At 72.9% G+C, this 54,144-nt stretch carries 63 protein-coding genes (1 of these 63 only partly in view); 33 read left to right on the top strand and 30 right to left on the bottom strand.

Going from position 1 to position 54,144, the window contains the following annotated elements:
- Window positions 1-279, bottom strand: the beginning of a protein-coding gene (locus B0I31_RS24910; protein WP_106617784.1) for an aminoglycoside phosphotransferase family protein. Its footprint begins 603 nt before the window's first position; 279 of the gene's 882 nt are visible here — the first part of the coding sequence; it begins with the start codon at window positions 277-279; the stop codon falls past the left edge of the window.
- A gap of 99 nt (window positions 280-378) precedes the next feature.
- On the opposite strand from B0I31_RS24910, the gene B0I31_RS24915 reads away from it, so the two are divergent.
- Window positions 379-990, top strand: a complete 612-nt coding sequence (locus B0I31_RS24915) for a flavodoxin family protein (protein WP_106617785.1) — start codon at window positions 379-381, stop codon at window positions 988-990.
- 293 nt (window positions 991-1,283) lie between these two features.
- On the opposite strand, the gene B0I31_RS24920 is transcribed toward B0I31_RS24915, so the two are convergent.
- Window positions 1,284-2,024: a ZIP family metal transporter gene (locus tag B0I31_RS24920; RefSeq protein WP_106617786.1), complete on the bottom strand. Its 741-nt coding sequence runs from the start codon at window positions 2,022-2,024 to the stop codon at window positions 1,284-1,286.
- A gap of 45 nt (window positions 2,025-2,069) precedes the next feature.
- Here B0I31_RS24920 and B0I31_RS24925 point away from each other — a divergent pair, with 45 nt between their 5' ends.
- Window positions 2,070-3,077 carry an NAD-dependent epimerase/dehydratase family protein gene (locus B0I31_RS24925; RefSeq protein WP_106617787.1) on the top strand — a complete coding sequence of 336 codons (1,008 nt, stop codon included), beginning with the start codon at window positions 2,070-2,072 and terminating at the stop codon, window positions 3,075-3,077.
- 24 nt (window positions 3,078-3,101) lie between these two features.
- Here B0I31_RS24925 and B0I31_RS24930 read toward each other — a convergent pair whose 3' ends face one another.
- Entirely contained in the window at window positions 3,102-3,347 is a 246-nt protein-coding gene (locus B0I31_RS24930; protein ID WP_106617788.1) for a DUF6480 family protein, read from the bottom strand.
- Between the two features lie 76 nt (window positions 3,348-3,423).
- Between B0I31_RS24930 and B0I31_RS24935 the strand changes: the two genes are divergently transcribed.
- From B0I31_RS24935 to B0I31_RS24950, 4 genes are read left to right on the top strand one after another with little or no spacing between them, the layout of a single operon-like run.
- Window positions 3,424-3,996: a nucleotidyltransferase family protein gene (locus tag B0I31_RS24935; protein WP_106617789.1), complete on the top strand. Its 573-nt coding sequence runs from the start codon at window positions 3,424-3,426 to the stop codon at window positions 3,994-3,996.
- Entirely contained in the window at window positions 3,993-4,241 is a 249-nt protein-coding gene (locus B0I31_RS24940; RefSeq protein WP_106617790.1) for a BON domain-containing protein, read from the top strand. The genes B0I31_RS24935 and B0I31_RS24940 overlap by 4 nt, the downstream gene beginning before the upstream one ends.
- A complete protein-coding gene (locus B0I31_RS24945; RefSeq protein ID WP_181320336.1) occupies window positions 4,238-4,966 on the top strand; it encodes a metallophosphoesterase family protein in 729 nt (242 codons plus the stop codon). Before B0I31_RS24940 ends, B0I31_RS24945 begins: the two co-directional genes overlap by 4 nt.
- A 4-nt stretch (window positions 4,967-4,970) precedes the next feature.
- Window positions 4,971-5,492, top strand: coding sequence for a hypothetical protein (locus B0I31_RS24950; RefSeq protein ID WP_106617791.1), 522 nt, complete (start codon window positions 4,971-4,973; stop codon window positions 5,490-5,492).
- Between the two features lie 277 nt (window positions 5,493-5,769).
- Here B0I31_RS24950 and B0I31_RS24955 read toward each other — a convergent pair whose 3' ends face one another.
- A complete protein-coding gene (locus B0I31_RS24955) occupies window positions 5,770-6,288 on the bottom strand; it encodes an SRPBCC family protein (RefSeq protein WP_106617792.1) in 519 nt (172 codons plus the stop codon).
- A gap of 149 nt (window positions 6,289-6,437) precedes the next feature.
- Between B0I31_RS24955 and B0I31_RS24960 the strand changes: the two genes are divergently transcribed.
- The 10 genes from B0I31_RS24960 (at window position 6,438) to helR (ending at window position 16,567) form a co-directional block, all read left to right on the top strand.
- Complete coding sequence (locus tag B0I31_RS24960; RefSeq protein WP_106617793.1) at window positions 6,438-6,953, top strand: D-glycero-alpha-D-manno-heptose-1,7-bisphosphate 7-phosphatase; 516 nt, start codon at window positions 6,438-6,440, stop codon at window positions 6,951-6,953.
- Entirely contained in the window at window positions 6,950-7,942 is a 993-nt protein-coding gene (locus tag B0I31_RS24965; RefSeq protein WP_106617794.1) for a glycosyltransferase family 9 protein, read from the top strand. The genes B0I31_RS24960 and B0I31_RS24965 overlap by 4 nt, the downstream gene beginning before the upstream one ends.
- Window positions 7,939-8,817 carry a glycosyltransferase gene (locus B0I31_RS24970; RefSeq protein WP_106617795.1) on the top strand — a complete coding sequence of 293 codons (879 nt, stop codon included), beginning with the start codon at window positions 7,939-7,941 and terminating at the stop codon, window positions 8,815-8,817. Before B0I31_RS24965 ends, B0I31_RS24970 begins: the two co-directional genes overlap by 4 nt.
- Window positions 8,814-10,019 carry a glycosyltransferase gene (locus tag B0I31_RS24975; protein WP_106617796.1) on the top strand — a complete coding sequence of 402 codons (1,206 nt, stop codon included), beginning with the start codon at window positions 8,814-8,816 and terminating at the stop codon, window positions 10,017-10,019. Before B0I31_RS24970 ends, B0I31_RS24975 begins: the two co-directional genes overlap by 4 nt.
- Complete coding sequence (locus tag B0I31_RS24980) at window positions 10,016-10,591, top strand: D-sedoheptulose-7-phosphate isomerase (protein ID WP_106617797.1); 576 nt, start codon at window positions 10,016-10,018, stop codon at window positions 10,589-10,591. Before B0I31_RS24975 ends, B0I31_RS24980 begins: the two co-directional genes overlap by 4 nt.
- The gene (gene rfaE2, locus B0I31_RS24985) at window positions 10,588-11,874 is read left to right on the top strand and encodes a D-glycero-beta-D-manno-heptose 1-phosphate adenylyltransferase (protein WP_106617798.1); all 1,287 of its coding nucleotides are present in this window, start codon (window positions 10,588-10,590) and stop codon (window positions 11,872-11,874) included. The genes B0I31_RS24980 and rfaE2 overlap by 4 nt, the downstream gene beginning before the upstream one ends.
- Window positions 11,874-12,554: an SDR family oxidoreductase gene (locus B0I31_RS24990; RefSeq protein ID WP_106617799.1), complete on the top strand. Its 681-nt coding sequence runs from the start codon at window positions 11,874-11,876 to the stop codon at window positions 12,552-12,554. Before rfaE2 ends, B0I31_RS24990 begins: the two co-directional genes overlap by 1 nt.
- Window positions 12,545-13,723, top strand: a complete 1,179-nt coding sequence (locus B0I31_RS24995; protein ID WP_106617800.1) for a cytochrome P450 — start codon at window positions 12,545-12,547, stop codon at window positions 13,721-13,723. Before B0I31_RS24990 ends, B0I31_RS24995 begins: the two co-directional genes overlap by 10 nt.
- 29 nt (window positions 13,724-13,752) lie before the next feature.
- Window positions 13,753-14,250, top strand: coding sequence for a DUF6328 family protein (locus B0I31_RS25000; protein WP_106617940.1), 498 nt, complete (start codon window positions 13,753-13,755; stop codon window positions 14,248-14,250).
- A gap of 115 nt (window positions 14,251-14,365) precedes the next feature.
- Window positions 14,366-16,567: an RNA polymerase recycling motor ATPase HelR gene (helR, locus tag B0I31_RS25005; protein WP_181320338.1), complete on the top strand. Its 2,202-nt coding sequence runs from the start codon at window positions 14,366-14,368 to the stop codon at window positions 16,565-16,567.
- 245 nt (window positions 16,568-16,812) lie between these two features.
- Here helR and B0I31_RS25010 read toward each other — a convergent pair whose 3' ends face one another.
- From B0I31_RS25010 to B0I31_RS25020, 3 genes are all read right to left on the bottom strand, one after another.
- Window positions 16,813-17,487 (bottom strand): DUF6766 family protein, encoded by a 675-nt coding sequence (locus tag B0I31_RS25010; protein ID WP_106617802.1) that lies wholly within the window; start codon window positions 17,485-17,487, stop codon window positions 16,813-16,815.
- Between the two features lie 82 nt (window positions 17,488-17,569).
- Complete coding sequence (locus B0I31_RS25015; protein WP_106617803.1) at window positions 17,570-17,911, bottom strand: hypothetical protein; 342 nt, start codon at window positions 17,909-17,911, stop codon at window positions 17,570-17,572.
- A 44-nt stretch (window positions 17,912-17,955) separates the two neighbouring features.
- A complete protein-coding gene (locus B0I31_RS25020) occupies window positions 17,956-19,128 on the bottom strand; it encodes a zinc-dependent alcohol dehydrogenase (protein WP_106617804.1) in 1,173 nt (390 codons plus the stop codon).
- 89 nt (window positions 19,129-19,217) lie between these two features.
- Here B0I31_RS25020 and B0I31_RS25025 point away from each other — a divergent pair, with 89 nt between their 5' ends.
- Window positions 19,218-20,039 carry an SDR family oxidoreductase gene (locus B0I31_RS25025; protein ID WP_106617805.1) on the top strand — a complete coding sequence of 274 codons (822 nt, stop codon included), beginning with the start codon at window positions 19,218-19,220 and terminating at the stop codon, window positions 20,037-20,039.
- A gap of 15 nt (window positions 20,040-20,054) precedes the next feature.
- Here the strand turns inward: B0I31_RS25025 and B0I31_RS25030 are convergent, their stop codons facing one another.
- A complete protein-coding gene (locus B0I31_RS25030) occupies window positions 20,055-20,510 on the bottom strand; it encodes a DUF1772 domain-containing protein (protein ID WP_106617806.1) in 456 nt (151 codons plus the stop codon).
- A gap of 127 nt (window positions 20,511-20,637) precedes the next feature.
- Between B0I31_RS25030 and B0I31_RS25035 the strand changes: the two genes are divergently transcribed.
- From B0I31_RS25035 to B0I31_RS25045, 3 genes are all read left to right on the top strand, one after another.
- Window positions 20,638-21,114 carry a hypothetical protein gene (locus tag B0I31_RS25035; RefSeq protein WP_245950355.1) on the top strand — a complete coding sequence of 159 codons (477 nt, stop codon included), beginning with the start codon at window positions 20,638-20,640 and terminating at the stop codon, window positions 21,112-21,114.
- Between the two features lie 89 nt (window positions 21,115-21,203).
- Window positions 21,204-21,875 (top strand): response regulator transcription factor, encoded by a 672-nt coding sequence (locus B0I31_RS25040; protein ID WP_106617808.1) that lies wholly within the window; start codon window positions 21,204-21,206, stop codon window positions 21,873-21,875.
- Window positions 21,872-23,212 (top strand): sensor histidine kinase, encoded by a 1,341-nt coding sequence (locus B0I31_RS25045; RefSeq protein ID WP_106617809.1) that lies wholly within the window; start codon window positions 21,872-21,874, stop codon window positions 23,210-23,212. The genes B0I31_RS25040 and B0I31_RS25045 overlap by 4 nt, the downstream gene beginning before the upstream one ends.
- Before the next feature lie 16 nt (window positions 23,213-23,228).
- Here the strand turns inward: B0I31_RS25045 and B0I31_RS25050 are convergent, their stop codons facing one another.
- The gene (locus B0I31_RS25050) at window positions 23,229-23,627 is read right to left on the bottom strand and encodes a ChaB family protein (RefSeq protein ID WP_106617810.1); all 399 of its coding nucleotides are present in this window, start codon (window positions 23,625-23,627) and stop codon (window positions 23,229-23,231) included.
- A gap of 70 nt (window positions 23,628-23,697) precedes the next feature.
- Between B0I31_RS25050 and B0I31_RS25055 the strand changes: the two genes are divergently transcribed.
- A complete protein-coding gene (locus B0I31_RS25055; RefSeq protein WP_425444396.1) occupies window positions 23,698-25,065 on the top strand; it encodes an aldehyde dehydrogenase family protein in 1,368 nt (455 codons plus the stop codon).
- Between the two features lie 20 nt (window positions 25,066-25,085).
- Here B0I31_RS25055 and B0I31_RS25060 read toward each other — a convergent pair whose 3' ends face one another.
- Together B0I31_RS25060 and B0I31_RS25065 are read right to left on the bottom strand one after the other, a co-directional pair.
- Complete coding sequence (locus B0I31_RS25060) at window positions 25,086-25,688, bottom strand: response regulator transcription factor (RefSeq protein WP_106617812.1); 603 nt, start codon at window positions 25,686-25,688, stop codon at window positions 25,086-25,088.
- Window positions 25,685-26,812, bottom strand: coding sequence for a sensor histidine kinase (locus B0I31_RS25065; RefSeq protein ID WP_219910773.1), 1,128 nt, complete (start codon window positions 26,810-26,812; stop codon window positions 25,685-25,687). The genes B0I31_RS25060 and B0I31_RS25065 overlap by 4 nt, the downstream gene beginning before the upstream one ends.
- 117 nt (window positions 26,813-26,929) lie before the next feature.
- On the opposite strand from B0I31_RS25065, the gene B0I31_RS25070 reads away from it, so the two are divergent.
- A complete protein-coding gene (locus B0I31_RS25070) occupies window positions 26,930-27,844 on the top strand; it encodes an ABC transporter ATP-binding protein (RefSeq protein ID WP_106617941.1) in 915 nt (304 codons plus the stop codon).
- On the top strand, window positions 27,841-28,545 hold the full coding sequence (locus tag B0I31_RS40785; RefSeq protein ID WP_106617814.1) for an ABC transporter permease: 705 nt from the start codon (window positions 27,841-27,843) through the stop codon (window positions 28,543-28,545). Before B0I31_RS25070 ends, B0I31_RS40785 begins: the two co-directional genes overlap by 4 nt.
- Window positions 28,546-28,597: 52 nt before the next feature.
- Here B0I31_RS40785 and B0I31_RS25080 read toward each other — a convergent pair whose 3' ends face one another.
- The 5 genes from B0I31_RS25080 to B0I31_RS25100 form a co-directional block, all read right to left on the bottom strand.
- A complete protein-coding gene (locus B0I31_RS25080) occupies window positions 28,598-29,881 on the bottom strand; it encodes a UDP-glucose dehydrogenase family protein (protein ID WP_106617815.1) in 1,284 nt (427 codons plus the stop codon).
- Window positions 29,839-30,744 carry a glycosyltransferase family 9 protein gene (locus B0I31_RS25085; protein ID WP_106617816.1) on the bottom strand — a complete coding sequence of 302 codons (906 nt, stop codon included), beginning with the start codon at window positions 30,742-30,744 and terminating at the stop codon, window positions 29,839-29,841. Before B0I31_RS25085 ends, B0I31_RS25080 begins: the two co-directional genes overlap by 43 nt.
- Window positions 30,741-31,772, bottom strand: a complete 1,032-nt coding sequence (locus tag B0I31_RS25090; protein ID WP_106617817.1) for a glycosyltransferase family 2 protein — start codon at window positions 31,770-31,772, stop codon at window positions 30,741-30,743. Before B0I31_RS25090 ends, B0I31_RS25085 begins: the two co-directional genes overlap by 4 nt.
- Window positions 31,769-33,385, bottom strand: a complete 1,617-nt coding sequence (locus B0I31_RS25095; protein WP_106617818.1) for a carbamoyltransferase family protein — start codon at window positions 33,383-33,385, stop codon at window positions 31,769-31,771. Before B0I31_RS25095 ends, B0I31_RS25090 begins: the two co-directional genes overlap by 4 nt.
- 67 nt (window positions 33,386-33,452) lie before the next feature.
- Window positions 33,453-34,379 (bottom strand): NAD-dependent epimerase/dehydratase family protein, encoded by a 927-nt coding sequence (locus tag B0I31_RS25100; protein ID WP_106617819.1) that lies wholly within the window; start codon window positions 34,377-34,379, stop codon window positions 33,453-33,455.
- Window positions 34,380-34,436: 57 nt separating this feature from the next.
- On the opposite strand from B0I31_RS25100, the gene B0I31_RS25105 reads away from it, so the two are divergent.
- Window positions 34,437-35,288: a glycosyltransferase family 2 protein gene (locus B0I31_RS25105; RefSeq protein WP_219910795.1), complete on the top strand. Its 852-nt coding sequence runs from the start codon at window positions 34,437-34,439 to the stop codon at window positions 35,286-35,288.
- 379 nt (window positions 35,289-35,667) lie between these two features.
- Here the strand turns inward: B0I31_RS25105 and B0I31_RS25110 are convergent, their stop codons facing one another.
- On the bottom strand, window positions 35,668-36,153 hold the full coding sequence (locus tag B0I31_RS25110) for a winged helix-turn-helix domain-containing protein (RefSeq protein WP_342751501.1): 486 nt from the start codon (window positions 36,151-36,153) through the stop codon (window positions 35,668-35,670).
- Between the two features lie 75 nt (window positions 36,154-36,228).
- Between B0I31_RS25110 and B0I31_RS25115 the strand changes: the two genes are divergently transcribed.
- Entirely contained in the window at window positions 36,229-37,053 is an 825-nt protein-coding gene (locus B0I31_RS25115) for an aldo/keto reductase (protein ID WP_106617942.1), read from the top strand.
- Between the two features lie 70 nt (window positions 37,054-37,123).
- On the opposite strand, the gene B0I31_RS25120 is transcribed toward B0I31_RS25115, so the two are convergent.
- Window positions 37,124-37,633 carry a DUF2087 domain-containing protein gene (locus tag B0I31_RS25120; RefSeq protein ID WP_106617822.1) on the bottom strand — a complete coding sequence of 170 codons (510 nt, stop codon included), beginning with the start codon at window positions 37,631-37,633 and terminating at the stop codon, window positions 37,124-37,126.
- A 62-nt stretch (window positions 37,634-37,695) separates the two neighbouring features.
- Between B0I31_RS25120 and B0I31_RS25125 the strand changes: the two genes are divergently transcribed.
- The gene (locus B0I31_RS25125; RefSeq protein WP_241828832.1) at window positions 37,696-38,493 is read left to right on the top strand and encodes a hypothetical protein; all 798 of its coding nucleotides are present in this window, start codon (window positions 37,696-37,698) and stop codon (window positions 38,491-38,493) included.
- Between the two features lie 404 nt (window positions 38,494-38,897).
- On the opposite strand, the gene B0I31_RS25130 is transcribed toward B0I31_RS25125, so the two are convergent.
- From B0I31_RS25130 to B0I31_RS25140, 4 genes are all read right to left on the bottom strand, one after another.
- Window positions 38,898-40,118: an ABC transporter substrate-binding protein gene (locus B0I31_RS25130; RefSeq protein WP_106617823.1), complete on the bottom strand. Its 1,221-nt coding sequence runs from the start codon at window positions 40,116-40,118 to the stop codon at window positions 38,898-38,900.
- Window positions 40,119-40,205: 87 nt separating this feature from the next.
- The gene (locus B0I31_RS40790) at window positions 40,206-40,349 is read right to left on the bottom strand and encodes a hypothetical protein (protein ID WP_181320342.1); all 144 of its coding nucleotides are present in this window, start codon (window positions 40,347-40,349) and stop codon (window positions 40,206-40,208) included.
- A gap of 400 nt (window positions 40,350-40,749) precedes the next feature.
- Window positions 40,750-43,068 carry a glycoside hydrolase family 65 protein gene (locus tag B0I31_RS25135; RefSeq protein WP_106617943.1) on the bottom strand — a complete coding sequence of 773 codons (2,319 nt, stop codon included), beginning with the start codon at window positions 43,066-43,068 and terminating at the stop codon, window positions 40,750-40,752.
- 23 nt (window positions 43,069-43,091) lie between these two features.
- The gene (locus B0I31_RS25140) at window positions 43,092-43,808 is read right to left on the bottom strand and encodes an HAD family hydrolase (protein ID WP_106617824.1); all 717 of its coding nucleotides are present in this window, start codon (window positions 43,806-43,808) and stop codon (window positions 43,092-43,094) included.
- A gap of 69 nt (window positions 43,809-43,877) precedes the next feature.
- Here B0I31_RS25140 and B0I31_RS25145 point away from each other — a divergent pair, with 69 nt between their 5' ends.
- A complete protein-coding gene (locus B0I31_RS25145) occupies window positions 43,878-45,185 on the top strand; it encodes an NAD(P)/FAD-dependent oxidoreductase (RefSeq protein ID WP_106617825.1) in 1,308 nt (435 codons plus the stop codon).
- Between the two features lie 3 nt (window positions 45,186-45,188).
- Here the strand turns inward: B0I31_RS25145 and B0I31_RS25150 are convergent, their stop codons facing one another.
- Window positions 45,189-45,509, bottom strand: a complete 321-nt coding sequence (locus tag B0I31_RS25150; RefSeq protein WP_106617826.1) for a DUF3140 domain-containing protein — start codon at window positions 45,507-45,509, stop codon at window positions 45,189-45,191.
- A gap of 115 nt (window positions 45,510-45,624) precedes the next feature.
- Here B0I31_RS25150 and B0I31_RS25155 point away from each other — a divergent pair, with 115 nt between their 5' ends.
- Together B0I31_RS25155 and B0I31_RS42670 are read left to right on the top strand one after the other, a co-directional pair.
- Window positions 45,625-45,999: a hypothetical protein gene (locus B0I31_RS25155; RefSeq protein WP_106617827.1), complete on the top strand. Its 375-nt coding sequence runs from the start codon at window positions 45,625-45,627 to the stop codon at window positions 45,997-45,999.
- A gap of 5 nt (window positions 46,000-46,004) precedes the next feature.
- On the top strand, window positions 46,005-46,136 hold the full coding sequence (locus B0I31_RS42670) for a hypothetical protein (protein WP_281262315.1): 132 nt from the start codon (window positions 46,005-46,007) through the stop codon (window positions 46,134-46,136).
- Between the two features lie 3 nt (window positions 46,137-46,139).
- Here the strand turns inward: B0I31_RS42670 and B0I31_RS25160 are convergent, their stop codons facing one another.
- Window positions 46,140-46,751, bottom strand: a complete 612-nt coding sequence (locus tag B0I31_RS25160) for an SRPBCC domain-containing protein (protein WP_106617828.1) — start codon at window positions 46,749-46,751, stop codon at window positions 46,140-46,142.
- On the bottom strand, window positions 46,748-47,092 hold the full coding sequence (locus B0I31_RS25165; RefSeq protein ID WP_106617944.1) for an ArsR/SmtB family transcription factor: 345 nt from the start codon (window positions 47,090-47,092) through the stop codon (window positions 46,748-46,750). Before B0I31_RS25165 ends, B0I31_RS25160 begins: the two co-directional genes overlap by 4 nt.
- 116 nt (window positions 47,093-47,208) lie before the next feature.
- Here B0I31_RS25165 and B0I31_RS25170 point away from each other — a divergent pair, with 116 nt between their 5' ends.
- The 3 genes from B0I31_RS25170 to B0I31_RS25180 all read left to right on the top strand — a co-directional run bounded on the left by B0I31_RS25170 (window position 47,209) and on the right by B0I31_RS25180 (window position 49,721).
- Window positions 47,209-47,856, top strand: coding sequence for a hypothetical protein (locus tag B0I31_RS25170; RefSeq protein WP_106617829.1), 648 nt, complete (start codon window positions 47,209-47,211; stop codon window positions 47,854-47,856).
- A gap of 201 nt (window positions 47,857-48,057) precedes the next feature.
- Window positions 48,058-48,858, top strand: a complete 801-nt coding sequence (locus B0I31_RS25175; protein ID WP_106617830.1) for a sunset domain-containing protein — start codon at window positions 48,058-48,060, stop codon at window positions 48,856-48,858.
- Between the two features lie 83 nt (window positions 48,859-48,941).
- Window positions 48,942-49,721, top strand: coding sequence for an ATP-binding protein (locus B0I31_RS25180; protein ID WP_106617831.1), 780 nt, complete (start codon window positions 48,942-48,944; stop codon window positions 49,719-49,721).
- Between the two features lie 16 nt (window positions 49,722-49,737).
- Here B0I31_RS25180 and B0I31_RS25185 read toward each other — a convergent pair whose 3' ends face one another.
- The 4 genes from B0I31_RS25185 to B0I31_RS25200 form a co-directional block, all read right to left on the bottom strand.
- Window positions 49,738-50,085 (bottom strand): STAS domain-containing protein, encoded by a 348-nt coding sequence (locus B0I31_RS25185; RefSeq protein ID WP_181320344.1) that lies wholly within the window; start codon window positions 50,083-50,085, stop codon window positions 49,738-49,740.
- Window positions 50,086-50,229: 144 nt separating this feature from the next.
- Window positions 50,230-51,231: a C40 family peptidase gene (locus tag B0I31_RS25190; RefSeq protein ID WP_106617833.1), complete on the bottom strand. Its 1,002-nt coding sequence runs from the start codon at window positions 51,229-51,231 to the stop codon at window positions 50,230-50,232.
- Between the two features lie 117 nt (window positions 51,232-51,348).
- A complete protein-coding gene (locus B0I31_RS25195) occupies window positions 51,349-51,699 on the bottom strand; it encodes a DUF397 domain-containing protein (RefSeq protein ID WP_106617834.1) in 351 nt (116 codons plus the stop codon).
- Entirely contained in the window at window positions 51,699-52,571 is an 873-nt protein-coding gene (locus tag B0I31_RS25200; RefSeq protein WP_106617835.1) for a helix-turn-helix domain-containing protein, read from the bottom strand. The genes B0I31_RS25195 and B0I31_RS25200 overlap by 1 nt, the downstream gene beginning before the upstream one ends.
- Before the next feature lie 135 nt (window positions 52,572-52,706).
- On the opposite strand from B0I31_RS25200, the gene B0I31_RS25205 reads away from it, so the two are divergent.
- Window positions 52,707-53,246: a Scr1 family TA system antitoxin-like transcriptional regulator gene (locus tag B0I31_RS25205; RefSeq protein WP_181320346.1), complete on the top strand. Its 540-nt coding sequence runs from the start codon at window positions 52,707-52,709 to the stop codon at window positions 53,244-53,246.
- Here the strand turns inward: B0I31_RS25205 and B0I31_RS25210 are convergent.
- Entirely contained in the window at window positions 53,243-54,133 is an 891-nt protein-coding gene (locus tag B0I31_RS25210) for a PfkB family carbohydrate kinase (RefSeq protein WP_106617945.1), read from the bottom strand. The genes B0I31_RS25205 and B0I31_RS25210 overlap by 4 nt on opposite strands.
- Window positions 54,134-54,144: the final 11 nt, after the last annotated feature.

The raw sequence follows: 54,144 nt of genomic DNA on the forward strand, positions 1-54,144 counted from the left end.
CACGCCCAGGGCCAGCGACACGGGCACCGGGACCGGGAGCGACGGCGCGAGCACCGGCAACCACGTGTGCTCCTTCCGCACGGCGGGGGCGTAGCCGGCACCGGTCGGCAGCCGCACCGTCAGGTCGTCGCCGAGGCGGTAGGTGCGGTTGTCCCACCCGTCGACCTCGACCGGCGTCACGGACAGCCCGGCCCAGCGCGGGAACTGGCTCGCGAGCAGCCGCCGCACCAACCCGGCGTCGATACCGGCACGTCCGTCGCGGTAGGGGAGGTCGACCATGCGCCCGAGCCTGGCGACCCGGCCGTGGGCACGGCAACGCATTTTCGCGCCCGTCGCGGGTATCCCGGCGGTTGGCCGACCGGATGCGGAGGTCCCGCGATGAGGGCCGTGGTGCTCAACTGCTCGTTGAAGAAGTCGCCCGACACGTCCAACACGCAGATGCTGGCGGACGTCGTCGTCAAGGCGCTGGAGCAGCGTGACGTCGAGGTGCGGACGATCCGGGTGGTGGACCACGACGTGCCGCCGGGCGTCGTCACCGACCTGGGTGACGGTGACGAGTGGCCGATGATCCACGACGAGCTGCTGAACGCGGAGATCCTGGTGGTCGCCACGCCGACGTGGGTCGGCCACCCGTCGTCCATCGCGCAACGCGTCATCGAGCGGATGGACGCCATGATCTCCGAGCAGGACGACGAGGGCCGGCCGGTCGCTTACAACCGCGTCGCGGGCGTCGTCGTCACCGGCAACGAGGACGGCGCGCACCACGTGATCAGCGAGGTCGCCGGCGCCCTGGGCGACATCGGCTACACCATCCCGGGCCAGGCGTGGACCTACTGGAACATGGGTCCGGGACCGGGCCCGAACTACCCGGACACCGTCCACGGCCACGACTGGTCGAAGAGCACCGGCGAAGCGATGGCCGCCAACCTGCACGCCGTCGCCACGGCCCTGGCGAAGTCCCCCGTCCCCGCACCGCCATCGAGCAGCTGACCGCCGACCGACCGCCGCCTGCCTGACCGCCCGGCCGATCGCCATCCGACCGACCACTCGCCCGACCGCCCTACCCGATCTGTCCGACCTGATCTGCTCCGCCCTGCCCCTCCCGATCCGCCCCGACCCGACCCGCCTGAACCGCCCCTCCCGAACCGACCGACGCCTCCCCGCCGCCGGGCCGGCCGTTTTCTCCGGCTAACGTGAGTAATGCGATTTGGGTTGTCCCAGGTTGCACTATTCGCCCGGTCGAGGGACCCACCGACGGGCCGCCGCGCCCCGATCAGGCCTGGTCAGGCCCGGGACAGGGCGAACGCGCTGAGGAAGCCGGCCACGGTCACCAAGCCGACCAGCAGGTGGGCGTCGTCGAACGCCTCCGGGATCATGGTGTCGGCCACCATCGACAGGATCGCCCCGCCGGCGAACGCGGTGATCGCGGCCAGCCACTGGGGTGGGGCGTCGGCCAGCAAGCCGTAGCCCGCCATCGACGCCAGGCCGCTCACCACCGCGATCGCGGTCCACAGGCCGAACACGTAGCGGCGCGACCGACCTGCCCTGCGCATACCCGCCGCCGACGACAAGCCCTCCGGCACGTTGCTGATGAACACCGCCGCCACGGTCACCGCGCTCACCCCTCCACCGCCGAGCAGGCTCGCCCCGATCACCACGGACTCGGGGATGCCGTCCAGCAGCGCGCCGACCGCGATCGCCGTCCCCGACCCGCTCTGCTCCGACTCGGACGGCTGCAACCCGCCGGACCTCTTCCGGTGCCGGGCGCCACGCCGGGCCAACGCCACGTTCGCCGCCGTGTACACCAAGGCCCCGCACGCGGCACCGGCCGCCGTGGGCAGCAGCCCGCCCAACTCGTGCGCCTCGTCGATCAGGTCGAACGACACCGCCGACAGCAGCACGCCGCTGCCGAACCCCATCACCCCGGCCACCACACCGCGCGGCACCCGGACGAGATAGCCGACAAGCGCCCCGACCAGCAGCGCGGACCCGGCCAGCAAACCCCACCCCGCCGCCTGGAACACCGGGCCTCCCGTGTCGGACCCGCCCCGCGCGGGTAACCGGATGCCATGAGGATCGTCGTCACCGGCGCCACCGGCAATCTGGGCACCGCCCTGGTGCGCCGTCTCGCCGACGAACCGGACATCACCGTGCACGGCATCTCCCGCCGCGAACCCGCGGTCGCACCGCCCTACGACACGATCACCTGGACCCCGGTCGACCTCAGCCGCGAGGGCGCCGAGGAACTCCTCGCCGAGGCCTTCCGCGACGCCGACGCCGTCGTCCACCTGGCCTGGCTCATCCAGCCCAGCCACGACGAGCGCGTCCTCTACCGCACCAACGTCGCCGGGAGCGACCGCGTGTTCACCGCCGCCGTGAAAGCGGGCGTCCCGCACCTGGTCCACATGTCCTCGGTCGGCGCGTACTCGCCGGCCTCGAAGGACCACACCGTGGACGAGAGCTGGCCGCACGACGGCCTGGCGAACTCCTACTACAGCCGGCACAAGGCCGCCGCCGAGCACCTGCTCGACCAGCTCGAACGCGCGCACCCGCAGCTCACCGTCACCCGCGTCCGCCCCGGCCTGGTCCTGCAGCCGGAGGCCGCCGCCGAGATCAAGCGCTACTTCCTGGGCCCGCTGGTGCCGCACGCGCTGTTCCGGCTCAAGCTGCCCGTCCTGCCGCTACCGCGCACGTTGGTGCTGCAGTTCGTGCACGCCGACGACGTGGCCGACGCCCTGGCGAAGATCCTCACCACCCGCGCCGGTGGCGCGTTCAACCTGGTCTCCGAGCCCGTCGTGACGCCCCAGGTGCTGGCCGAGGTCATGGGCACCCGGCACGTGCCGATCCCGCCGACCGCCCTGCGCACCGCGGCCCGGGTCAGCTGGCGGCTGCGCCTGCAACCCACCTCGCACGGCTGGGTCGACCTGGCCCTCACCGCGCCGCTGCTGGACGCGACCAAGGCGTTCACCCGGCTCGGCTGGGCGCCCCGGCACAACGCCCGCGACACCCTTCGGCAGCTCCTCGACGGCCTCGGCCGCAAGGAAGGCCTGGCGCCGAGCCCGCCGCTCAAGCCCTGAGAGCCCGAGAGCCCGAGAGCCTGGTCAGAAGCCCTCGAACAGGTTCGTCCACCCCATCACCTGCGCCACGACGAACGCCAGCGCCAGCGCCGTCACGAGCAGCACGGCCACCAGCGTGACGGCCGGGCCTCGCCGCGACGGCATCGGCTGGGGGTGCGACAGACCGGAGGTCTGACCGGATTCGGGCGGTGTCTCGCCGGGCGCGACCCCGCCACCGGGCTCCAAACCGGGCGTGCGGGCCGGGTCCGGGTCGGGCGGTGTGGCAGTCATACCGGGTGGGCTACCCGGTGTGGACGGCACTACCCACCCCCGTGTGAACGACCAGCCGTCCGGGTAGTCACCTCGCATGAGCGGTGTCCAAGACGAGCTGCTGCGTACGTTGACGAAGGTCGCCAAGGCCCTGCGCGCGCAAGAGATCCCGTTCGCCCTGGCGGGCGGGTGCGCGGTCTACGCCAGAGGCGGGCCGGCGACGGAACACGATGTGGATCTCCTGGTCCGGGAACAGGACGCCGGCGCGGCCGTGAGCGCGCTCGTCGCGGCCGGCATGCGTGCCGCGACACCACCCGAGGACTGGCTGCTGAAGGTATACGACGGCGATTCGCTGGTGGACCTGCTGTTCCGGCCCAACGAGGTGCCGGTGACCGACGAGACGCTGGCCCGCGCCGAGGAGCTGCAGGTCGGCTCGGTCGTGCTGCCGGTCATGCCCGCCACCGAGGTGCTGATCGGCAAGCTGCTCGTCCTCGACGGGCATCGCTGCGACTTCAGCGAGCTGCTGCCGTTCGCCCGCGCGCTGCGCGAGCAGATCGACTGGGAGCACGTCCGCGAGGCCACCAAGCACTCGCCGTACGCCGAGGCGTTCCTCGTCCTCGTCGAACGCCTCGACCTCCTGCCCGCCCCGCTGACCAGGAGCACCCGATGACCGCAGAGCAATACCTCGCCGCCCGGCTCCGCCAGGCGTTGGCCGAGGACCCGCGCACGACCGAACTGGGCGTGCGGGTGACCGTGCGCGGCGACCACGTGCTGCTGTCCGGTGACGTGGCCAGCCCGGATCGCCGCGCCGAGCTCGAAGCCGTGATCCACGACGTGGCGCCGGAGCTGACCGTGCTCGACGACGTAAAAGTGGTGCCGTCCGAAGCGCCGGTCGGCCGAGAGGAGCTTCGATGATCCGCATCGCCGCGGTGGGTGACGTGCACCTGGGCGAAGACGCGCGCGGGCGCTTGCGGCCCGCGCTGGAGCAGCTCGGCGAGCAGGCCGACGTGCTGCTGCTGGCCGGTGACCTGACCCGGCACGGCACCGTGTCCGAGGCGCGGGTGGTGGCCGACGAGTTCGGCGGCCTGCCCGTGCCCGTGGTCGCCGTGCTCGGCAACCACGACCACCACGACGACAAGCCCGACGAGGTGACCGCCGTGCTGCGGGACGCGGGCCTGACCGTGCTGGAGGGTGAGAGCACCACCATCAGCGTGGACGGCCACACGTTGGGCGTCGCGGGGGTGAAGGGCTTCGGCGGCGGGTTCGCGGGCAAGTGCGGCAGCGCGTTCGGCGAGCCGGAGATGAAGGCGTTCATCCGGCACACCACTGAGATCGCCGACTCGCTGCGCGCCGCGCTCGGCAGCCTCGACACCGACGTGAAGGTGGCGTTGACGCACTACTCGCCGGTGCCGGACACGTTGCGCGGCGAGCCGCCGGAGATCTACCCGTTCCTCGGCTCGTACCTGCTGGGCGAGGCGATCGACGCGAACCACGCCCACCTGGCCGTGCACGGGCACGCGCACTTCGGCAACGAGCACGGCATGACGCCCGGTGGTGTGCGGGTGCGCAACGTGGCACAACCGGTCATCCGATCGGCATACACCGTCTATTGCGTGGAACCCGCCGTAGTGGAGGTGTAGCCGCATGGACGAGGAACCCAGGACCGGAGGCCCGTCGGTGGTGTGGGCGGGCCCGCCCGACGCGCCGGCCGTGATCGTGCTCGACCCGGCCGGTGTGGGCAGGCACGGCGACCTGCCCGGCACGTGGCGCCCGCTGACGGACCACCTGCAGGTCATGTGGTGCCGGCTGCCCGCGGCGGACGAGCCGTGGCACGAGGTGGACGAGGTGCTGTCCGAGTTCGCCGACCGCTCGGTGCCGGTGCACCTGGTGGCGGGCGCGGCGGCCGGTGCCGGGGTGGGTGAGCTGATCCGGCGGCACCAGGACCTGATCAGCTCGGCTCAGACGTTCGCCGCCCCCGTGCCGCTCGGGCACCCCGAGGTGGTGCTGGAGGTGCTGCGGGAGCTGCTGGACCAGGACGTGGACCCGGAGGTCGACCGCGAGCGGAACACCAACGGCAGCCCCAATGCCGGTTCGCTGCTCGGTGACGCGGCTTCCGCGCTGCGCCAGTCGGTCGGGCAGCTGTTCGAGCGCCTGAAGGACGGCTGAGCACCGGAACCACCTGGAAGGGCCCGCGGCACCGCGGGCCCTTTCGCGTGCAAGACCCAGTTCTCCTGCAAGACCGGGTTTTCAAGCAAGACCTGGTTGTCCTGCACGGCCGAGCCCGGCGCACCCACGACAGGCGAAAGCCCCGCGAACCGGAGTTCGCGGGGCTTTCCCGAACCGTCGACCGCAGCCGGTCAGCTACCGTCGACCGGCGGCCTGGGACACGGGATCGGAGGGCGTGACCCACTCCGTCGCCGCGGCTCCCGGACCGCCGTGGGGCTCATCGCAACGGGTCTCCCGGACGGCCGGCGTCGGGCAGGTCGTGGCGCGTCTCACCGGCCTGCGGCGGACGGCTCACGTCACCACGCCACGCGCCCGTCTCCAGGCCACGTCCCTCGATGAACTCCTTGAACCGCTCCAGGTCACCGGAGACCCGGTGGTCGACCAGACCCACCGCCGCACCGGCCTTCTCGGTCAGCGTCTGCGGGTCGTACTCCATCTGCACGTGCACGCGCGTCCGGCGGTCGTCGAGGCGGTGGAACGTCACCACACCGCCCTGCGGCGGACCGTCGACGGTGTGCCACGCCACCCGCTCGTCCGGGTGCTGCTCGGTGATCTCGGCGTCGAACTCCCGCGTCACCCCACCGATCTTGGTGACCCAGTGGGTCCTGGTGGGAGTCAGCTGGGTGATGCGCTCGACGCCCTCCATGAACTGCGGGAACGACTCGAACTGCGTCCACTGGTTGTACGCGGTCGTGACCGGGACCTCGACGTCCACGGACTTCTCGATCGTCGTCACTGCAACAACCTCTCCTCGGGGAATCGAGTTCGACACCTGGATACCCCTCGACAAGGTCCTTACACACATCGGCGAACACTTCGGAGTGACGGAGAGTAGCGCCTTGTCGAGAGGTGTTTGCTTCTCTTCCCACCGGCTAACTCTCCTCTGTGGACCAGTACCCCGACGCGGTTCTCTTCGACCGCGACGGCACGCTCATCAAGGACGTGCCCTACAACGGCGACCCGGACCGGGTGGAGCCGATGCCCGGCGCGCGCGAAGTTCTGCGCGTGCTGCGCGCTCGCGGAGTGCGCACGGGCGTCGTGAGCAACCAGTCCGGCATCGCTCGTGGTCTGCTCACGCGCACCCAAGTGGACGCGGTGAACTCGCGGGTGGAAGCCCTGCTCGGCCGGTTCGGCACGTGGCAGGTGTGCCCGCACGGCCCGGACGACGGCTGCGCGTGCCGCAAACCCGCGCCCACCATGATCCTCCAGGCCTGTGAAGCGCTTCAGGTCCGCCCCGAGCGCACCTTCTTCATCGGCGACATCGAGGCGGACGTCGAAGCCGCCCTCGCGGCCGGTGCCACCCCCATCCTCGTGCCCACCCCGGCGACCCTGCCCGACGAGGTCGACCGCGCGCCGCACACCGCGCCCGACCTCCGGTCCGCATTGGCGATGGTCCTATGAGGACGCTCGTGGCCAGGCTCGACAACGACGGTGACGTGCTGCTCGCCGGTCCGGCGATCCGCGCCGCCGCGCACGCGGGCGAAGTCGTGCTGCTGTGCGGTCATTCCGGCGCGCAGGCCGCCGCGCTGCTGCCCGGCGTGCACCGGGTCGTGCGGTGGGACTGCCCGTGGATCGCCAACCCCGCACCCGAGGTGCGCACGCCGGACGTAGAAGGGATCGTCGCCCTGCTCAAGGGGATCCGCGCGGACGTGGCGGTGATCCTGACCTCGTTCCACCAGAGCCCGCTGCCGCTGGCGCTGCTGCTCAAGCTCGCCGGCGTGCCGAAAGTCGTGGCCCGTTCGACGGACTACCCCGGCTCGCTCCTCGACGTCCGGCTGCGCGACGACCCGGACGTCCCCGAGGCCGAGCGCGCGCTGGAAGTCGCACGGGCCGCCGGTTTCGAGCTGCCGCCGGGTGACGACGGCAGACTGGCGATCATCCCACCACCGGAACCGGCCGAGATCGGGCCGTACGTCGTGGTGCACCCGGGCGCCTCCGTGCCCGCCCGCGCGTGGTCGCCGGACCGGTGCGCCGAGGCCGTCACGGCGCTCGCCGAGGCCCGGCACCGCGTCCTGGTCACCGGCGGTCCGAACGAGACCGACCTCACCCGGCACGTGGCCGGCGCGGACGGCGTCGACCTCGGCGGCCGGACCACGTTCGCCGAGCTGGCCGGGCTGCTGGCCCGCGCGGACGCGGTCGTGGTCGGCAACACCGGACCGGCGCACCTCGCCGCCGCGGTCGGCACGCCGGTCGTCTCCTTGTTCTCACCCGTCGTGCCCGCCCGCCGGTGGGCGCCGTACGGGCCGCACGTGTTGTTGGGCGACCAGGACGCGCCGTGCCGCGGCTCGCGTGCCCGCGAGTGCCCGGTGCCCGGCCACCCGTGCCTTGACCGGGTGACGGCCGACCAGGTCGTCACCGCCGTAGCCGACCTCGTGGGGGTGCGGACGTGAAGATCCTGCTGTGGCACGTGCACGGCTCGTGGACGAACGCGTTCGTCCGGGGCGGGCACGAGTACCTGATCCCCGGGCCGCCCAACGGCATCGGCCTCGCCGGACGCGACTGGCCCGCCGCGCGCGAGGTGGCAGCGTCCGAAGTGGACGCCGACATCGCGGTGCTGCAACGGCCGGAGGAAGTCGGCTGGGTGCCCACCGGCGTCCCCGTGGTGTACCTGGAGCACAACACGCCCAAGTACCCCAACCAGACGCACCCGCTCAAGGACTGGCCGGGCACGATCGTCCACGTCACCCACTTCAACGACCTGATGTGGGACTGCGGGACCACGCGCACGGTCGTCATCGAGCACGGCGTGGTCGACCCCGGCCCCCTGTACACCGGTGAGCTGCCCCGGGCCGCCGTCGTGGTCAACGACCCGGTGCGCCGCGGCCGGGCGGTCGGCACGGACCTGCTGCCCCGGTTCGCCGAGGCGGCGCCGCTGGACGTCTACGGCATGAAGACCGAGAAGCTGGGCGCGATGGGGCGCGGCGACCACGACCTGACCTCGCTGCACCGGGAACTGGCCCTGCGACGGCTCTACGTGCACCCCGTGCGGTGGACGTCGCTGGGGCTGTCGCTGATCGAGGCGATGCACCTGGGGATGCCCGTGGTGGCGCTGGCGTGCACCGAGGTGGTGCGCGCGGTGCCGCCGGAGGCGGGCGTGGTGTCCACCGACGTGGACGAGCTGGTGCGGGCCGCGGCCGAGCTGGTCGCCGATCCCGCCCTGGCCAGGCAGAAGGGAAAGCACGCCAGGGAGTTCGCCCTGGCCCGGTACGGGCTCGACACCTTCCTGCGGAGTTGGGACCAGCTGTTGACAGGAGTGAGCGGATGAGGATCGCGATGGTGTCCGAGCACGCCAGCCCGTTGGCCGCCTTGGGCGGTGTCGACGCCGGAGGGCAGAACGTGCACGTGGCCGCGTTGTCGGCGGCGTTGTCGGCGGGCGGGCACGACGTGGTGGTCTACACCCGCCGCGACGACCCGGCCCTGCCCGCGCGGGTGCGCACCGAGCAGGGTTACGAGGTCGTGCACGTACCCGCCGGCCCCGCCGATGCGGTACCCAAGGACGACCTGCTGCCCCACATGGGCGAATTCGCCCGCTTCCTGGAGAACGAGTGGTGCGAGGACCCGCCCGATGTCGTGCACGCGCACTTCTGGATGTCCGGCCTGGCCTCGGTGCTCGCGGCGCGCAAGGTCGGCGTGCCCGTCGTGCAGACCTACCACGCCCTGGGCACGGTGAAGCGCCGCCACCAGGGCGCGGACGACACGAGTCCGCCCGAGCGGATCGGCATCGAGCGGATGATCGGGCGCGAGGCCGACCGGATCGCGGCGACGTGCGACGACGAGGTGGCCGAGCTGATGCGCATGGGCGTGCAGCGGTCGCGGATCTCGGTCGTGCCGTGCGGCGTGGACCCGACGCGCTTCCGCCCCGATGGCCCGGCCGACCGCCGCCGCCACCGGCACCGCGTCGTCTCGGTCGGCAGGTTGGTGCCGCGCAAGGGTTTCCAGGACCTGATCACCGCGCTGCGGTCGCTGCCGGACACCGAGCTGGTCATCGCGGGCGGCCCGGTGGACGTCGAGTCCGACCCTGAGGCACGACGGCTGGTGGCGCACGCGGAGCGCGTCGGCGTGCGCGGGCGGCTGTGGCTGGCGGGTCAGGTGTCGCGGGACGCGATGCCCGCGCTGCTGCGCTCGGCAGACCTGGTGGCGTGCGTGCCGTGGTACGAGCCGTTCGGCATCGTGCCGCTGGAGGCCATGGCGTGCGGTGTGCCGGTGGTGGCCGGCGCGGTCGGCGGGTTGACCGACACCGTGGTGGACGGCGTGACCGGCGTGCTCGTGCCGCCGCGTGAACCGGCCGCGCTCGCCCGTGCGCTGCACTCGCTGCTGGCCGACGACGCCCGCCGGGAGGCGTGCGGCATGGCCGGGCTGGACCGGGTGGGCGTGCGCTACACGTGGGACCGGATCGCCGAGGACACCGAACGCGTCTACGAGCGGGTCACGGCGGTGCGCGCCGTGGCCGTGGGAGGCACGCGATGACCGTCGAGACGCACCTGAACGGGCTGGCCCAGTCGCTGGCCGGGCTGCGCGCCCAGGCGCCGCGGCTGACCCGCTGGGGCGGCGTGCTGGCCCGCAGGCTCGCCGATGGCGGACGGCTGCTCGCGGCGGGCAACGGCGGGTCGGCCGCCGAGGCGCAGCACCTGACCGCCGAGCTCGTCGGCCGGTTCCGCGACGACCGGCGGCCGTTCTCGGCGATCGCGCTGTGCGCGGAGTCCTCCAGCGTCACCGCGATCGGCAACGACTACGGCTACGACCAGGTGTTCGCCCGCCAGGTGACCGCGCACGCCCGGCCGCAGGACGTGGTCGTGCTGCTGTCCACGAGCGGGCGCAGCCCGAACCTGCTGGAGGCGGCGAAGGCGGCCCGGCAGGCGGGCGCCCACGTGTGGGGGATGACGGGCCCGGCACCCAACCCCCTGGCGGAGGCGGTGGACGAGGTGCTGGCGCTGCCCGGCGAGCCCGCGAACGTACAGGAAGCGCAGCTGGTCGCCGTGCACGCCCTGTGCGCGGCCTTCGAAGCGGCTCTACCCGCGGCGGAACGGAGGGTCTCGTGAAGCTGGTCGTCGTCGGCGACTCGTTGTTGGACATCGACGTGCTCGGCACCGCCGAGCGCCTCTGCCCGGACGCACCCGCACCCGTCCTGGACGTGCGGGAAGAACTCGCGCGCCCCGGTGGCGCGGGGCTGGCCGCCGCGCTGGCCGCCGCGGACGGTGTCGACGTCACGCTGGTCAGCGCCGTGGCCGACGACGAGGACGGCCACCGGCTGCGCGACGAGCTGGCCCACCTGGGAACCGTGCTCGGACCATCGCCGTCGCCCACCCCGGTCAAGACCCGGCTCCGCGCCGGTGACCAGTCGATCGCCCGGCTCGACCGCGGAGGCGGTCCCGGTGCGCCGCAGGCCACCGACGACATGCTCGACGCCGTGCTGGAGGCCGACTACGTGCTGGTCTCCGACTACGGGCGCGGCCTGGCGCGGGACGAACGGCTGCGCGGGGTGCTCGCCCGCCGCCCGGTGGTGTGGGACCCGCACCCGCGCGGCCCGGACCCGGTGCCCGGCGCCCGGCTCGTGACGCCGAACGCGGCCGAGGCCAAGACCTTCAGCGGCCACGCCGACCCGATGGACGCCCTCGGAGCGCTGCGGGCGAAGTGGCGTGCCCGGGCCGTCGTCGTCACGCTCGGCGCCGATGGCGCGCTGCTGCACGGCGGCGGCACGCCGGTCGCCGTGCCCGCGCCGCGCGTCCCCGTGGTCGACCCGTGCGGCGCGGGGGACCGGTTCGCGGTCACCGTCGCGGTACGGCTCATGGGCGGCGCGGCGATGGACGACGCGATCGCCGATGGCGTCACGTCGGCGGCCGAGTTCCTGCGCCACGGCGGCGCGTCCGGGTTCCGGCCGACCGATCAGCTGTCCACAGTGGACGCGGTGCGGGCACGGGGCGGCACGGTCGTCGCCACCGGCGGCTGCTTCGACCTGCTGCACGCCGGTCACGTCCGCACCCTGCGCGCCGCCCGGTCGCTCGGCGACTGCCTGGTGGTGTGCCTGAACTCCGACGCGTCCGTGAGCCGGCTCAAGGGCCCGGACCGGCCCGTCACCAAGGAACAGGACCGGGTCGAGGTGCTGCGCGCGTTGGGCTGCGTGGACGACGTGGTCGTGTTCGAGGACGACACGCCGGAACGCGTGCTGGCCACCCTGCGCCCGGACGTGTGGGTCAAGGGCGGCGACTACACCGTGGAGTCGCTGCCGGAAGCGGACTTGGTCGAGGGGTGGGGTGGGCGGACCGTCGTCGTGCCCTACCACCGGGGCCGGTCGACCACCGAGATGCTGTCGAGGAGGGGCTGATGCTCGGTCAGGTGCTGGTGACCGGAGGCGCGTCCGGCTTGGGCGCGGCCGTGGTGCACGCGGTGCACGAGTTGGGCGGGCGACCGCTGGTGCTGGACAAGGCGGCCCCGTCGTCGCCGGAGGTGGCCGACTTCGAGTCGGTGGACCTGTCCGACACCAGGGCGGCGGAACGCGCGGTCAAGGCGATCGCCGAGCGCAACGGCGGCCTGCGGGCCGTGGTCACGGCGGCGGGCACGGACGCGTGCGGCCGGCTGGACGAGGTGTCCGGCGCGGACTGGGACCGGGTGGTGATGGTGAACCTGCTCGGCACCGCGGCGGTGGTGCGGGCGGCGTTGCCGCTGCTCGACGGCGGCCGGGTGGTGACCATCGCGTCCACGCTCGGCATCAAGGCGGTCAGCGACGCCACCGCGTACTGCGCCTCGAAGTTCGGCGTGGTCGGCTTCACCAGGGCGCTGGCCGCCGAGACCGCGGGCCGGGTCGGCGTGACGCTGGTCATCCCCGGCGGCATGCGGACGCACTTCTTCGACGACCGCGCCGAGCAGTACCGGCCGCCGGACGACAGCAAGCTCAACCCGCCCGAGCGGGTCGCCGACGCGATCGTGTTCGCGCTGCGCCAGCCCGAGGGGTGCGAGGTGCGCGAACTCGTCGTCGCGCACTCCGAGGAGGGATCGTGGCCGTAGCCTCCCGGCTGGACACCGGCCGGGCGTTCGCCAAGGTGCTGCTGCCGACGCTGGCCAAGGGCGTCATCGTGCGCCGCCGGTCGGCCGCGGCGATGGCGGAGAAGGTGCGGGCGGACGCCGTGGCGGTGGCCACCGTGAAGCGGTTCCACGAGCGCTACGGTCCGGAACCGCTGCGGCTCAGGGTGACCGGGCGCAGCATCGCGCTGCTGCTCGACCCGGTGGACGTGGCGAGGCTGCTGGCCGAGTCGCCCGAGCCGTTCGCCCTGGCCACCCGGGAGAAGAAGGCCGCGCTGGCGCACTTCCAGCCGCACGGCGCGCTGATCTCGACGGGACCGGAACGGGCCCACCGGCGTGCGGTGAACGAGGACGTGCTTCGGCCGGGGAAGATCGACGTGGTGGGCATCGTGGCCGACGAGGCGGACCTGCTGCTCCGGCACGCCCGCAGCGTCGGCGAGCTGACGTGGGACGCGTTCGCGCAGGCGTGGTGGCGGGCGGCGCGGCGGATCGTGCTCGGGTCGTTCGCGCGGCAGGACGGCGAGCTGACCGACCTGCTGCAGGAGTTGCGGGGCGACGCGAACTGGGCCTACCTCCACCCGCGCCGCGAGGCGCTGCGCCGGCGGTTCGAGCAACGGCTGCGCGGGCACCTGGAGCGCGGTGAACCGGGCAGCCTGGCGAGCCTCGCGCCCGCCGACGAGCTGCTCGACCAGGCACCGCACTGGCTGTTCGCGTTCGACGCGGGCGGTATCGCGACCATGCGGGCGTTGGCGATCGGCGGTGCGGGGGAGGCCGGGATCTGGGAGTCGGTGCGGCTGTGGCCGACGACACCGGTGATCCTGCGCGAGAGCACCGAACGGACCCGCTGGCACGGCACGTGGCTGCCGGCGGGCACCACGTTCGTCGTGTTCCTGCCGTACTTCCACCGCGACCCGGACCGGCTGTCCTACGCCGACGCCTACGCGCCGGAGAACTGGCCCGCGCCCAGCGACCCGGGCCTGGTGCCGTTCAGCGGCGGTCCGGGCATCTGCCCCGGCCGCGACCTCGTGCTGGTGGCCGGGAGCACCATGCTGGACGCGCTGCGCGACCACTTGGAGGTGCCGACGCTGCGTCAGCCGCTGCCCGTCACGCTGAATCACTTCGGGTTGACGTTCGTCACTCGAAGTAATGATTAGTTGCTCCCTCTAAGGGGTAAGTGGTGGCCGTGAGTCAGGCTGAGGAGTCATATCAACGGAGATTGGCGCGCAACCTCAACGAGCTGTTGCAGGAACTGCGCGTGGCGCAGGCCGGTGTGCAGATCCTGTTCGGCTTCCTGCTGTCGATCGCGTTCACCGAGCGCTACGCGGCGGCCGACGCCTACATCCGCGCCACCCACCTGATCACCGTCCTGTTCGCCGCGGGAGCCGTGGCGCTGCTCACCGCGCCCGCGGCCTGGCACCGGCTGCTCTTCCGCCGCGGCAGGCGGGAGTACGTGATCGAGGTCGCGAACAACTTCGCGATCGTCGGGCTGGCGTGCCTCGCGGTGGCCATGACCGGCACGATCCTGCTGCTCGGCGAGGTCATCATCGGCGGCTGGGTGGCCATCGCGCTCGGCGCGTTCGCGGCCGTGGTGTTCGGCACCATGTGGTTCGCGTGGCCCTGGCGCGAGCGCGGGCGGGACACCGTCGAGGACGACGAAGATGACGAGGACCGCCTGGAGTGAGCGGAATCCCTCCCGCCACCTTCAACTTATAGCGCACCCCCGGACTTGCGGCAAGCCCCCGGTCATGCCGCACACTCTCACGGCCAACGCCATGACCTGCGGAAACCGGGGGCACGTGTCAACTCAGGGTTACGAAGAAGAATTGCGGTCCGAACGCGCCTACGTGGCGGACCTGCACCGGCGGCTCGACGACGAACGCGCGCGGGTGAAGCGGCAGTACGAAGCCGCGCTGCGCGGCAACGGCGGCACGCAGCTGGAGCGGGACGACGAGGTGCGCGCGCTGGCCAAGGAGGCGAAGCGGCTGGGCGTGGCGGACAACGGGCTGTGCTTCGGCCGGCTCGACGCCGTGTCCGGCGAGGTCTCCTACATCGGCCGGATCGGGCTGTTCGACGAGGGCGACGAGTACGAGCCGGTGCTGCTCGACTGGCGGGCGCCCGCGTCGCGCGCGTTCTACGTCGCCACCGCGGCCAACCCGGAGAACATGCGCCGCCGCCGCCAGTTCCACACCAACCGGCGGCACGTGGTCGACTTCACCGACGAGGTCCTCGGCCGCCCGGACGGCGCCGAGCGCGGTGACGCGGCCCTGCTCGCGGCGGTCAACGCGCCGCGCGGCGAGGGCATGCGCGACATCGTGGCCACGATCCAGTCCGAGCAGGACGAGGTCATCCGGCTCGACCACCCCGGCGTGCTGGTGATCGAGGGCGGACCGGGCACCGGCAAGACCGTGGTGGCGCTGCACCGCGTCGCGTACCTGCTCTACACGCAGCGGGAGCGGATGGAGCGGCACGGCGTGCTCGTGGTCGGCCCCAACCCGGCGTTCCTGAACCACATCGGCCGCGTCCTGCCGTCGCTCGGCGAGTCCGACGTGGTGTTCATGACCCCCGGTGACCTGGTGCCCGGCCTGCGCGTCACGGCCGAGGACGCGCCGGAGGCCGCCCGGCTCAAGGGCTCCCGGAAGATCCTGGACGTGCTCGCGGCGGCGGTCGCCGACCGGCAGCGGCTGCCGGAGGAGCCGATCCCGGTCGAACTGGGTGGTGTCACGGCCCGGATCGACGCCGAGACCGCGGCGTGGGCCAGGGACGAGGCGCGCACGAGCGGGCTGCCGCACAACGAGGCACGCGCGGTGTTCACCGAGATCGTCACGTACGTGCTCACCGAGCGGTCGATCGGCCGGATCGGCAAGGGCTGGCTGACCCGGTCGGACCGCGAGTCGTGGGAACGGCTGCGGGCCGACCTGGTCAAGGAACTCGCGCAGGACGAGCGGTTCACCGCCGCGCTGGACGAGCTCTGGCCCGTCCTGACGCCGCAGGCCCTGCTGTCCTCGCTGTACACGTCACCGGAGCGGCTGCGGGCGGCCGGTGCCGACCCGGTGCTGTGGCGTGCCGAGGGTGAGGCGTGGACGGTGTCGGACGTGCCGCTGCTCGACGAGCTGGTCGACCTGCTCGGCCGGGACAAGTCCGACGACCGGGCCGCCGAGCGGGCGCGGCAGGCCGAGGCGAAGTACGCCGCCGAGGTGCTGGACAGCCTCCACGGCCGCCAGGACTCGATGGACGACGAGGACCACCTGTACGCCACGGACCTGCTCTACGCCGAGGACCTGGCCGACCGCGTGCTGGAGCGGGACACCCGCGAGCTGGTGGAACGCGCCGCCGCCGACCGGGACTGGACCTACCGGCACGTCGTGGTGGACGAGGCGCAGGAGCTGTCCGAAATGGACTGGCGGGTGCTGATGCGGCGCTGCCCGGGCCGCTCCTTCACCGTGGTCGGCGACCTCGCCCAACGCCGCTCGCCCGCCGGTGCCACGTCGTGGGGCACGATGCTGGAACCGTACGTCCCCGGCCGCTGGGTCTACCGGTCGCTGACGGTGAACTACCGGACCCCGGCGGAGATCATGGCGGTCGCCGCCGCGGTGCTGGCCGAGTTCGCGCCCGACGTCAAGCCACCGGAGTCGGTCCGCGCGTGCGGCGTCCAACCGTGGTCCAGGCGGGTCACCGAGGGGGAATTGGCGGCGGCCGTCGAGGAGTTCGTCCGGGAGGAGGCCGGCCGCGAGGGCACCAGCGTGGTGATCGGTCCACCGGACGTGCCCGGTGCGGTGGCCGCGTCGGAGACCAAGGGCCTGGAGTTCGACGCCGTGCTGGTCGTGGAGCCGGACCGCATCCTCGCGGACGGGCCGCGCGGAGCGGCGGAGCTGTACGTCGCCCTCACCCGCGCCACACAACGCCTCGGCGTACTGCACCACGGCCCTCTGCCGCGCGCCTTGAGTGGGCTGGTCGCGCCGGGGACGCCCGCCGATGCCGGGAGCGGTCGGTCGGCGTAGTGGTGCCTCGCGGCCGGCCCTGCGCTGGGCCGGCCGCGCACGCCGATCCGCCGGCCTCGGGCCCTGCGCCTGGCCGATCCGCCGCCCGACTCGCCGCTGCACACCCAGCTGTCCGCCCCGGCTCGCCACATGCCCGGACCAGGCGGCGCATGGGCCCGGTTCATCGCGCATGCTTGCATCGACTGGGGCGTCGGCCCGGTCGGGGCGTCGGTCCGGCCGGCTGTGCGTGTCCGGCCGTCAGCCGGTCAGCCCGACTCGTCGGTCCGGTCGTGTGGTGTGCCCACGGGCTTGGACTCGGGCGATCCGCGTTGCCGCAGGTACACGCTCAACACCGCCATGGACCCGATGGCCAGGAACTCCGACTGCCAGTTCTGCAGCGACCGGTTCCAGAAGTCGGCCGACAGCACGTAGTCCCACCAGCCCACCGGGTCCTGGAACGTGTTCAACTGGTCGTTGTTGTACGCACTGCGGCCCGCGATGGACTGGGTCAGCCACGAGCCCACGAACAGCCCCAGCACGACCAGCCCGAGCGAGTTCGAGTACAGCGCCGTCCGCCACCCACCGGCCTTCGCCCACGGCGGCGACTGCTCCTTGACGTGCGCCCCGAGCAGCTGGTCCTTATCGGACTCGGCACCGATCCGGTCGGCGGGCTTCGACTCGGGGGAGCCGCGCTGCATCAGCCACACCGTGGCGAAGATGAACAGGAAGAACTGCAGGTACTCCGACTGCCAGTTCTCGGCGACGTCCACCGCGAAGTCCGACGACGCCACGTACTGCCAGAAGCCGATCGGGTCACCGCCGTCGGTGAGCCGCCGGTTGTCGAGGTCGGCGTTGCCCGCGAACGCCTGGCCGATCAGCGTCGCCAGGAACAGCAGGCCGAACGCCAGCCCGAGTCCGTTGTCCCGCAGGAACCTCTTCACAGGCCCACCAACCCGATGACGCTGAAGATCACCAGCAACACCACCACACCGAGCAGGTAGGCGTAGAACATCCCGCGCCGCGTCACGGCCCACCCACCTCGCACGTGTACGGCCGTTCGCCCCGCGACTCGCAGCCCGCGCCCGCCACCCGCCACCCCGACGACAGCTCACGCAGGAACAGCACGTCGTCGGACGTGCGGACCTGCGCGGCGTCACCCCAGACCTCGACCGACTCCACCGTCCCACCCGGAACGTCGAGCGACGAGCACTCCACGTCCTCGCGGGCGCGGTCGGTGAGCAGTTCGCAGGCCCTCACCGAGTCACCCGAGGCGACCGCCGCGGTGAACTCCTCCGTCACCCGTTCCACCACGTCACCGGACCCGGAACCGCACCCGGCCAGTACCAGCACCGCCGGCAGCGACACGACGGCGCACCACCGAAAGCCGATCATGGTTGGCCGATGACGCCTCACGGGCGCAGCAGCACTTTGACGGCGCTGTCCTGCTTGCGCTGGAAGATGTCGTAGGCGTGCGGCGCCTGGTCGAGCGGCAGGTGGTGGGTGGCGAAGGTGTCCACGCCGAGCGGGTCGTCGTCGGTCAGCAGCGGCAGGATCTCCGGCACCCAGCGCCACACGTTCGCCTGGCCCATGCGCAGCTGCACCTGCTTGTCGAACAGGGTGAGCATCGGCAGCGGGTCGGCCATCCCGCCGTACACACCGGACACCGAGATGGTGCCGCCGCGCCGCACGATGTCGATCGCCAACCTCAGCGCGTGCAACCGGTCCACGCCCGCGGTCTGCATGAACCGCGCCGCGATGGCGTCCGGCAGGAGGCCGACCGCCTGGTGCGCCAGCTTCGCGACCGGCGCGCCGTGCGCCTCCATGCCGACAGCGTCGATCACGGCCTCCGGCCCGCGCCCGCCGGTGAGGTCGCGGATGTGGTCCACCAGGTGGCTGTCGCGCACGTTCAGCACGGTCACGCCGTGGCCGCGGGCCCGCGCCATGCGTTCGGGCACCAGGTCGACCCCGATGACGGTCTCGACGCCGCGGTGCTGCGCGATGCGGGTCGCCATGTCGCCGATCGGGCCGAGCCCGAGCACGACCAGGCTGTCCCGCGTACCCGCGTACTCCACCGCCTGCCACGCCGTGGGCAGCACGTCGGACAGGTACACGAACCGGTCGTCCGGCGGACCTTCCGGCACCTTGATCGGCAGCGTGTTGCCGAACGGGACCCGCAGGTACTCGGCCTGCCCGCCGGGCACCTGCCCGTACAGCTTGGTGTAGCCGAACAGCGCCGCGCCGGACCCGTGCTCGCGCACCTGGGTCGTCTCGCACTGCGACTGCAGGCCCCGCCCGCACATGAAGCACGTGCCGCAGGAGATGTTGAACGGCACCACCACGCGGTCACCCGGCTTGACCTCGGTGACCTCCGCACCGACCTCCTCGACCACGCCCATCGGCTCGTGCCCGAGGATGTCGCCCTCGTCGATGAACGGACCCATCACCTCGTACAGGTGCAGGTCCGAGCCGCACAGCCCGGTGGACGTGATGCGCACGACGATGTCGGTCGGCTCCTTGAGGATCGGATCCGGCACGGTGTCCACGCGCACGTCCCGCTTGCCGTGCCAGGTGACGGCCTTCATCAAAACCCCTCCCGACTGCGCCGCGGTCGACTGCCCGGAGCGTTCCCGGCACGGCGTGTGGCAAACACCGGCCCGGGTACCCGCAGCTCATGAGCGCACCACTACCCCGGGACCGGGTGGGCGCGCCGCGGCGTGCGGTCGTCACCGGGTCCGATTCCGGCATCGGCAAGGCGATCGCGGTGGCCCTGGCGGGCGGCGGCGTGGACGTCGGCATCACCTACCACGCCGACCGCGACGGTGCCGAGGACACCGCCCGCGAGGTCCGCGACCTGGGCGTCCGGGCGGCCGTGCGGCAACTCGACCTGACCGACCTGCCGACCGCCGCTTCGGTCATCGACGACCTCGCGTCGGATCTGGACGGTATCGACGTGCTGGTGAACTGCGCGGGCACGGGCACCGCGCAGAAGGCGATGGACATGGACTTCGACACGTGGCGCGGCGTGCTGTCGGTCGACCTGGACGGCGCCTTCCTGTGCGCCCAGCGCGCGGCCAAGCACATGATCGAGGCGGGTCGGGGCGGCCGGATCATCAACATCACCTCGGTGCACGAGCACCAGCCGCGGGTGGGCGCGGCCCCCTACTGCGCGGCCAAGGCCGGGTTGGGCGCGTTGACCAAGGTGCTGGCGCTGGAGCTGGGCGAGCACGCCATCACGGTGAACTCGGTCGCGCCGGGTGAGATCTCCACCCCGATGACGGGCCAGGAGGACGTGGACCCTCGCACCGAGTCGCGTCCGGGCGTGCCGCTGGGGCGTCCGGGGCACGCCGGCGAGGTGGCGGCCGTGGTGGCGTTCCTGGCCACGCCGGCGGCGGGGTACGTGACCGGCGCGTCGTTCGTGGTGGACGGCGGCATGACGTTGATGGGCCCCCAGGCCAGCACGCTGCTCACCGACCGCAAGTGGCTCGAGCCCTGACCGGACGCGCGCCGACTACCGCACGGTCACCCGGCGCGTCGCGGCCGCCGCCACGGCGAGCGCGGCGAGCCGGACCAGGTTGGCGCGGTGCCAGGTGCGGACGAGTCGGCGGCGCTCGCCGTCGCCCAACGCCCCCTCGCCGCGCAACAGCGGCAGGTTGACCGTCTTGACCAGGTAACCCGTCAGCGCGGCGGCCACCAGCGTGCCCGCCGCCGAGGCGGCGACGGCCCGGCGGTCACCGCCCGAGCGCCACCCCGCCGCCAGCGTCACACCGGTGGCCACGAGGGTCACCGGCGCCGCCGGCGCGTAGTAGCGCAAGGGGCTGCCGGGGCCGAGGAGCCGGGGTTCCCGGTTCGGCCGGGCGTCCGCGAGCAACCCAAGCACGTCGACGGCGGCCTCGTAGAGGTTGCCGGCGAACCAGTGCGCTTGGCCGAGTCGGGCCACCGCGGCCCACGGCAACCGGAGTCCCATGCCGTGATCCTACGGAGTCCGGTCGAGTCCTGAGGTGATTCCAAGGTTCGCCCAACGTCTTCCTGAGCCGGGCTTGGTCTGCTGGTCCCGGGAGCCGGACCGGCCGGCGCCCGGACTGGAGGCAGGGATGCGAATGCGGATCCGGACCAGGCTCGTCGCGGCCGTCCTGACAGCGGGGACGCTGACCGCGGTGGTCGCCGCGAGCACGTCACCCGCGCTGGCGGAACCCGCCACGGCGAAGGGTGTGACCGCCGAGCACGAGCCGGCGAAGCAGAAACCGGCCGAGGACGAGGTGGTGAAGAAGGGGTCGGGCAAGCCCGACAAGCCGGGCAACGGGCAGCACGAGGTGCCCGAGGAGGCCGTCAAGCTGCTGGCCGTGAAGCTCGGCATCACGGTCGACCGGTCCCGGCAGGTGTACCGCGACCTGCAGAAGGTCAAGTCGCGGGGCGCGGAGATCGTCGGTGACCGGGCGTTCGTCGCCATCGCCGAGGGCCTCGGCATCACGCCCGAGCGGCTCCTGGCCGTCCTGCGCGAGGTGAAGCAGGAGATCGCCGTGCCGCCGAAGCCGAAGCCGGGCGAGCCGGTCGGTCCACCCTCGAAGTGACCGGTCGAACCGGGTGGTCCGGACCGGTGCGCGACCGGTCCGGACCGCGGCCCGCGAGTGGGCCCGCGGCGGTGCCCCATACTGGTCGCGTGCGGGTCTTGGTGGTGGATGACGACGAGGCCGTCCGCCACTCCCTGGCCCACGCGCTGCGCCGGGACGGCTACCAGGTGTCGGTCGCCGCGGACGGCTCCCAGGCGTTGGACGAGCTGGGCCGGGCCCGGCCCGAGGTGATCGTGCTCGACGTGCTGCTGCCCGAGCCGAACGGCCTGGAGATCTGCCGCAGGCTGCGCCGCCGGGGCGACCGCACGCCGATCCTCATGCTGACCGCGCGCGACCTGGTCGAGGACCGGGTCGCCGGGCTCGACGCGGGCGCCGACGAATACCTGGTCAAGCCGTTCGCCCTGGACGAGCTGCGGGCCCGGCTGCGTGCCCTGCTGCGGCGCACCGGCGTCGCCGAGGAGGTGCTGCGGTTCGCCGACGTGGAGATGGACACGACCACCTACCGCGTGCACCGGGGTGGGCGGCCGATCGAACTGACCCGCACCGAGCACGCCCTGCTGGAGCTGTTCCTGCGCAACCCGGACCGGGTGCTCGGCCGCGAGCTGATCTTCGAGTCCGTGTGGGGCTACGACTTCGGGCCCGCGTCCAACGCGTTGTGGGTCTACATCAGCTACCTGCGCGGGAAGCTGGAGTCCGCCGGTGAACCGCGCCTGATCCAGACCGTGCGCGGGCTGGGGTACGTGCTGAGGGAGCGACCGTGACGCTGCGGACCAGGGTCGGGCTCGCGGGCGGCGTGGTGGTGCTGGTGGCCCTGGCCATCGCCTCGGCGGTGGTCTACTCGACGGTGCGCGCGGACCTGCGCGGCAACCTGGACGACTCGCTGGCGCAGACCGCCTCGCAGAGCCCGACCATCGCCGCGCAGCTCAAGCAGAAGATCGCGGACACCGGGCACGCCATGCCCATCGAGAGCCCGGTGGTCGTGGGCAGCACGCTGGTCCAGTTCGTCACCGCGCCGGTGACCCGCGGGTCGAACCGGGCGTTCGTCGCCGTGACGGAGCTGGACGTGGCAGTGGCCAGGGGTGTGGCGGACGCCTACTTCCAGGACGTCACCCACGACGGCGTCGACTACCGCCTCCACACCGCGCTGGTGCCGAACTCGCGGGGCACGCTGATCCGGGTGGCCCGGCCGCTCACCGACGGCGCCGACGTCCTGACCGCGCTGGCGGCGCTGCTGGTGAGCCTGACCCTGATCGGCGGGCTCGTCGCGGCGCTGGCCGCCCGGCTGGCGGCACGGCGGGTGCTGCGGCCGGTGCGCGTGCTGACCGACGCGGTCGAGCACGTGACCGCGACCCGGGACCTGAGGGCGCGCGTCGACCTGACCGGGCACGACGAGATCGGCCGCCTGGGCCGGTCGTTCGCCGCCATGATGACCGCGCTGGACGCCTCCGTGCACGCGCAGCGCCGCCTGGTCGCCGACGCCTCGCACGAGCTGCGCACCCCGTTGACCAGCCTGACCACGAACCTCGAACTGCTCGCCGAGGACGACGGGCTGCGCGACCCCGAGGCGCCCGCGCAGGTGCGGTCGGCGATCGCGCAGGTCGGTGAGCTGCGCACGCTGGTCAACGACCTGATCGACCTCGCCCGCTACGGCGAGGGGACCGCGCGCGCCGAGGACACCCGGTTGGACCTGGTGACCGGCCGGGTGATCGCCAAGGCGGCGGCCCGGGTGGGCGGTCCGCGGTTCGAGTCGGCGTTGTCGCCCTGCCTGGTGCACGTCGACCCGGACGCGATCGAGCGGGCGGTCGGGAACCTGGTGGACAACGCGGTGAAGTGGAGCCCGCCCGGCGGCCGGGTGCTCGTCACCGTGGCAGACGGGGAGTTCGCCATCACCGACGAGGGTCCGGGGATCCCCCCGGCGGACGTGCCGTTCGTGTTCGACCGCTTCTACCGGTCGGCGCAGGCGCGGTCGCTGCCCGGCTCGGGCCTCGGCCTGGCGATCGTGCGCCGGGTCGTCGAGACGCACGGCGGAACGGTGGCCGCCGAACCCCTCGACCGCGGCGTCCGGATGCGCCTGCGCCTGCCGGTGGTCCGGGACTGACCCGCCAGACCGGGTGCTACTTCGACCGGGCCTGGGCGGTCTTGCGGTTGTTCGCCTTGCCGAGCGCGTCGACCAGTTGCTGCTTGGTCATGCTCGACCGGCCCGGTACGTCCAGCTTCTTGGCCAGGTCGTACAAGTGCTGCTTGCTGGCGTTGGCATCGACACCGCCGGCCGTGCGGCCCTGCTTCGGGGTGCTGCGCGCGGCCTGCTCGTCGGAGGGTCCTTTTTCCTCCTTGGGCTCCCAGTGGTCGCCGACCTTCTCGAACGAGTGCTTCAACGCGGCGAACGCGGTCCGGTGCGAGCGCTGGCCCTCGCCGTAGGTCTGCACGGCCGAGTCGTGCGCCTTAATCCACGTCCGCTGCGCCTTCTTGGACGAGCGCGCGATCGTGCTCGGCAACTCCTCACGTCCGGGCATGGCTGTCCTCCTCGGGGCTCCGCCTCGGGTTTCACCTCGGCCACCGGGGTACCCGGAGGCCATGACGGACATGCGTGTCGATGCACTCGACGTCCACAGCCCGCTCGACGGTCAGCTGATCGGCTGGCTGCCCACCGCCACGGACGAGGACGTGGCCGGCTCGGTGCTCACCGCCCGTGAGGCGCAGCCCGGTTGGGCGGCGACACCCGCCGCCGAACGGGGAGCCGCGCTCAAGGCGGCGGCGCAGGCGATCCGGGAGCACGCGGCGGACCTGGCGAACGTGCTGCACGCCGAGACCGGCCGCCCGTTCACGTCCGCGCGGGACGGTGTGCTGGCCGGTGTGTCCACGTTGGAGCAGTACGCCGAGCTGGGCCCCGTCCACCGCGGACGTTCGCTCCAGGGCTCGCCCGACGCAGCGGACTTCATGGTTCCCGAACCCCGCGGCGTGGTCGTCGCCCTCACCCCGTGGAACGACCCGGTGGCCGTGTCCTGCGGCCTGCTCGGCGCCGCCCTGGTGACCGGCAACGCGGTGGTGCACAAGCCGAGCGAACGGTGCCCGCACACCGGCGTGCTGCTCGCGCAGCTCATGGTCGACCACTTCCCGCCGGGCGTGCTGCAGAGCCTCACCGGTGACGCCTCGATCGGCTCGGCGCTGGCTTCCTCACCGCACGTGGACGTCGTCGCCCACGTCGGCGGCACGGCGACCGGCCGCTCGATCGCCGCCGCGTGCGCCCGGACCGGCGCGAAGGCGCTGCTGGAGAACGGCGGCAACGACCCGCTGCTGGTCGACGCGGACGTGGACCCGGTGTGGGCGGCCGAGCAGGCGGCGATCGGCGCGTTCACCAACGCGGGCCAGCTGTGCACGTCGGTGGAGCGGATCTTCGTGCACCGGGCCGTGGCCGACGAGTTCCTGACCGCGCTGTGCGACGAGGCCCGCCGCTGGAACGCCGAACCCCAGCCCCTGGTCGACCTGCGGATGCGCGACCACGTGCACGCGCACGTCGCCGAAGCGGTGGCGGACGGTGCGCGGCCCCTGGTCGGTGGCGAGGTCCCGGACCGCGACGGCGCGTACTACCCGGCGACCGTGCTCGACCACTGCGCGCCCGACATGCGCGTGTTCCGGGAGGAGACGTTCGGGCCGGTAGCGCCCGTGCGCGTGGTGCCGTCGTTCGAGGAGGGCCTGGCCGAGGCGTGCGTGGACGAGCACGGCCTGGCCGCGACCGTGCTGACCGGGTCGATGGCGCACGCGCAGCAGGCGTGGCGGGCGCTGCCCGTGGGCACGGTGAAGGTCAACGCCGTCTTCGGCGGTGCGCCCGGTGGTGCCGCCCAGCCGCGTCGCCTGTCCGGTACCGGGTTCGGCTACGGGCCGGAACTGCTGGACGAGATGACCGCGGTGAAGGTCGTGCACCTCGGCCAGGCCCACCTCGGCCAGGCGTAGCCGCCCCGGCTCGGCCAGGCTCAGATCCAGCCCTCGTCCCAGGCCAACCGGGCGGCCTCGTAGCGGGTGTTCACGCCGAGCTTCGTCATCGCCGACGACAGGTAGTTGCGCACCGTGCCCGCCGCCAGGTGGGCCTCCTGCGCGATCGTCGCCACCGTGCCACCCCGCAACGCGTACCGCAGCACGTCCAGCTCTCGCGCGGTCAACGGGCACGTGCCCTCGGTGAGCGCGGCGGCGGCGATCTCGGAGTCGACGTAACGACGGCCGGCGTGCACGTCCCGCAGGATCGACGCGAGCTGCGCGGCCGGTGTCGTCTTGGGCACGAACCCGCGCACGCCCGCGCTCAACGCCCGCCGCAGCACGCCGGGCCGCGCGTGCCGGGTCACGATGACCACCGCGACACCCTCCAGCCCGCGCACCGCCTCGGCCGCGAGCACACCGTCCCGCCGGGGCATCTCCAGGTCGAACACCGCGATGTCGGGTCGGTGCGCCCGCACCGCCGCGACGGCCGCGTCACCGTCGCTGGCCTGCGCGACCACCGAGATGTCGTCCTCCAGCTCCAGCAACGCCGCCAGCGCGCCCCGGATCAGGTCCTCGTCGTCGGCCAGCACCACCCGGATCACCGGCCCACCCCGGCCTTGCCCACCAGCTCGAACTCCTCCGGGCCCGCCGGACCCACCTCGACCCGCCCGCCGACGGTGGCGAACCGCTCGCGCAGCCCGGCCAGCCCCGCGCCCTCCTCGTCCGCGCCCGCGAAATCGGCGGGCACGCCGTCGTTGCGCAGCCGCACGCACACCTGGCCGTCGAGCACGTCGATCAGCACGGCGCAGTGCCGGGCCCGGCTGTGCCGCAGCACGTTCGTCGTGCCCTCCCGCACCAGCGCGCCGAACAGCGGCTGCAACGGCGGCGGCACGCCCGCCGCGTCACCCTCGACCGTCGTCTCGATGCCCGCCGCCCGCAGCACGCCCACCGCGTTCGTGATCTCCGTGCCCAGGCTCGCCCGCCGGTAGCCCTGCACCACCTCGCGGGTCTCCCGCAACGCCGTGCGCGCCAGCTCCGCCACCTCGCCCGCGTGCTTCCTGGCCAGCTCGTCGTCCCGGCCGATCAGCCGCTGCGCCAGCTCGCCCTTCAACGCGATCGCCTGCAGGTGGTGGCCCTGGATGTCGTGCAGGTCGGCGGCGAACCTGAGCCGCTCCTCGGCCACGGCCAGCGCCTCGGCGGTGCGGCGGCTCTCCTCCTGCTTCAGCGCGAGGTCCCAGATCCACAGCTGGGCCAGGTCGGCGAACACCAGCGCGACGATCATCGCCCCGGCCATGAGCATCGCCGGACCGGCGTCGTCGCCGCCGAACAACCCGCCCACGCCGACCGACAGCACCGCCATGACGGTCACCACCGGCCACCGGCTGCGCGCCGGCAGGACCGCGCCCACGTGCGCGACCACCAGGGCGGGCAGCATGGCCCAGGCGGGCATGAAGCCGTCGCCGCCGCTGGTCACCGCCCACGCCACCAGCGCCACCGCGAACGTCGCCAGGTGCTCCCACAGCGGGCCGTCACCGCGACCCATCCCGATCATGGCCTGCCGCATGTACCGGGCGTGCTGGGTGATCACGACCGCCACGGCCACCGCCAGCAGCACCGACGTCGGCACGCCGCGGTCGTGGGCGAACAGGTCGGCCGCCGTGCCGACGCCGACCACCACGCCGCCGGCCACCACCGTCCACCACGTGTAGCGGCGTAGCCTGCTCAAGGGAGTCACCAGGCGAATCTACGAGCCGGATCGCACGCCTGTCTGCTGACATCTGTCACACGGACCGGTGCGCGGCGGCACTGGGTGGGGCTGCCGCCGGCGACCAGCATGGTGTCCATGGCAGAAACGGTGATCGACGTGGCGGACCTCAGGTGCCGCTACGGTGACTTCGAAGCCGTGCGAGGGGTGGACTTCGAGGTCCGGCGCGGTGAGCTGTTCGCGCTCCTGGGCACCAACGGCGCGGGCAAGACCACGACCATGGAGACGTTGGAGGGGTTGCGCGCCCCGTTCGGCGGCACCGTGCGGGTGCTGGGGCTCGACCCGTTCCGCGAACGTGCGGCACTGCGCTCGCGCACCGGCATCATGCTCCAGGACAGCGGGTTCCCGGCCGACCTGACCGCACGCGAGATGGTCGCGCTGTGGGGCGTCACGAGCGGTCGGCGTGCCACCGAGGACGTGCTGGCGCGGCTGGACCTCCAGCACCGCCGCGACGTGCGGATCAAGCAGCTCTCCGGCGGCGAGCGGCGGCGGCTGGACCTCGCGCTGGCCGTGCTCGGGCGGCCCGAGCTGCTGTTCCTGGACGAGCCGACGACCGGGTTGGACCCCGAGTCGCGGCAGCGGACGTGGGACGTGGTGCGCGGGCTGCTGGCCGAGGGCACGACCGTCGTGCTGACCACGCACTACCTGGAGGAAGCCGAGTCGCTCGCGCACCGGCTGGCGATCCTGCACGAGGGCCTGGTCGCGGTGTCCGGCACGCTGGTGGACGTGCTGGCCGCCCAGCCCGCGCGGATCGAGTTCGACCTGCCCGACCGGCTCGACGTGACCGCGTTGCCGATGCTGGCGGGCGACGTGGTGCACCGGCCGACCGGCCGGGTCGAGGTGCGCACCGGCGAGTTGCAGGACGACCTGGCGGTGCTGTTGGCGTGGGCGGGGCGGGAAGGCCTGCGGTTGGGTCGGATCCGTGCGCACCACGCGTCGCTGGAGGACGTGTTCCACAACGCCCGCACGGGCAGGGAAGTGGTGGCCGCATGATCGTCGCACTGGGCGTGGCCGAGCTGAAGCTCCTGCTGCGCAACCGGACCGCCGCCGCGCTGGCCGTGCTGATGCCGTTGGCCACGGGCTTGTTCTTCGCCCTGCAGATGGACGGCGAGGAGGGCGGCTGGACGATGGTGGTCACCCTCCAGCTGCTGTTCTCGTTCGGGTTCACCGTGTACGTGACGGTGACCACCGCGTTGACCGCCCGCCGGCAGGACCTCTACCTGAAGCGGCTGCGGACGGGCGCGGCGTCGGACGTGGTCGTGCTGACCGGCATCCTGCTGCCGGTGGTGCTGCTGGGGGTCGTGCAGGCGCTAGTGCTGCTGGGCATCAGCGTGGCGGCGGGCGCGCCGGTGCCCGCGCGGCCGGACCTGCTGGCGTTGGCGCTGGTCGGCGGGGTGGCGCTGAGCTGCGCGGCGGGCGTGGCGACCAGCGGGGTGACCGGTACCGCGGAGCTGGCCCAGATCACCACCGCGCCGTTCTTCTTCGCCCTGATCATCGGCGGCCTGTTCGGGTCCGACGGCGTGGTGGACCTGCCGGTGTTCCTGGTGCCGGGCACGGGGCTCGGGTCGCTGGTCGGCGCGGCGTGGGGCGGCCCGACCGACCAGATCGGCCCGGCCGCCCTGTCGGTGGCCCTGTGGGCCATCGCCGCCACCGCCCTGGCCGGCCGCTTCTTCCGCTGGGACCCGCGCGGGTAGTCCGGCGTGGCCCAGCCGCACCCCGCACAGCCGGGGTGCGGCTGCGGTCACCTCACCTGGTGGTGGTCGGGCGGCCCAGGGAGACCAGGTGGAAGCCCGCCTCCGTCACCTTCTCCACCGGCAGCAGGTTGCGGGTGTCCACGATGACCCGGTCGGTCATGGTGGACGCCAGGTTCGGCCAGTCCAGTTCCGCGAACTCCGGCCACTCGGTCAGCACCACCAGCCCGTCCGCGCCCTCCGCCACCGCCTCCGCCGACCCGAGCACCCGCACCGGGCCGCAGTCCGCCGTGACGCACGGGTCGTAGCCGGTCAGCCAGGCGCCCTCCGCCGCCAGCAGCGCAGCCACCGCCAGCGCGGGGGAGTCGCGCAGGTCGTCGGTGCCCGCCTTGAACGTCAGCCCGAGCAGCCCGAGCCGCACACCGGCCAGCGAACCGCCCACCGCCTCGCGCACCATCCCGACCACGCGGTGCGCCTGGTGGCCGTTCGTGCCGATGGTGGCGCGCAGCAACGGGAAGTCGACCCGCGCGTCCTCCGCCGTGGACAGCAGCGCCCTGGTGTCCTTGGGGAAGCACGACCCGCCCCAGCCCGGCCCCGGCTCCAGGAACGCCGCCCCGATCCGGTCGTCCAGGCGCATCCCCTCGGTCACGTCACCGATGTCCGCACCGACCCGCTCGCACAGCTCGGCCAGGCTGTTGACGTACGACAGCTTCATCGCCAGGAAGCAGTTGCTCGCGTACTTCACCAACTCCGCGCTGGCACTGCCGGTGACCAGCGCCGGCGCCCCCGTGCCCGCGTACAGCGCGACAACCCGGCGTGCCGCCTCCTCGGCCTCCGAGCCGACCACGACCCGCTGGGGCCGCAGGAAGTCGTCCACCGCGTGCCCCTCGCGCAGGAACTCCGGGTTGGACACCACCTGCACGTCCGGCCGGTCCACCAGCTCCGCGACCCGCTCCGTCGTACCGGCGGGCACCGTCGACTTGATCACCAGCACGCACCCCGGCCGCACCGCGTCCCGCGCCTCGCGCAGCACCGCGTGCACGGCGGTGAGGTCGGCCGCGCCGTCCGCACCGGTCGGCGTCGGCACGCACAGGAACACGAAGTCCGCTTCGGACAGCGCCTCCGCGTTGCCGAGCACGAACCGCAACCGCCGCGCCCGCAACCCCTCCGCGACCAGGTCCGCCAGCCCCGGCTCGTGCGCGCCGATCTCGGCACGGCCCAGCGCGGCGACCTTCGCCTCGTCCACGTCCGCGCACACCACGGAGTGCCCGAGCCGCGCGAAGCAAGCGGCGGTGGTCAACCCGACATAGCCCGCGCCGACGACGCCGATCCTGGCCACGGTCCACCTCCCAGTAGCGATCGTGCGGCCCGCAGAACCTCGTCCGCGGTGATGCCGAGCAACCCCGGGTCCGGCCGGTCGGCGAACGTGTCGCCGGTCGTGCCGTGCCAGAGCACCCGGTGCGGCCCCGACCTCGGTCCCCACTCGGCCGGGGACACCGGCCCGAACAGCACCACGGACGGCGTGCGGTAGGCGGTGGCGACGTGCGCCACCCCCGTGTCGCCACAGAGGACGAGTCGTGCACCCGCCACCAGGTCGAGCAACCCGGCCAGGTCACCGACGCGCGTGCGGCGGCCCTGCGCCACCTCGCGCACCAAGGGCTCGTCGGCGGGACTCCCGGTCACCACCACCTCCGGGCCCAGCGCGCGCACCACCTCGGCGAACCGGTCCGCGGGCCAACGACGCGCGCCGTGGCTCGCCCCGGGGTGCACGACGATGTCGTCGGTGCGCGGCAAGGGCACCGACAGCGGCGACAGGTGCAGGTCGTCGGGGTCGCAGGCGATGCCGAACTGCGCCAGCAGCCGGCACCACCGCAGCACCTCGTGCTGGTGCGCGGGCCACGGCACGTGCACGCCGTGCGTGATCAGCCGGGCGGGACGGGTGTCGCGCAGCAGCGCGGTGCTCTGCGGCCCGCGCCCGTGCAGGTTGACCGCGAGGTCCGGCGAGTCGTAGTCGATCGGCACGAGACCCTCGGTGGGCAGCAGCCGGTCGACCGCGTCGATCCGGTCCACGGCATCGGCCAGCCAGCCGGGCGCGGCCAGGGTGATCTCGGCGTCCGGGTGGGCACGGCGCAACCCGCGCAGCGCGGGCACGGCCGTCAGCAGGTCGCCGAGGCCGAGCGCGCGCAGCACGAGCACCCTCACGACCGCACCACCCGGCGCGTGCGCAGGCGTTCCAGCGCGTCGGTCACCAGCACCACCCGCCTGGCCGGCCGCCCCACCGCGGGCACCTTCCGGTGGCGGATCTCGCCGCGCAGCCGGTGCACGCACGCGGCGGGCGGGATGGCGATGCTCGTGACCACCATCTTCGCCACCTCGTCACGAGTGCGCGGTCCGGGCGCGATGCGCCGCACGGCGAACCAGCCGGTCAACCCGGCCCACGCGCCGCCGAGCACCGACGCCGCCTTCCGCCACCCGAGAACTCCACAAAGGACTGCGAGTGCACCGGACGCCGTCGTGGCCGCGTGCCAGGGCAGCCGTCCGGGGACGCCACCCATCCGCTCCCTCCACTGAGGACCGAGCAGCCGCCGCACCAACGCGTCGTCGGCGTTGCCGCGCTGCTGCTTCAGGCTGGCGAAGAACCCCGCCTCGCGCACCGGGTGCGTGGTCACGCGATCACCGCGCACGATCCGGTACCCGCGCGCCTGCACGCGCAACGCCAGCTCGGCGTCCTCCCGGTACGCCCGCGGGAAGCGTTCGTCGAACCCTCCCGAGTGCACCAGGGCGGCCCGCCGGTACGCCATGTCCGCGGTGATCCACCGGGCGTCGGCCAGCCCCGCCGTGCCCCGCTCCCAATCGGTCGGCCTGCGGTCCCCGGGCAGCGGCACGACGATCCGCCCCTGCGACGCGCCCACGTCGAGCCCCAGCCGCTCCAAGTCCGCGGCCAACCGCAGCTTCCAGTCGTGCGGCGGCACCACGTCGTCGTCCAGGAACGCCACCCACTCGCAGCACGCGGCACGCCACCCGGCGTTGCGCGCCGCCGCGGGCCCCCGCCCACCGGAGCGCAGCACGCGCGCCGAGTGCGTCGGCGGCAGCGGTCCCGGCTCCGGCCGGTCGTCCACCACGATGATCTCGCGCGGCGGCGGCCCGACACCGTGCTCCAGCGCGTCCAGCACGACGCGCAGGCTGTCCCGGCCCACGGTGGGGATCACCACCGCGTAGTCGACGCTCATGGCCGCCGCACCACGAACCGGCCGATGGCCAGCAGGTCCACCGGCGCCGACCCGAAGCACTCCAGCGCGTCACGCGGGTCGTCCACCATCGGCCGCCCGGCCGTGTTCAGGCTGGTGTTCACCACGACGGGCACGCCGGTGCGCCGGTCGAACTCGCGGATCACCCGGGCCATCAGCGGCTCGCTGCCCGGGTCGACGGTCTGCACGCGCGCGGTGCCGTCCACGTGCACGACCGCCGGGATCCGGTCACGCCACTGCGGCCGCACGTCGTGCACGAAGAGCATGTACGGGCTCGGCAACGGCCCCCGTTCGAACAGCTCCGCCGCGCGGTCGGCCAGCACCATCGGCGCGATCGGCCGGAACTGCTCGCGCCCCTTGACGTTGTTGAGCCGTTCCAGGTTCTCGGCCTTGCCGGGGTGCGCGAGCAGCGACCGGCGGCCCAACGCCCGCGGCCCGTACTCGCTGCGACCCTGGAACCAGGCCACCACCCGGTCGTCGGCCAGCGCCTCGGCCACCGCGACGGCCACGTCGTCCGGCTCCTCGTAGGCGACCTTGGCGTTCTCCAGGTACCCGCGGATCTGCTCGTCGGTCCACGACCGGCCCAGGTCGGCGCCCGGTATCGCGGCGGCAGGCTCACCGGCGTCCGCCACCACCTGCAGCGCCGCACCGAGCGCGGTGCCCGCGTCACCGGCCGCCGGCTGCACCCACACCTCGTCGAACGGCCCCTCGGCGAAGATCCGGGTGTTCGCCACGCAGTTGAGCGCCACGCCGCCCGCCATGGTCAGCCGCTTCTGCCCGGTCCGCTCGTGCAGCCACCGGACCAGGTCCAACAGCACCTCCTCGACCCGCACCTGCACGCTCGCCGCCAGCTCGGCGTGCTCCCGCGTCACCTCGTCGTCCGGGCCGCGGCGCTTGGCCAGCGTCGCCCAGTCCAGCGGCGTGACGTGGAACCCGCCGTCCTCGGTCGCGCGGACGTGCTCGCGCAGCAGGTCCAGGTGCTTGGGCTCGGCGTAGGAGGCCAGCGCCATCACCTTGTACTCGTCGCTGGAGCGCAGGAAGCCCAGGTGCTCGGTCAGGTCCTCGTAGAACAGGCCGAGCGAGTGCGGCAGGTGCTGCGCGGCCAGCGTCTCCAGCTTGTGGTCGCGGTAGCTGCCCGCCAGGTGCGAGCGGCACTCGCCGCGCCCGTCGTTGACCAGCACGGCGCAGTCGCCGCCGAACGGCGCGGCCAAGGCGGTGGACGCGGCGTGCGCCACGTGGTGCGGCACGAACCGCACGATCGCCGGGTCCAGCCCCGGCAGCGCGGTGGCCAGGAAGTACGGCGCGCGGCGCGCGTACTCGGTGCGCAGGTCCTCCCACGGCACGTCGCTCGGCTCGACCAGGTCCGGGTCGTAGGAGTAGGCGACAGCGTCCAGGTCGGCCGCAGTGAGCCCGGCGTGCTCCAGGCACCAGCGAGCGGCCTGCTCGGGCTGTTCCCAGGCGGAGAACGGAACGGGCCGCTTGCCGTGCTTGCGCCGGGAGAAGCGTTCCTCCTCCGCGGCGGCCACCACCTCGCCGTCCACCACGAGGGCGGCGGCGGGGTCGTGGAAGACCGCGTTGATGCCGAGCACGCGCACGGTGTTCCCCTTTCGCTCCTGAGTGGACCGTCTCCTGAGTGGACCGTCGCAGACCGATGTCGTCCGACTACCCGACGAGTTCGCGGTCAAACGACCGCCGCAGCCCCTCGTCCAACCCGATCTCCGGCTGCCAGCCCAGCACCTGCCGGGCCAACGAGATGTCCGGTCGGCGGCGGCGCGGGTCGTCGGTCATGGCGTCGACGTGCCGGATCTCGGACGTGCTGCCGGTGAAGTCGATGACCTTCCGCGCCACCTCCAGCACGGTGACCTCCTCGGGGTTGCCGAGGTTCACCGGGCCGGGGTGGTCGCTCTCCGCCATCGACAGCAGGCCGCGCACCAGGTCGTCCACGTGGCACAGCGACCGGGTCTGGGAGCCGTCGCCGTGCACGGTCAGCGGCTCGCCCGCGCGGGCCTGCCGCACGAACGTCGGGATCATCCGGCCGTCGTCCGGGCGCATCCGCGCGCCGTAGGTGTTGAAGATGCGCACGATCCCCGCGTCCACGCCGTACTCGCCGCGGAACGCGCAGGTCATCGCCTCGCCGAAGCGCTTGGCCTCGTCGTAGACGCTGCGCGGGCCGACCGGGTTGACGTTGCCCCAGTACGTCTCCCGCTGCGGGTGTTCCAAGGGGTCGCCGTACACCTCGCTGGTGGAGGCGATGACGATCCGGGCGTTCTTGCGCCGGGCCAGCTCCAGCGCGTGCAACGTGCCGAAACCGCCCGTCTTGAGCGTGTCGACGGGCATCCGCAGGTAGTCGACCGGCGACGCCGGGCAGGCCAGGTGCAGCACCAGGTCGACGTGTCCGAGCAGGTCGAGCGGCTTGGCCACGTCTTCGACCACCACCCCCAGCCGCGCGTCGTCCGGCAGGTTCTCCGGCGACCCGGTGCGGAAGTCGTCCACGCAGACCACCCGCGTGCCGCGCTTGAGCAGCGCTTCGCACACGTGCGAGCCGAGGAACCCGGCACCACCCGTCACCACCGCTCGTTCGAATCCCATGAGCAGGGCCTACCCAGCGATCAGGTGAGTAACCACCACTTCCCGGGGTAGTACTCGCTGGTGCCCCAGACCACGGTGGTGATAGCGACCCGTGACCGCGCGGACGACCTCACCCGGACCCTCGAGCGGCTCGGTGAGCTGGACGTGCCGGTCATCGTCGTGGACAACGGGTCGTCGGACGACACGGTCGCGCGCGTGCGGCGGGAGTTCGGGCACGTCGAAGTGCTGGCGCTGGGGCGCAACGAGGGCGCGGTGGCGCGCAACCACGGCGTGCGGCGCGCGGCGACCCCGTACGTGGCGTTCAGCGACGACGACTCGTGGTGGGCCCCCGACGCCTTGCGGTGCGGCGAGGAGCTGTTCGCGCGGCACCCCCGGCTGGGCCTGGTCGCGGCCCGCACGATCGTGGAGCCGGACGGCCGGCTCGACCCGGTGTGCGTCGAGATGGCCCGTTCGGCGCTGGGCCGTGACGACGACCTGCCCGGACCGTCCGTGCTGGGTTTCGTGTGCTGCGCCGCGATCGTGCGCCGGTCGGCGTTCCTCGGCGTCGGCGGGTTCCACCCGGTGCTGTTCTGGCCGGGGGAGGAGCGCCTGTTCTCCTGGGACCTGGCCGCGACCGGGTGGGCGTGCTGCTACGTGGACGAGGTGGTCGCGCACCACCAGCCGTCTGCGTTCCGGCCACCACCGGCCTGGCGGCGGCGCGTGGAGCTGCGCAACGACCTGCTCACCACCTGGCTGCGGCGGCCGCTCGGTGTGGTGCTCGGTCAGACGTTCGCGCTGGCCAGGCGGGCGGTGGGGGACCGGGACGCGGGCGCCGCGCTGGTCGCCGCACTGCGCAGGCTTCCCGCCGTCCTCCGCCACCGCCGGCTCCTGCCCGTCGAGGTGGAACGCCGGGTGGCGCTGGTGGGCTGACGCTCCAGTTCCAATGCGCTCTAAGCTTGAAAAGCCTGAAAAGATCAAAAGATCAAAAGCGTCCTCGCCGGACGGGCAGATCAGCAGGATGACCCCGACTACGCCTGGATCTCCTGACCCAGCGTGGTCCCGGGCTTCGTGTCATCCCACCGACCTCCCTCCGGGCTACCACACGCGTCAGGGGGGCGCTTCCAGTGAAGTGACCGACATCAGTGGACTAGCCCCCCTTGACACGTGCGGTAGGGCTACGCCAGGTCGGCGGGATGACACGAACCCCTACTTCTACGAAGAGCGGAAGTGCATCGCAGCCGCACACGCCCCGGCGCCGCTCGACCCCGCGCTCGCCGGCGACCCCCGTGCCGTCCACTGGCCGTCGTCGTCACCCGATCGGTGCGTCCCGCTCCACCGCGACCAGACCGGCGTGGTCCACCCGGTAGCCGACACCGCGCACGGTGGTGATGATGGAGGCCGCCTGGCCCAGCTTGTGGCGGATGCGCCGCACGTGCACGTCCACCGTGCGGGTGTCCACGACGCTCTTCGTGCCCCACACGTTCGCCATCAGCGCGGTCCGCCGGTGCACCCGGTGGGGGTTCGCGCACAGGTGGTGCAGCAGGTCGAACTCCAGCCTGGTCAGCCCCACCGGCACGCCCCGGAGCAGCACGCGCCGCGAGTCGACCAGGATCCGCAGCTCCGGCTCGGCCCGCGCGACCGGCGGGTCGACCACCACGTCCGCGCCCGGCAGGTCCAGCGCCGACCGCAGTGCCGCGGCCAGCCGCCCCGCCGTGTCCGCCACCCGCGCGCCGCCGGCGGAGACGCGGATGACCACCCTCACCTCGACGTCCGTCACCTCGGGCAATGCCGTCACGGTGATGATCGGACCAGTGGGACGTCACGTCCGTCAACGCGTTCCAGCCCGTGGGAGGCGTTGACAGCGGGCATGATGAGGCCCATGAGGACCATCACCCTGAACAACGGCGTCACCATGCCGCAGCTCGGTTTCGGTGTCTTCCAGGTGTCCATTGAGGACACCTATGACGCCGTCACCGAGGCGTTGCGGGTCGGCTACCGCAGCATCGACACGGCCGCCGCCTACCGCAACGAGCAACCGGTCGGCCGGGCCATCGCCGACTCGTCCGTGCCGCGCGACGACATCTTCGTGACGACCAAGCTGTGGAACTCCGACCAGGGCTACGACGAGGCGCTGCGCGCGTTCGAGGCGAGCTCCGAGCGGCTCGGCCTCGACCGGGTCGACCTGTACCTGGTGCACTGGCCCGCGCCCAAGCAGGACCGGTACGTCGACAGCTGGCGCGCGCTGGGCAAGTTGCACGCGGACGGCCAGGTCCGGGCGATCGGCGTGTCCAACTTCCAGCCCACCCACCTGGACCGGATCGTGGAGGCCACCGGCGCGGTGCCCGCGGTGAACCAGGTCGAGCTGCACCCGTGGCTCCAGCAGGCCGAACTGCGCGCCTTCCACGCCCGGCACGGCATCGCGACCGAGGCGTGGAGCCCGCTGGCGCAGGGCGCGCTGCTGTCCGACCCGGTCGTCACCGGGATCGCGGCCAAGCACGGCCGCACACCGGCTCAGGTCGTGCTGCGCTGGCACGTGCAGCTGGACAACGTCGTCATCCCCAAGTCGGTGACGCCCAGCCGCATCGCGGAGAACTTCGCCCTGTTCGACTTCGAGCTGGACGACGAGGACATGGGGCGGATCAAGAGCCTGGACCGGGGCGAGCGCACCGGCCCCGACCCCGACACGTTCGGCTGACCCCAACGCCGAACATCCGATCCACGAACATCCGACCACGGAACGACTCGACGGCCGCGCAGTCGCGGCGCTAGACGCTCACCGGGCCGCCGGACCGCCAGTACTCGCCGCCGGCCCGGCTGAGCAGGCCTTCGTCCACGAGGTACCGCCGCACGGTCACGTGGTCGACCTCACCGCCGTCGCACCACCGCTTCAGCACCTCCACGACGTCCCGCTCGGGGTACCGTCTACCCGGCTCGAACGCGGTGCTCACCTGTTCGAGCACCGCCCGCCTGCGCCCGCGCTGCGCGGGGAGCTTCACCAGCCGCCCATCTCGCACGAACGGGTCCTCCTGGACCCGGTTCGCCTGTTCGACCCGGGTGGCCTCCTTGAACAGTTCCTCGCGCAGTCGCAAGCCCGACCCGTCGGTGACGACGAGTCCCGCCGACCGCAGTCGGCGCAACGAGTTCTCGACCCGCCGAACGTCCAACCCGGTCGCCGCGGTGATGTCCGCACTCGTGCGGGCGCCCAGGATCAGTGCGGCGGCCACGCGCAACCGTTCGGGTTCGGCCAGCAGTCCGATCAGTGCATCAGGGGTCACGCTTCGAGCTAACCGAAGGCGGCGGTCTGGTGCACGCCCATTTCGGGCGGACCTTAATAGCCGTGCGCACTGATCACCTCTTCCCCCTGTCGTCGGTGGAGCCGGTTTTCGGCATGCCGATCGAGAACGCCCGCAAGTTCCAGCAGGTGGCCGCCGAGCAGGACCTGGTCATCGACGTGCGGGCGACGAACCCGCACGCGGTGGCCTGGTTGCGCGAGGGCGCGCTGCCCAAACCCGAGGCGGTGAAGGCCAAGACCATCGACGACCTCGACGTCCGGCTCGGCGCGGCCCGCCGCCACCGCGGCCTGGTCGGCTACTTCCGGCCCGAGTTACCCCGCTTCGACCTGCACGACCGGCTGCTGCGCCGCTACGACCAGCGGCGCGTCGAGTTCGAGGCGCTGCGCGACAAGATGGACCGGTTCGAGCGGCGCGGCGAGTACGTCGTGCGGGACGGCGTGGTGCACGGTTTCGACCGGCGCGGCAGGCTGCGGCCCCTGACCGGCGACCACGACGTGTTCGACATCCGCGCGTCCGGTGGCGCGGACCTGAGCCGCCGCCGGTACGACCGGGCGGTGGCGACCATGATGTCGATGGACATGGGCGTCACGCACGGCGCCCACATGTACTGGCGGCCCACCACCAAGTCCGACCTCGCGATGTTCGAGTCGATCGCGCGCAGCGGCGACGCCAAGCTCCGCTTCCACCCGGACGGCACCCTGACCGCGGGTGACTACCGCCGCTTGAACGCGGGCACCAGCGCGATCACCACGCCCGCCAGGGCGGCCCGCCCGTACGCCAGCGTCTCCCACGTGGGCAGGCCCAGGACGCCGGTGTCGTCCGCGTCGGTGATGAACAGCTGACCGTAGAGCAGCAGCAGGAGCACGCCGTAGAGCCGCGCGTGCCGGTGCTGCCACGCGAGCAGCACGCCGGCCACGCCCGTGCACACGTACAGGGTGTGGGTGGCGCCGTCGCCCATCGGCAGGAACGGGATGGACGCGAGCACGATCTGCAGCACGCCCACCAGGAGCGCGAGCAGTTGAGCCCGGCTGAAGGACCGGCTCTCGGGCTCGGTCCCCGGCCGGGGCTTCCTCCCCGCACACCGTCGGGTCAACACTGCCTCGTTCCGCATGACACGGGGTTACCCGCGCCCGTTCGGCTCACCCCCGGCCGCCGGTGCCTTACTCCTATGGGTCAGATCGCGCAACACGGTCCGGCATTACGGCTGATCGGCGTGTCGCGGCAGGTCGACGCCCGTGCGGCCCGGCTAGCGCAGCAGCCGGTCGATCTCCGCCCTGGCCTCGGCAATCGCCTGATCGGGGCGTCGCTCGCCGGTGAGCACCCGGGTGGCCATGGTGGCGAGCGCGCGGGACACCTCCGGGTACTTCGCGCCGTACGCGGTGCGGTTGCGCGCCGACCCCAGCCCGCTGGTGAAGCCGGGCACGTTCGGGTCCCACTGCCAGGCCAGGTCGTCCGCGGTGTCGGTGCGGTTGGGCAGCGCGCCGAGGCCGCCGCCGAACTCGGTGGTGTTGTCGGGGTGCTCGGCCAGCCAGGTGAGCACGTCCCACGCCTGGTCGACCCGTCCGTGGCGGCCGATCACCCACGTCTCACCGCCCAGCAGCCCCGCCGCACCCGCCGCGCCGTCCGGCAGGGGCGCCGCCGCCCAGTCCAGCCCCGCCTGGTTGAGCTCGGGGATCGCGGCCGGCCCGGTGACCGCCATCGCGCAGCGGCCCTCGGTGAACCGCTGCCTCGCGTCGGCGTCGGTCCACCCCAGCACGTCCGCCGGGGTGCTCCGGTCGGTGTTGACGAGGCCGTCGAGGTGGGCGAGGGCGTCGAGGGACGCCTGGTCGCCGAGGTCGGTGACGTCGCCGCCGGCCTGCCACAGCAGCGGCAGGAGCGTGGCGGTCAGGTCGTCGTCCTTCGCGCCGAAGCACAGGCCGGACCGGTCGGCCGTGGTCAAGGCCTTCGCCGCGGCGCGCAGCCCTTCCCAGGTCGTCGGCGGGTCGGTGAGGCCGGCTGCGGTGAAGTGGTCACGGTGGTAGACGAGCGCGGAGGTGGTGGTGCGCAGCGGGACGCCGTGCACGCGGCCTTCGTGGACGACGCTGTCGCGCACCGGCGGGAGGAACCTGTCGCCGACGTCCCACCGGTCGAAGCGGTCCGTGACGTCGGCCAGCGCACCGCCCTCGGCCAGCCGGGGCAGGTCGGTGGTGTCGACCGCGGCGATGTCGGGGAACACGCCGGACGCGGTCGCCTCGGCGAGCTTGGCCTGGAACTCGGCGCGGGGCAGGGACGTGCGCTCGATCCGCACGCCGGGGTGTTCCTGCCGGTAACGGGTGAGGAGGCTGTCCACGGCCTGGTCCGCCATGGGGGAGTGGTTCAGGTAGTCCCACCAGGTCAGTGTCACCTGTTCAGGTGGCTCGACCTGCTCTGCGTTGCACGCACCGGCGGCGAACAGGGCTGCTGCCAGGAGCAGCGCTCGTCCACGCATTCCGCTCCACCCTTCGGGGTAGGCGACCTTTACGGGCTGCGTTCGTCCTACTCCGCTGCGCGACGCGGTGTCAAGATCGGAAGTGGTTCAGACCTTCGGCTGGGACCGCGGTGGGGACGGCGTGGTCGGAGGCGAGGGCTGCTCGGCCGGTTCCACCGGCCCGGCGGGCCAGGGGATGAAGTCGGCGAGGTAGGTGGCCGCCAACTCGTCGTAGATCGGTGTTGAGCTCACGTTTCGGCATCCTGTCCGGCCGCGGGCCGCCGCGCTGCCCCTCTCACTCCTGTGGGTTACCTTTCGCGTCGCGGCCCACCGACCGCACCCGCCCTGCCGCGGAGATCGTCCGCGCTGGTCAGGCCTTCCCGCGCGCGGCGGTGGACGGTGTGCTCCGGCGGGAGATGACGCGGATCACGGTGCCGCCGCCGAAGCGGGTGGTTGAACTCCGGTAACAGGGGTACCCGTGCCTGCGATGAGGGCTTAGGCGGCCACCGCCCCCCAGCTGGCCGCCTGACAAGTCCCGGCCGGACTCCCCTCCCCCCAAGAGTCCGGCCGGGCACCTCATCGCCGAATCGCCGATCTCCTTGCCGGACCGTGGTTCCGGTGTTCCGCCTACCCCCGGAACGGCTGTGAACGATCAGCGGACCGGCGGCACCCTCCGCACCGGGGCGCGGTGCGCCGGCTGGCTCAGCTCCGGCGGTTCCGGCGGGTCCGGTGTGGACATCGTGACCGGGTGACCCGGCTCGACCACGATCGGCTCGCCGTGGTGGCGGGCGCGCAACACGTCGCCGGTGACGATCCGGTAGGTGGCCGAACCGCCTTCGACCTCCACCGCGAACCGGGTGCCGCGCCACGCCATCCGGAACGCCATCCTGGTCAGCCCCGGCGGCAGGCGCGGCGCGAACGACAGCTCGCCGTCGTGGTCGCGCATCCCGCCGAACCCGGCCACCAAGCCCACCCACGCGCCCGCCAACGACGCCATGTGCAGTCCGTTGTGGACATTGCGGTGCAGGTCGTGCAGATCGGTGAACGCCGCCTCGGCCAGGTAGTCGTAAGCCAGCCGCAACGCGCCCACCTCGGCCGCCAGCACGGCCTGCGTCCCGGCCGACAGCGACGAGTCGCGCACCGTCCGCGGCTCGTAGTAGGCGAAGTTGCGCGCCTTCTGCTCCGGCGTGAACGCGTCGCCGCGCACGTGCATCGCCAGCACCAGGTCGGCCTGCTTGACCACCTGCTTGCGGTACAGGTCGAAGTAGGGCCGGTTGAGCAGCAACGGGTACTCGTCGGGGTCGGTGCCCTCGAAGTCCCACTCGGCGTGCGAGGTGAACCCCTCGGCCTGCTGGTGCACGCCGAGCAGGTCGTCGAACGGGATCAGCATCCCGTCGGCGGCCTTGCGCCACGACCGCACCTCCTCGGCGGTCACGTCCAGCCGGGCGGCCACGTCGGGGTGCCGCTCGCACGCCGCCGCCGCACCGCGGAGGTTCTCCTGCGCGATCAGGTTGGTGTAGATGTTGTTGTCCACCACGGCCGAGTACTCGTCCGGCCCGGTCACCCCGTCGATGCGGAACCCGCCGTGCTGGTCGTGGTGCCCCAGCGACATCCACAGCCGCGCCGTCTCCACCAGGATCTCGCCGCCGCACTCCCGTTCGAACGCGTGGTCGCCGGTGGCGTTGACGTACTGCGTCACGGCGTGCGAGACGTCGCCGTTGACGTGGAACGCGGCCGTGCTCGCGGGCCAGTACGCCGAGCACTCCGCACCGCTGATCGACCGCCACGGGAACGCCGCGCCGCGCTGGCCGAGCACCTCGGCCCGCTCCCGCGCCTTGGGCAGCGTCGAGTGCCGCCACCGCAACGCGTCCCGCGCCGCCTCCGGCACGGTGTAGGCCAGCACCGGCAGCACGAACATCTCGGTGTCCCAGAACGCGTGCCCGTCGTACCCCGGGCCGGTCAGCCCCTTGCCCGGGATCGCCCGCGTCTCGCCGCGCACCGCCGCCTGCATGATGTGGAACAACGCGAACCGCAGCGCCTGCTGCAGCTCGTCGTCGCCGTGCAGCTCGATGTCGGCGGCCTCCCAGAAGTCGTCCAGGAACCGGCGCTGCTCGGCCAGCAGGCCGTCCCAGCCGGTCTGCCGCGCGCCCGCCAGCGCCGCCTCCACCTGGGCGCGCAGCGCGGGGATCGACCGCTGCGCGGACCAGCCGTAACCCAGGTACTTGACCAGCCGCAGCTTCCCACCGGCGGGCACGTCCACGGCCGCGGTGAAGCGGGCCAGGTCGCCCTCGGCGCGGATCTCGGTGCGCACGCCGTCCTCGACCTCGAGCTCGTGGTCCATCGCGGCGGCCATCCGCAGCCCGGAGTTGCGCGCGTGGTGCGCCAGCACCGCCCGGTGGTCCTGGGCGTGCGCGAACTCCGGCACCAGCGGCTCGTTCAGCGCCGCGGCCACCCGCGGGTCGTCGCCCTCGTTCTCGACCGGTTCGTTGGCCAGCAGGTCGGACTGCACGACCAGCTGCAGGTCCTCGTCCGGCACGACCTCGTAGTGGATCGCCGCGACGGCCCGCTGGGTCAGCGAGACCAGCCGCTCGGTGCGCACGGTCACCCGGCGGCCGGTCGGCGACTCCCACTCCGTGCAGCGGCGCAGCGTGCCGGTGCGGAAGTCCAGCTCCCGCTGGTGCGCGTGGGCCCGGCCGTAGCGCATGTCCAGCGGCTCGTCCTCGACCAGCAGCCGGATCACCTTGCCGTCGGTGACGTTGACGACCGTCTGCCCGGCCTCGGGGTAGCCGTAGCCGGATTCGCCGTACGGCAGCGCGTGCTCCTCGTAGAAGCCGTTGAGGTAGGTGCCGGGCAGGCCGCGCGGCTCGCCCTCGTCCAGCGTGCCGCGCAGGCCGATGTGCCCGTTCGACAGCGCGAACACCGACTCGGTCCGGCGCAGCTGGTCCACCGCGAGACCGTTCCAGCGCACCATCCAGGGGTGGATCTCCCAACCGGTCACAGCAGCTCCGCGAGGTCTTCGACGACGACGTCCGCGCCGTGTGCCAGCAACGCCTCCCGCTGGCCGGTCCGGTCCACGCCGACCACGTGCCCGAACCCGCCCGCGCGCCCGGCCCGCACGCCCGCCAGCGCGTCCTCGAACACCGCCGCGTGCTCCGGGCTCACGCCCAGCTGCCGGGCACCCACCAGGAACGAATCCGGCGCGGGCTTGCCCTTCAGCCCGTCGCGGCTGATGACCACGCCGTCCACCAGCGCCCGCACGAACGGGCTCAGGCCGGCCGCGTCGAGCACCTTGCGGGCGTTGGCCGACGACGTCACCACGCCGATGCCCAGCCCCGCGTCCTCGACCGCGCGCAGGTACGGCACCGTGCCCGCGTAGGGCGTCACACCTTCGTGTCGGATGATCGCCTCCAGCAGGTCGTTCTTGCGGTTGCCGACGCCGTGCACGGTGTCCGCGTCGGGCGGGTCGTCGGGGTGGCCCTCGGGCAACGTGATGCCGCGCGAGGTGAGGAACTCGCGCACCCCGTCGTACCGGGGCCGGCCGTCCACGTACTTGAGGTAATCCGATTCGGCGAACGGCGGCTCGCCGCGCGGGCGCAGGAAGTCGTCGAACGTGCGCCGCCACGCGCGGCGGTGCAGCACGGCCGTGCTGGTCAGCACGCCGTCGAGGTCGAAGAGACAGGCGGTGATCGCGTCGGGCAGTCCCAGGGCCATGGTCGTTGTCTACCCCGTCAGACCGCGGGGTACCCGCTGTCGGAACGCACAACGGCGGAGGGAACGGTCATGGGCGAGCCGCGCGTGCTGGTCGTCGGAACGGGCTTCGCGGGCTACCACTGCCTGCGGACGCTGGAACGCGTGCTGCCCGCCGGCGCCGCCGAGCTGATGGCGGTCAACCCCACCGACTACATGCTGTACGTCCCGCTGCTGCCCGAGGTCGCGGGCGGTTCCCTCGACCCGCGCCGGGTGGCCGTGCCGCTGCGCCCCAAGCTGCCGCGCACGCGCCTGGTGCAGGCGCACGTCACCGGGCTCGACCTGGCCGCGCGCACGTGCACGGCGGTCGACGTCGAGGGGCGCGAGCAGGTCCTGGAGTGGGACCGGCTCGTGCTGACGGCGGGCTCGGTCACCCGGCTGATGTCGATCCCGGGGGTGGCCGAGCACGCGTTCGGGTTCAAGTCGGTCGCCGAGGCGGTGTTCCTGCGCGACCACGTGCTGCGGCAGGTCGAGCTGGCCGAGCAGGCCACCGACCCGGCAGAACGGGCGGCGCGCGCGACGTTCGTCGTGGTCGGCGCCGGGTACACGGGCACGGAACTGGTGGCGCAGGGCCAGCAGCTCACCCGGTCGGCGTTGCGCGGGCGCAACGGGTTGTCGGAGTCCGAGGTGAAGTGGGTGCTGGTCGACCTGGCGCCGCGGGTGCTGCCGGGCCTGGACGAGCGGCTGTCCGGACCGGCGGCGCGGGTTCTGCGGGCGCGTGGCGCGGACGTGCGGCTGGAGACCAGCGTCGAGGAGGTCACCGCGCACTGCGCGAAGCTGACCGACGGCAGCGAGATCCCGACCCGGACGGTGGTGTGGTGCGTGGGCGTGCGGCCCGACCCGTTGGTGGAGTCCGTCGCGCTGGCCACCGTGAAGGGGCGGGTGGTGGTCGACCCGACGCTGGCCGTGCCGACGCACCCGCACGTGTTCGCCGCCGGTGACGTGGCTGCCGTGCCGGACGTGTTCAACGACGGCGAGCCGACCCCGATGACCGCGCAGCACGCGCAGCGCCAGGGCAAGCTCGCCGGGCGCAACGTCGCGGCCTCCCTCGGCCACGGCACCTTCGGCACCTACCGGCACCGCGACCTCGGGTTCGTGGTCGACCTGGCCGGCTCGCAGGCCGTGGCCAACCCGCTGCACGTGCCGCTGACGGGCCTGCCCGCGAAGGCCGTGGCCCGCGGCTACCACCTGCTGGCGATGCCCGGCAACCGGCTGCGGGTGGCCGTGGACTGGCTCACCGACCTCCTCGTCCGCCGCCAGGTCGTGCAGTTCGGGCTGGTCCCCGAGGCGGGCGTGCGGCTGGGGGACGCCGAGAAAGTCGGCGCCGCCAACCGGGGCTGAGGCTCAAGCCGGCTTCAGCGGGTCGTGGCCGATGGACATGAGGCGGTGCCGCCAGTGCGCCTCGCCCGCGGTCGGCTCCAGGTCGTCGCGCCGCTGCTCGTGCACCCGGTCCACGACCTTGCGCATCACCTTGACGTCCTCCGTGGTCAGGTCCGTGCGGCGCTTGCGCAGCACCCGCAGCACCTCCTGACCGGTGGGCGTGCCCGCCTGGTCGGGCACGGTCTCGCTCCGCTCGTCCGCCGAGCGGGTGCGCAGCCAGTCCTCCAGTTCGTGCGAGGTCATGTTCACCACGCGGTGGAACTCGTCCCACAAGCTGTCGGTCATGGGGGAGGGGGTTGCCGCCGCGGTGGCCGGTGAAACGGGCCGGTTCCGAGAAACTTTGCGTGATCCGAACATTCGTCGCACGGGCTCCACACCGTGTCACGCCATCGTGGTCGCCATGAACACGTGGATTCGCCTCGCGGTCGTCGCGACCACCGCCCTCGGCCTCACGTCGACCGGTGTCGCCGCCGCCCAGGACTACGCGCCCATCACGATCAGCCCCGAACAGGTGAAGAAGCTGTGCGAGGAGAGGGCACCGAAGGTGGAGGAACGCATCACCCGGCTCACCACCCGCATCAACGGCGGCGCCGACGTGCCCGGGTCGACGGCGTGGCTGCGGGCCCAGGCCCAGAAGGCGCGCGAGGCGGGCAACACGGCCCGGGCGGAGCGGCTGGAACGTCGGCTGGAGCGGCGCGACGCGCAGTCGACCAGGCTCGGTGACGCGCAGCGCCGCGTGGACAAGTTCCAGGCCGAGCACTGCGGTGCCAGGTGAGGGCCGTGGTGGCGGCCTTCGTGCTGCTGTTCGCGGTGACCGGGTGCCGTGCCGACGACGCGGCACCCGTGGACCCCGGCTTCGACGGCATCGAGACGACGCTGGACGAGGTCGAAGCCGAGGTCTCGGAACCGTAGGCGTCAGGTGAGGTCCGGCGCGTACTGGGCCTTCGCCGCCGTGACGGCCGCCGCCAGCTCCTCGTCCGTCGCGGTGCCCGAGGCCTCGACCGCCGCCGTCCACGCGTCGATGGTCCCCAGGTTGTACTCCTGCATCTCCCGCGTGTTCCTGGCGGCCACCGGGTCGTCGGCCACCTCGGCCGCCAGGAACCGGGCCAGGCTGAGCAGCGCCTCGTCCCAGCCGGGGCCGACGTACAGCGCACCCGCGCCGCTGCCGGCCATCGCCTTGGGCACCGTGTGCTCCAGCTCGACGGTGGTCCGCTCGTCGCCGTCCTCGGTGAGGCGCAGTTCCACGACGCTGGTCTCGCCGCCGAACGTGACCCGCAGGAGCTCCGGCGGCGCGCACGTGAGGATGTCGCCGCCCGCGTTGCCCTCCAACTGGAAGTTCCCGCCCTCCCGCAGGTCGCCGCTGACCGGCAGGAACCAGCGCTTGAGCCGGTCCGGGTCGGTCACCGCGTCCCACACGTCCGCCGCCGCAGCGTCGTACGTGCGGCGCAGCAGCACGCCGATGGTCTCCTCCGAGCCCTCGCGCACCTCGCGGTGGATGGCCTTGAGCTGGTCGGCGATGTCGATCACTGTTGTTCCTCCTTGAGTCGCCTCTCGCGCTTGCCGCGCGCGAGTTCGGTCGCCAGCGCGTCGAGGTGCCCGCTCCAGAACCGGCGGAACCGGTCGAGCCACTCGTCCACCTCGCGCAGGCCTTGGTCGTCCACCGCGTAGAGGCGCCGGGTGCCCTCCGCGCGGACGCGGGCGAAGCCGTTCTCGCGCAGCACCCGCAGGTGCTGGGAGACGGCGGGCTGCGAGATGCCGAACTCCCGGCGGACCACCTCCGTGACCGCGCCGGAGGTCTGCTCCCCGTCGGAGAGCAGCTCCAAGATGCGGCGACGGACCGGGTCGCCGAGGACGTCGAACGCGTGCACGACCAGCATCTTTCAGGCTGGGCTTATATAAGTCAAATCTTAGGAACCGGAATTGTCGGTGGTCGGTGGCACTATCTCGAACGGATGTTCGGTACGCGTTCGAAGGGAGCCATGCGATGCGTGTTCGACTCGATCCCCGTCAGTGGCCCGGCCGTGTCATCCCCGAGACCGACGCCGAGATCGACACGGCGGTCGAGGCGCTCTGCCTGCGCGCGACCTGGCCCGACGCCCACCGCGCCGCCGTGCGCCGGGTCGTCGAGCCCTGGTTCGGCGAGGGGTGGAGCGTCGATGCCCTGCTCGCGGCGGTCGACCGCAGGCCGGACGGCACCAGGCAGGGCAGCCCGAGGAGCCGCGACCAGGTGGCGCACGACTTCCTCCGTGCGCGGCTGCGCTCGTGGTGGCAGGGGGGCGCGCGGCGTGCGCGCCCCCCGGTGGCGGGCATGACGCTGGGCGCCTGGTGGCGCATCAACCGGCGCAACGCCCGCCTGGTCGAGCCGCGTCCCCGCCGGCCGTTGAGCACGGCGGGCAGCCTGGCCCGTGAGCAGTCGCGGGAGCGGGTGCGCGCCCGGCTCAAGGATCCGGTCGAGCGGGCGCGCGAGTTGGCGCGGCGCCGGCAGGAGGTGCTGGACAGCTTGTTGGTTCCCGGGCAACGGGTTCCGACGTTCGACGACGCCCGCAAGCTGCTCGCCGACGTGCGGCTGCCCGCGCACCCGGTGTGCACCCGGTGCGGCTGCAGGCAGGGGGTGCTGCCGAACGCCGCTTGACACGTCCTTAGTCTGTGGTTCCCGACACGGTGATCTCGGCCGACGGGTCGTGTGCTCTCGGGTCGAGCTGGTGGCATCGACGTCCTGACTGGCGGGTGCGACGCCCGCGGTGCCCGCCTTGCCCGCCGAGCTGTGCGCGGCCTGTCGTGACGCGTCCGGTCGACGTCCCTGTTCCGCAAGCTGTGGCCGTAGGAGTTGGCAGTGTCCTGGTTGTTCACCATCGTCCTGTGCGTGGCGGCGTTCCTGGCGGGCGCGGCGGTCGTCTGGCTGCGCCTCAACCCGACCATCGTCGACCTGCGCTCCCGCCTCGACCAGCCGTCCACCGAACCCGAGCCCAAGTCCGCCAACGCTGACGACACCGCCGTCGCTCCCATCGTCGTCGCGGCGCCGGAGCCCGTGGCCGTGACGGAGCCCGCGGCGGAGGAGCCGAAGGCCGCCCAGGAGCCTGAGGTCGCTGCCGAGCCCGAGATCGCCGCCGAGTCCGAGATCGTCGCGGAGCCCGAGGTCGCTGCCGAGCCCGTGATCGTCGCGGAGCCCGAGGTCGTGGAGCCGAAGGCCGCCGAGAAGCCCGAGGTCGCCGCCGAGCCCGTCGCTGCCGAATCCGAGGTCGCTGCCGAACCCCTGGCCGCCGCTGAGCCGGAAGCGCCGCCGGCCGCCGAGCCCGTCGCCGCCGAAGCCGAGCCCGAGCCCGAGGTCGAGCAGCCGGTCGCGGTGCCGGTCGCTGTTGCCGAGCCGGTCGTGGTCGAGCCGGTCGCTGTTGCCGAGCCGGTCGCGGTCGAGCCGGTCGCCGTTGTCGAGCCGGTAGTGGTCACCGAGCCGGTTGCCGCGCGGCAGTCGCTGGAGGTCAAGGCGAACTCCAAGTCGATGATCTTCCACACCCCGGACTCGCCGTACTACAAGCGCATGAAGGGCGACGTCACGTTCCGCTCGGTCGCCGAGGCCGAGCAGGCCGGCTACACCCAGTGGACCCCGAAGTCGAAGGTCGCCTCGTCCGCCCGCTGAGCCGGCCCGTCCGGGCCAATCATGGGGTGCCTTCAGGTGAATAGGGTTGCACCGGCCGGGTATCCACCGGTCGGGGTGACGCCATGCCAACGCGAGACCGCAGGCTCGGAGCCGGCGGGGTGACCGCGTTCGCGCTGCACCGCACGGACGTCGACGGCGCGGCCGTGGTCCGCCCGGCCGGTCGGCTCGACCTGACCACCTACCGCGAGCTGCGCGACGGGCTGCTCAAGTGCGCGGTGGACGAGCCGACCGCCGTCATCGTGCGCCTGGACGACGGTTTCGAGTGCGCCACGCCCGTGTTCCTGTCGGTCTTCGCCACGGTGTGGCTGCGGGTGGCGGAGTGGCCGGGCGTGCCGCTGATGCTGGTCGGTGAGTCGTCCGGTCACCGCCGCGCGCTCGCGAGCAGTAGCCGCAGCGGCGGCGGGGTCGGCGCGGTGCCGCGGTTCACCGGGCTGCGCGCCGCCCTGGCCGCCGTCGAACGACCGCCCGAACGCACCCGCGACGAGATGCAGCTGCCCGACGAGCTGATCAGCGGCCTGCTGGCGCGGGAGTTCGTCCGCGAGGTCTGCGAGCGCCGGAGCGTCACCCACTTCGTCCACAACGCGGTCACGGTGGCCACCGAACTGGTGGAGAACGCCGTCCGCCACGCCCGCTCCGCGCCAGTGCTGCGCCTGGAACTGCGTGGCCACCGACTGACCATCGCCGTGCGCGACGAGAGCCCGGAACCGCCCAGGGAACCGAAACCCGAACCACTGCGGCCCCGCGGCTGGGGCCTCACGATCGTGTCGGCACTGAGCCGCACGTGGGGCTGCTACCCGTGGCCACGCGGCGGCAAGGTGGTCTGGGCCGTCCTGGACGACTAGCGCGGCACCCGATCGGTCAACTCGCCTCGCTCACCGCCGCCACGATCGTGAAGTGGCCGGTGAGGTCGGTCAGCGCCAACGGCTGCAGCACGGCCTTCGCGGTCGCCACCAACCGCAGCTCCGCGCCCGCCGCCGCGCACTCCGCCTGCAGCGCGATGAGCAGGTTGATCCCCGTCGACCCGAGGAACGTCACGCCGGAGAGGTCGAGGATCAGGACCCGGCTCGCGTCGCCGACCCTGGGCCGGACGTACTCCTCCACCACCGGCACCGTCGCCATGTCGAGCTCACCCGCCACGGCGACGACCACCACGCCCGCGGACACCTCGCGCGTCGCGAGAGTGACGGCCTCGGTGAAATCCTCCATGTCCACCCCTGGGTGTGGTCGGCAGCGCGCGGCTGTCTGCTCAACCGCGTCCAGCCTAGGCCCAGGGGAACTGTGAGCGCCCGTCAGGACCGGTGCGACTCCTCCACCGACCCCGACGAGCCCCATCCGGGGGCGGCGCGGGACTCAGCCGACCACGCGCCGGATGACGTCGACCGGTCCGATGGACTCGATGTCCTGGACCTTCACGGGCGCGTTCTCGGTCGAGGCGTGCACCGCGCGCAGCCCGTCGATCGCCATCGCCACGTGCGACTGGCCCGAGTAGTAGATGATCAGGTCACCGGCCTTCACCTCGTTGCGCGACACCGAGCGGCCGATGGTGGCCTGGCCGTACGTGGTGCGCGGGATCGAGATGCCGACTGACCGGTACGCCGCCTGCATGAGGCTGGAGCAGTCCCACGAGTTGGGGCCGTTGGAGCCGTAGACGTAGGGCTTGCCGCGCTGCGACAGGGCGAACGCCAACGCTTCGCCGGCCTTGCCCGGGGGCACCGGGATGGCGCTCATGTCGCCCTTGTTGTTCAAGATCGCCCGGTCGGCCGCGCTCAGCGAGCGGTAGGCCTCGCGCGCCTCGGTGATCTGCCCGTCCAGCGCGGCCTTGCGCTGGTCGATGTCGGTGATCGCCTGGTTCGCGGCACCGGCGGCCTCGGTGGCCCGGCGGGCCGCGTCGTTGGCCAGGTCGACGGCCTCGCCGAGCCCCTGCAACGCCTCCGCGTTGTCGCCCGCCAGCACGCCGAGCGCGGACATGCGGTTGAGGAAGTCCTGCTGCGAGTCGCTGACCAGCAGGGCGGACAGCTGGCTGAACCGCGCGCCCTCGAACGAGGCCTCGGTGAGCAGGTCGACCTGGCCGCGCAACGCCTCCTGCGCCTGCTGCGCCGCGGTGAGGTCGCGGTTGGCCTGGTCCAGCGAGCCTTGGGCGTTGGACAACGCCTCCTGCGCCCGCAGGTGCTCTTCGTTGAGCGTCTCGGCCTCGTGGGAGAGGTCGTTGTACTTCTTCAACGCCTCGGAGGCGTTGGGCGCCTCGGGGTCCGCGGCGGCCTGGGGGAGGGGCATCGCGGCGCCGAGCAGCGCGGAGACGGCGGTCGCCGTCAGGGCTGCGCGGACGGTGCGCTGAGCGGATTTCGACGCCACGGTTCGCGCAATCCTCCTTGAGCCGGGTGGGGCCCGAACGGGTCACCCCCGCCCAGGTCTCGGACAGGTTACGGAACCCGCCGGCGCTCGTCCATAAGGGGTCCTCTTCCCGCCGGTTCAGGCGACGGCGGCGGAGTGCGTGAACTCGCCCGCGCGAACGCCGCGCAGGAACATCTCCCATTCCCCGCGCGTGTAGCGCAACGCGGTGCCATCGTGGCGGGCGCGGAGGATCACGCCGCCGCTCGGGGCGGGCAGGACCGCCAACACGCCGTCCGCGTCGACCGAACCCGCCCGCAGCTGCCCGAGGAAGCCGTCCCACCGCACCGCGTCGAGGGTGATCACCGGGCCGCTTCCCCGGTCCTTGGTGTCCCGCACCAGGACCACGTCACCGTCGAACCGGACCTCGACGCAATCACCCGACGCCGTGCTGAAGCTGCTCTTGAACCAGGCCGAGGGGGTGTTGGGCATCAGTACCGCTCCATCTCGTGGTAGACCGCGTCGATGAACTCGCGCGAGTCGCGGTCGTCGAGCGCTCGGTCGAACGTGTCCGCGAAGCTCGCCGTCGATTCGAGTATCACTTGACGCTTGTCGATGATGACACCGCTGATCGCGGTCTCCTGGTACATCACATCGCCGAGCCTGTTGGAACGAAAGGAAAGGATCTTCAACGCGGCGCCGAGCAGCGGGTGCGCCCCGGCCTTGAACGGGATGACGCGGACGCGGACGTGATCACCCATCCGGTCCAGGACTTCCAGCACGTGGGCCAGTTGTCCTTGCATGACGCCGGGATCGCCCACCCGCTGCCGCAATGCGGCTTCACCGAGCACGACGTCGAGCCGCAACGGGTCGTCGGCCGCCAGCCGGACCTGGCGCGCCAGCCGGGTTTCCAGTCGCGGGCCGACGTCGACCGGCCGGATGTAAGGAGTTCCGGCCCGCATCACGGCCCTCGCGTAGTCGGCGGTCTGGAGCAACCCGGGGATGAGGTCGGGCGCGTACTCGCAGACCTTCTCCGCGCCCGCTTCCAAGCCCAGCAACCGCAGGAAGTCGTCGGAGTAGAGACGGGCGTAGTCGTACCACCATTCGCGCCGCTCGGTCTGCGCCCGCAGCGCTTCGAGGTCGGCGCGCTCGTCGTCCGGCAGCTCGTACGCGTCGGCGAGGTCACCGAGCTTCGCCGCCGTGAGACGGCGCTTGCCGGACTCGATCGCGGACAGGTTCGTGCCGCCGATGCCGGTCGTCTTGCCGACCGCCGCCGCCGTGAGCCCGAGCCGCTCCCGGTGTTCGCGCAGCCTCAGCCCGAGTTCCCACGCCTGCACCGTGCTGGAGATCGGGCCGTCGCCCATGTCCCTCGTCCTGTCGATCCGTGGTCGCAGTGACACAGAGCGTAGCGACCGGGCACTCGATTGATGAATCGACACTTCGATAAGTATCAAGATAGCTTCGTCACCAGAGACCTCTCCGCCGAAGGTGATCACTTGATGGAACGTAAGCCCGCGCTGCGCAGCCGCCTGCTCGGCCTGGAACTGCGCCGGGTCCGCGAGGCCAACGGCCTGACCGTGGCCGAACTCGCCTCCCGCGCGCAGCAGTCCGCGGAGCGGATCCGGGAACTGGAGAACGGCGTCGCCGCGTCGCCGACACCCGACCCGACGCTGTGGTGCGCCTGGGGCACCGAGGCGACGAGCGTGATCAACGTGCTGTGCCGCACCGCCGAGCGGATCGACATCCTCGCGCCGCTGGGCCTCAACCCGGTCTTCGAACGGCTCGACCCCCGGCGCAGCACGGTGTACGTCCTCGAAGGCACCGTCGTCGACCGCGCCGACGTCACCGTCCGCGTGATCCCGCGCAGCGCCGGGTACTGCCCCGGCGTCGAGCACCCGCTGACCCGGTTCGTGCTCGCGAAGGGCCCGGCCGTGATCTTCTACGCCTACCTGCACCGCGCGATGTTCACCGAGGAACCGCGCCACCTCCGGTCGGCGGAGGAGCTGTTCGGCCGACTGGCCGCACTGGCGTGCGCCTAGTGCCGTGACGGGACCGGTGACAGTCCGGTGAGGTCCGTCCGCCCGCCGGGGTGGCGCACCGCGCGACCCGCGGCGGCGGTGGCCAGCCTGCCCGCGTCCTCCGGGTCGTCACCGCGCACCAACGCCACCGTCAGCGCGGCCACGAACGCGTCACCGCCGCCAGTCGGGTCCACGACCTCCTCGTCGGTCAACGGGATCACCGCCGAGTCCTCGCCCCACGTCAGCACGTTCGCCTCGCCCGGCACCTCCAGCGCCACCACCGAGGGCCCGCGGGCCAGCAGCTCGCGCCCCGCCCGGACGGCCGCGTCCGTCCCCGTGATCGACCGCCCGGTCAACGCCTCCGCCTCGCCGTGGTCGGCGCGCACCGCGTCGGCCGCGGCCAGCAGTTCGGCCGCACGCCCGTCCGGCGCCCCGTCCAGCACGACCAGCCCGCTCGCGGCGCGGACCGCCGCCAGTGCCGCCTCCGCGGGCTGCTCCAGCTGCACGACCACGGCGTCCGCGCCGGCCAGCGTCGCCGCGGCGGCCCGCACGTCCTGCGCCGTCACCAGGGTCGCCGTGGGGATGTCCATCAGGTACCGGTACTCCCCGTCGCACACGACGTCGACGATCAGGGCCGTCCGGCTGCCCTCCCGGCACACCACCGCGGTCGTCGCTACGCCGTCCGCGTCGAGCCGCTCCACCAGCAGGCGGCCCTCCCGGTCGTCCCCGACGACGCCGACCAGCGCGGCCGTTGCGCCGAGCTGCCTGGTGCCCCGCGCGATGTTCGAGCCCTTGCCGCCGAGCATTTCGCGACGTTCCCCGACCACCGCCCGACCACCGGGTTCGGGCACCTCCGGCACCGTCAAGACCAGGTCACGGGCTATCTGACCGACCACCGCGATCCGCATGGTCGAGCGGT

Source organism: Saccharothrix carnea (assembly GCF_003014735.1).
Lineage (GTDB): Bacteria > Actinomycetota > Actinomycetes > Mycobacteriales > Pseudonocardiaceae > Actinosynnema > Actinosynnema carneum.

What these genes read in the sequence shown, in the direction of transcription:
- B0I31_RS24915 (WP_106617785.1), top strand. Translation starts at nt 379, where the DNA reads ATGAGGGCCGTGGTGCTCAACTGCTCGTTGAAGAAGTCGCCCGACACG.
- B0I31_RS24925 (WP_106617787.1), top strand. Translation starts at nt 2,070, where the DNA reads ATGAGGATCGTCGTCACCGGCGCCACCGGCAATCTGGGCACCGCCCTG.
- B0I31_RS24930 (WP_106617788.1), bottom strand. Translation starts at nt 3,347, where the DNA reads ATGACTGCCACACCGCCCGACCCGGACCCGGCCCGCACGCCCGGTTTG.
- B0I31_RS24935 (WP_106617789.1), top strand. Translation starts at nt 3,424, where the DNA reads ATGAGCGGTGTCCAAGACGAGCTGCTGCGTACGTTGACGAAGGTCGCC.
- B0I31_RS24940 (WP_106617790.1), top strand. Translation starts at nt 3,993, where the DNA reads ATGACCGCAGAGCAATACCTCGCCGCCCGGCTCCGCCAGGCGTTGGCC.
- B0I31_RS24945 (WP_181320336.1), top strand. Translation starts at nt 4,238, where the DNA reads ATGATCCGCATCGCCGCGGTGGGTGACGTGCACCTGGGCGAAGACGCG.
- B0I31_RS24950 (WP_106617791.1), top strand. Translation starts at nt 4,971, where the DNA reads ATGGACGAGGAACCCAGGACCGGAGGCCCGTCGGTGGTGTGGGCGGGC.
- B0I31_RS24965 (WP_106617794.1), top strand. Translation starts at nt 6,950, where the DNA reads ATGAGGACGCTCGTGGCCAGGCTCGACAACGACGGTGACGTGCTGCTC.
- B0I31_RS24975 (WP_106617796.1), top strand. Translation starts at nt 8,814, where the DNA reads ATGAGGATCGCGATGGTGTCCGAGCACGCCAGCCCGTTGGCCGCCTTG.
- B0I31_RS24980 (WP_106617797.1), top strand. Translation starts at nt 10,016, where the DNA reads ATGACCGTCGAGACGCACCTGAACGGGCTGGCCCAGTCGCTGGCCGGG.
- B0I31_RS24990 (WP_106617799.1), top strand. Translation starts at nt 11,874, where the DNA reads ATGCTCGGTCAGGTGCTGGTGACCGGAGGCGCGTCCGGCTTGGGCGCG.
- B0I31_RS25020 (WP_106617804.1), bottom strand. Translation starts at nt 19,128, where the DNA reads ATGAAGGCCGTCACCTGGCACGGCAAGCGGGACGTGCGCGTGGACACC.
- B0I31_RS25025 (WP_106617805.1), top strand. Translation starts at nt 19,218, where the DNA reads ATGAGCGCACCACTACCCCGGGACCGGGTGGGCGCGCCGCGGCGTGCG.
- B0I31_RS25030 (WP_106617806.1), bottom strand. Translation starts at nt 20,510, where the DNA reads ATGGGACTCCGGTTGCCGTGGGCCGCGGTGGCCCGACTCGGCCAAGCG.
- B0I31_RS25035 (WP_245950355.1), top strand. Translation starts at nt 20,638, where the DNA reads ATGCGAATGCGGATCCGGACCAGGCTCGTCGCGGCCGTCCTGACAGCG.
- B0I31_RS25050 (WP_106617810.1), bottom strand. Translation starts at nt 23,627, where the DNA reads ATGCCCGGACGTGAGGAGTTGCCGAGCACGATCGCGCGCTCGTCCAAG.
- B0I31_RS25055 (WP_425444396.1), top strand. Translation starts at nt 23,698, where the DNA reads ATGCGTGTCGATGCACTCGACGTCCACAGCCCGCTCGACGGTCAGCTG.
- B0I31_RS25070 (WP_106617941.1), top strand. Translation starts at nt 26,930, where the DNA reads ATGGCAGAAACGGTGATCGACGTGGCGGACCTCAGGTGCCGCTACGGT.
- B0I31_RS40785 (WP_106617814.1), top strand. Translation starts at nt 27,841, where the DNA reads ATGATCGTCGCACTGGGCGTGGCCGAGCTGAAGCTCCTGCTGCGCAAC.
- B0I31_RS25090 (WP_106617817.1), bottom strand. Translation starts at nt 31,772, where the DNA reads ATGAGCGTCGACTACGCGGTGGTGATCCCCACCGTGGGCCGGGACAGC.
- B0I31_RS25100 (WP_106617819.1), bottom strand. Translation starts at nt 34,379, where the DNA reads ATGGGATTCGAACGAGCGGTGGTGACGGGTGGTGCCGGGTTCCTCGGC.
- B0I31_RS25115 (WP_106617942.1), top strand. Translation starts at nt 36,229, where the DNA reads ATGAGGCCCATGAGGACCATCACCCTGAACAACGGCGTCACCATGCCG.
- B0I31_RS25130 (WP_106617823.1), bottom strand. Translation starts at nt 40,118, where the DNA reads ATGCGTGGACGAGCGCTGCTCCTGGCAGCAGCCCTGTTCGCCGCCGGT.
- B0I31_RS25135 (WP_106617943.1), bottom strand. Translation starts at nt 43,068, where the DNA reads ATGGTGCGCTGGAACGGTCTCGCGGTGGACCAGCTGCGCCGGACCGAG.
- B0I31_RS25140 (WP_106617824.1), bottom strand. Translation starts at nt 43,808, where the DNA reads ATGGCCCTGGGACTGCCCGACGCGATCACCGCCTGTCTCTTCGACCTC.
- B0I31_RS25145 (WP_106617825.1), top strand. Translation starts at nt 43,878, where the DNA reads ATGGGCGAGCCGCGCGTGCTGGTCGTCGGAACGGGCTTCGCGGGCTAC.
- B0I31_RS25150 (WP_106617826.1), bottom strand. Translation starts at nt 45,509, where the DNA reads ATGACCGACAGCTTGTGGGACGAGTTCCACCGCGTGGTGAACATGACC.
- B0I31_RS25155 (WP_106617827.1), top strand. Translation starts at nt 45,625, where the DNA reads ATGAACACGTGGATTCGCCTCGCGGTCGTCGCGACCACCGCCCTCGGC.
- B0I31_RS25170 (WP_106617829.1), top strand. Translation starts at nt 47,209, where the DNA reads ATGCGTGTTCGACTCGATCCCCGTCAGTGGCCCGGCCGTGTCATCCCC.
- B0I31_RS25180 (WP_106617831.1), top strand. Translation starts at nt 48,942, where the DNA reads ATGCCAACGCGAGACCGCAGGCTCGGAGCCGGCGGGGTGACCGCGTTC.
- B0I31_RS25185 (WP_181320344.1), bottom strand. Translation starts at nt 50,085, where the DNA reads ATGGAGGATTTCACCGAGGCCGTCACTCTCGCGACGCGCGAGGTGTCC.
- B0I31_RS25195 (WP_106617834.1), bottom strand. Translation starts at nt 51,699, where the DNA reads ATGCCCAACACCCCCTCGGCCTGGTTCAAGAGCAGCTTCAGCACGGCG.
- B0I31_RS25200 (WP_106617835.1), bottom strand. Translation starts at nt 52,571, where the DNA reads ATGGGCGACGGCCCGATCTCCAGCACGGTGCAGGCGTGGGAACTCGGG.
- B0I31_RS25205 (WP_181320346.1), top strand. Translation starts at nt 52,707, where the DNA reads ATGGAACGTAAGCCCGCGCTGCGCAGCCGCCTGCTCGGCCTGGAACTG.
- B0I31_RS25210 (WP_106617945.1), bottom strand. Translation starts at nt 54,133, where the DNA reads ATGCGGATCGCGGTGGTCGGTCAGATAGCCCGTGACCTGGTCTTGACG.